This is a genomic window from Streptomyces sp. STAM6, from assembly GCF_054963715.1.
The window spans coordinates 1-56,359 of the sequence record NZ_JBUEFZ010000022.1; the positions used below are offsets into that span (position 1 = coordinate 1).

53 protein-coding genes (1 of these 53 cut by a window edge) are annotated in these 56,359 nt (G+C 72.0%); 33 read left to right on the forward strand and 20 right to left on the reverse strand.

All coding sequences use genetic code 11. The features are described from left to right. Positions 1-65: 65 nt before the first annotated feature. The 7 genes from ACY34K_RS23015 to ACY34K_RS23045 form a co-directional block, all read right to left on the reverse strand. Complete coding sequence (locus ACY34K_RS23015; RefSeq protein WP_462750103.1) at positions 66-521, reverse strand: hypothetical protein; 456 nt, start codon at positions 519-521, stop codon at positions 66-68. 491 nt (positions 522-1,012) lie between these two features. Beyond that, complete coding sequence (locus tag ACY34K_RS23020) at positions 1,013-2,224, reverse strand: helix-turn-helix domain-containing protein (RefSeq protein ID WP_462750105.1); 1,212 nt, start codon at positions 2,222-2,224, stop codon at positions 1,013-1,015. A gap of 1,607 nt (positions 2,225-3,831) precedes the next feature. Next, positions 3,832-4,305, reverse strand: coding sequence for a hypothetical protein (locus ACY34K_RS23025; protein ID WP_462750107.1), 474 nt, complete (start codon positions 4,303-4,305; stop codon positions 3,832-3,834). Between the two features lie 290 nt (positions 4,306-4,595). Then, entirely contained in the window at positions 4,596-5,333 is a 738-nt protein-coding gene (locus ACY34K_RS23030; RefSeq protein ID WP_462750109.1) for a hypothetical protein, read from the reverse strand. A gap of 440 nt (positions 5,334-5,773) precedes the next feature. Then, on the reverse strand, positions 5,774-7,231 hold the full coding sequence (locus ACY34K_RS23035; protein WP_462750111.1) for a catalase: 1,458 nt from the start codon (positions 7,229-7,231) through the stop codon (positions 5,774-5,776). A gap of 193 nt (positions 7,232-7,424) precedes the next feature. Further along, entirely contained in the window at positions 7,425-8,342 is a 918-nt protein-coding gene (locus ACY34K_RS23040; protein WP_462750113.1) for a 2-hydroxy-3-oxopropionate reductase, read from the reverse strand. Positions 8,343-8,376: 34 nt separating this feature from the next. Next, positions 8,377-9,216, reverse strand: coding sequence for a TIM barrel protein (locus tag ACY34K_RS23045; RefSeq protein WP_462750115.1), 840 nt, complete (start codon positions 9,214-9,216; stop codon positions 8,377-8,379). A gap of 237 nt (positions 9,217-9,453) precedes the next feature. Here ACY34K_RS23045 and ACY34K_RS23050 point away from each other — a divergent pair, with 237 nt between their 5' ends. The 8 genes from ACY34K_RS23050 (at position 9,454) to ACY34K_RS23085 (ending at position 16,822) form a co-directional block, all read left to right on the forward strand. Further along, positions 9,454-9,708, forward strand: a complete 255-nt coding sequence (locus ACY34K_RS23050) for a YkoF family thiamine-binding protein (RefSeq protein WP_462750117.1) — start codon at positions 9,454-9,456, stop codon at positions 9,706-9,708. Continuing rightward, positions 9,705-10,082, forward strand: a complete 378-nt coding sequence (locus ACY34K_RS23055; RefSeq protein ID WP_462750119.1) for a helix-turn-helix domain-containing protein — start codon at positions 9,705-9,707, stop codon at positions 10,080-10,082. Before ACY34K_RS23050 ends, ACY34K_RS23055 begins: the two co-directional genes overlap by 4 nt. 154 nt (positions 10,083-10,236) lie before the next feature. Continuing rightward, positions 10,237-10,749 carry a 2-oxo-4-hydroxy-4-carboxy-5-ureidoimidazoline decarboxylase gene (gene uraD / locus ACY34K_RS23060; RefSeq protein WP_462750121.1) on the forward strand — a complete coding sequence of 171 codons (513 nt, stop codon included), beginning with the start codon at positions 10,237-10,239 and terminating at the stop codon, positions 10,747-10,749. Further along, positions 10,746-11,135, forward strand: a complete 390-nt coding sequence (gene uraH / locus ACY34K_RS23065; RefSeq protein WP_462750123.1) for a hydroxyisourate hydrolase — start codon at positions 10,746-10,748, stop codon at positions 11,133-11,135. The genes uraD and uraH overlap by 4 nt, the downstream gene beginning before the upstream one ends. 5 nt (positions 11,136-11,140) lie before the next feature. Further along, positions 11,141-12,064, forward strand: coding sequence for a factor-independent urate hydroxylase (gene pucL, locus ACY34K_RS23070; protein WP_462750125.1), 924 nt, complete (start codon positions 11,141-11,143; stop codon positions 12,062-12,064). Positions 12,065-12,132: 68 nt separating this feature from the next. Further along, positions 12,133-13,539 carry a nucleobase:cation symporter-2 family protein gene (locus ACY34K_RS23075; RefSeq protein WP_462750127.1) on the forward strand — a complete coding sequence of 469 codons (1,407 nt, stop codon included), beginning with the start codon at positions 12,133-12,135 and terminating at the stop codon, positions 13,537-13,539. 51 nt (positions 13,540-13,590) lie between these two features. Further along, on the forward strand, positions 13,591-14,979 hold the full coding sequence (locus ACY34K_RS23080; RefSeq protein ID WP_462750129.1) for an 8-oxoguanine deaminase: 1,389 nt from the start codon (positions 13,591-13,593) through the stop codon (positions 14,977-14,979). A gap of 388 nt (positions 14,980-15,367) precedes the next feature. Next, entirely contained in the window at positions 15,368-16,822 is a 1,455-nt protein-coding gene (locus tag ACY34K_RS23085; protein WP_462750131.1) for a nucleobase:cation symporter-2 family protein, read from the forward strand. A gap of 164 nt (positions 16,823-16,986) precedes the next feature. On the opposite strand, the gene ACY34K_RS23090 is transcribed toward ACY34K_RS23085, so the two are convergent. From ACY34K_RS23090 to ACY34K_RS23100, 3 genes are all read right to left on the reverse strand, one after another. Further along, positions 16,987-17,574: a 3'-5' exonuclease gene (locus ACY34K_RS23090; RefSeq protein WP_462750133.1), complete on the reverse strand. Its 588-nt coding sequence runs from the start codon at positions 17,572-17,574 to the stop codon at positions 16,987-16,989. A 178-nt stretch (positions 17,575-17,752) separates the two neighbouring features. Beyond that, positions 17,753-18,334 (reverse strand): TIGR03086 family metal-binding protein, encoded by a 582-nt coding sequence (locus ACY34K_RS23095; protein ID WP_462750135.1) that lies wholly within the window; start codon positions 18,332-18,334, stop codon positions 17,753-17,755. 119 nt (positions 18,335-18,453) lie between these two features. Next, on the reverse strand, positions 18,454-19,242 hold the full coding sequence (locus ACY34K_RS23100; RefSeq protein ID WP_462750137.1) for a hypothetical protein: 789 nt from the start codon (positions 19,240-19,242) through the stop codon (positions 18,454-18,456). Positions 19,243-19,403: 161 nt separating this feature from the next. On the opposite strand from ACY34K_RS23100, the gene ACY34K_RS23105 reads away from it, so the two are divergent. Then, entirely contained in the window at positions 19,404-21,542 is a 2,139-nt protein-coding gene (locus ACY34K_RS23105; RefSeq protein ID WP_462750139.1) for a hypothetical protein, read from the forward strand. Positions 21,543-21,626: 84 nt separating this feature from the next. Here the strand turns inward: ACY34K_RS23105 and ACY34K_RS23110 are convergent, their stop codons facing one another. Then, complete coding sequence (locus tag ACY34K_RS23110) at positions 21,627-22,817, reverse strand: GDSL-type esterase/lipase family protein (protein ID WP_462750141.1); 1,191 nt, start codon at positions 22,815-22,817, stop codon at positions 21,627-21,629. 305 nt (positions 22,818-23,122) lie between these two features. Between ACY34K_RS23110 and ACY34K_RS23115 the strand changes: the two genes are divergently transcribed. Continuing rightward, on the forward strand, positions 23,123-24,088 hold the full coding sequence (locus ACY34K_RS23115) for a fibronectin type III domain-containing protein (RefSeq protein ID WP_462750143.1): 966 nt from the start codon (positions 23,123-23,125) through the stop codon (positions 24,086-24,088). On the opposite strand, the gene ACY34K_RS23120 is transcribed toward ACY34K_RS23115, so the two are convergent. The 3 genes from ACY34K_RS23120 to ACY34K_RS23130 all read right to left on the reverse strand — a co-directional run bounded on the left by ACY34K_RS23120 (position 24,069) and on the right by ACY34K_RS23130 (position 28,646). Further along, positions 24,069-25,586, reverse strand: coding sequence for a TolB family protein (locus ACY34K_RS23120; protein ID WP_462750145.1), 1,518 nt, complete (start codon positions 25,584-25,586; stop codon positions 24,069-24,071). The two genes, ACY34K_RS23115 and ACY34K_RS23120, sit on opposite strands and share 20 nt — an antisense overlap. A gap of 576 nt (positions 25,587-26,162) precedes the next feature. Further along, entirely contained in the window at positions 26,163-27,785 is a 1,623-nt protein-coding gene (gene aceB / locus ACY34K_RS23125) for a malate synthase A (RefSeq protein ID WP_462750147.1), read from the reverse strand. 252 nt (positions 27,786-28,037) lie between these two features. Continuing rightward, a complete protein-coding gene (locus ACY34K_RS23130; RefSeq protein WP_462750149.1) occupies positions 28,038-28,646 on the reverse strand; it encodes a nucleotidyltransferase family protein in 609 nt (202 codons plus the stop codon). A gap of 134 nt (positions 28,647-28,780) precedes the next feature. Between ACY34K_RS23130 and ACY34K_RS23135 the strand changes: the two genes are divergently transcribed. Next, entirely contained in the window at positions 28,781-30,706 is a 1,926-nt protein-coding gene (locus ACY34K_RS23135) for a serine/threonine-protein kinase (protein WP_462750151.1), read from the forward strand. Between the two features lie 90 nt (positions 30,707-30,796). After that, positions 30,797-31,108 carry a DUF5955 family protein gene (locus tag ACY34K_RS23140; RefSeq protein ID WP_462750153.1) on the forward strand — a complete coding sequence of 104 codons (312 nt, stop codon included), beginning with the start codon at positions 30,797-30,799 and terminating at the stop codon, positions 31,106-31,108. Positions 31,109-31,155: 47 nt separating this feature from the next. On the opposite strand, the gene ACY34K_RS23145 is transcribed toward ACY34K_RS23140, so the two are convergent. After that, positions 31,156-31,782: a response regulator gene (locus ACY34K_RS23145; protein ID WP_462750155.1), complete on the reverse strand. Its 627-nt coding sequence runs from the start codon at positions 31,780-31,782 to the stop codon at positions 31,156-31,158. Then, a complete protein-coding gene (locus tag ACY34K_RS23150; RefSeq protein WP_462750157.1) occupies positions 31,779-32,960 on the reverse strand; it encodes a sensor histidine kinase in 1,182 nt (393 codons plus the stop codon). The genes ACY34K_RS23145 and ACY34K_RS23150 overlap by 4 nt, the downstream gene beginning before the upstream one ends. Positions 32,961-33,072: 112 nt before the next feature. Here ACY34K_RS23150 and ACY34K_RS23155 point away from each other — a divergent pair, with 112 nt between their 5' ends. From ACY34K_RS23155 to ACY34K_RS23165, 3 genes are all read left to right on the forward strand, one after another. Next, the gene (locus tag ACY34K_RS23155) at positions 33,073-34,158 is read left to right on the forward strand and encodes an ABC transporter permease (protein WP_462750159.1); all 1,086 of its coding nucleotides are present in this window, start codon (positions 33,073-33,075) and stop codon (positions 34,156-34,158) included. After that, on the forward strand, positions 34,155-34,823 hold the full coding sequence (locus ACY34K_RS23160; RefSeq protein WP_462750160.1) for an ABC transporter ATP-binding protein: 669 nt from the start codon (positions 34,155-34,157) through the stop codon (positions 34,821-34,823). Before ACY34K_RS23155 ends, ACY34K_RS23160 begins: the two co-directional genes overlap by 4 nt. Before the next feature lie 99 nt (positions 34,824-34,922). Next, the gene (locus tag ACY34K_RS23165; protein ID WP_462750162.1) at positions 34,923-35,225 is read left to right on the forward strand and encodes a hypothetical protein; all 303 of its coding nucleotides are present in this window, start codon (positions 34,923-34,925) and stop codon (positions 35,223-35,225) included. Positions 35,226-35,318: 93 nt separating this feature from the next. Here the strand turns inward: ACY34K_RS23165 and ACY34K_RS23170 are convergent, their stop codons facing one another. Next, on the reverse strand, positions 35,319-36,125 hold the full coding sequence (locus ACY34K_RS23170) for an IclR family transcriptional regulator (protein WP_462750164.1): 807 nt from the start codon (positions 36,123-36,125) through the stop codon (positions 35,319-35,321). Between the two features lie 335 nt (positions 36,126-36,460). Here ACY34K_RS23170 and allB point away from each other — a divergent pair, with 335 nt between their 5' ends. Continuing rightward, positions 36,461-37,795 (forward strand): allantoinase AllB, encoded by a 1,335-nt coding sequence (gene allB / locus ACY34K_RS23175; RefSeq protein WP_462750279.1) that lies wholly within the window; start codon positions 36,461-36,463, stop codon positions 37,793-37,795. A gap of 5 nt (positions 37,796-37,800) precedes the next feature. Continuing rightward, positions 37,801-38,913, forward strand: coding sequence for an allantoicase (gene alc / locus ACY34K_RS23180; protein ID WP_462750166.1), 1,113 nt, complete (start codon positions 37,801-37,803; stop codon positions 38,911-38,913). Between the two features lie 197 nt (positions 38,914-39,110). Here the strand turns inward: alc and ACY34K_RS23185 are convergent, their stop codons facing one another. Beyond that, positions 39,111-39,854 carry an SDR family oxidoreductase gene (locus ACY34K_RS23185; RefSeq protein ID WP_462750168.1) on the reverse strand — a complete coding sequence of 248 codons (744 nt, stop codon included), beginning with the start codon at positions 39,852-39,854 and terminating at the stop codon, positions 39,111-39,113. Between the two features lie 178 nt (positions 39,855-40,032). Here ACY34K_RS23185 and ACY34K_RS23190 point away from each other — a divergent pair, with 178 nt between their 5' ends. Continuing rightward, entirely contained in the window at positions 40,033-40,653 is a 621-nt protein-coding gene (locus tag ACY34K_RS23190) for a dihydrofolate reductase family protein (protein WP_462750170.1), read from the forward strand. A gap of 83 nt (positions 40,654-40,736) precedes the next feature. Then, positions 40,737-41,663 (forward strand): DMT family transporter, encoded by a 927-nt coding sequence (locus ACY34K_RS23195; protein ID WP_462750281.1) that lies wholly within the window; start codon positions 40,737-40,739, stop codon positions 41,661-41,663. 18 nt (positions 41,664-41,681) lie between these two features. Here the strand turns inward: ACY34K_RS23195 and ACY34K_RS23200 are convergent, their stop codons facing one another. Continuing rightward, a complete protein-coding gene (locus ACY34K_RS23200) occupies positions 41,682-41,900 on the reverse strand; it encodes a hypothetical protein (protein ID WP_462750172.1) in 219 nt (72 codons plus the stop codon). Between the two features lie 146 nt (positions 41,901-42,046). Between ACY34K_RS23200 and ACY34K_RS23205 the strand changes: the two genes are divergently transcribed. The 3 genes from ACY34K_RS23205 to ACY34K_RS23215 are packed head-to-tail and all read left to right on the forward strand — an operon-like array spanning position 42,047 to position 45,164. Next, positions 42,047-43,276, forward strand: a complete 1,230-nt coding sequence (locus ACY34K_RS23205; protein ID WP_462750283.1) for a sensor histidine kinase — start codon at positions 42,047-42,049, stop codon at positions 43,274-43,276. Then, complete coding sequence (locus ACY34K_RS23210; protein WP_462750174.1) at positions 43,273-43,959, forward strand: response regulator; 687 nt, start codon at positions 43,273-43,275, stop codon at positions 43,957-43,959. The genes ACY34K_RS23205 and ACY34K_RS23210 overlap by 4 nt, the downstream gene beginning before the upstream one ends. A 23-nt stretch (positions 43,960-43,982) precedes the next feature. Beyond that, positions 43,983-45,164 (forward strand): cytochrome P450 family protein, encoded by a 1,182-nt coding sequence (locus ACY34K_RS23215; RefSeq protein WP_462750176.1) that lies wholly within the window; start codon positions 43,983-43,985, stop codon positions 45,162-45,164. Between the two features lie 19 nt (positions 45,165-45,183). Here ACY34K_RS23215 and ACY34K_RS23220 read toward each other — a convergent pair whose 3' ends face one another. Further along, a complete protein-coding gene (locus ACY34K_RS23220; protein WP_462750178.1) occupies positions 45,184-46,191 on the reverse strand; it encodes a Gfo/Idh/MocA family protein in 1,008 nt (335 codons plus the stop codon). Between the two features lie 182 nt (positions 46,192-46,373). Between ACY34K_RS23220 and ACY34K_RS23225 the strand changes: the two genes are divergently transcribed. The 11 genes from ACY34K_RS23225 to ACY34K_RS23275 all read left to right on the forward strand — a co-directional run. Further along, positions 46,374-47,093, forward strand: a complete 720-nt coding sequence (locus tag ACY34K_RS23225) for a GntR family transcriptional regulator (RefSeq protein ID WP_462750285.1) — start codon at positions 46,374-46,376, stop codon at positions 47,091-47,093. Positions 47,094-47,196: 103 nt separating this feature from the next. Continuing rightward, positions 47,197-48,213, forward strand: coding sequence for a substrate-binding domain-containing protein (locus tag ACY34K_RS23230; protein ID WP_462750180.1), 1,017 nt, complete (start codon positions 47,197-47,199; stop codon positions 48,211-48,213). Between the two features lie 71 nt (positions 48,214-48,284). Further along, complete coding sequence (locus ACY34K_RS23235) at positions 48,285-49,298, forward strand: sugar ABC transporter substrate-binding protein (RefSeq protein WP_462750182.1); 1,014 nt, start codon at positions 48,285-48,287, stop codon at positions 49,296-49,298. Further along, positions 49,295-50,350 carry an ABC transporter permease gene (locus tag ACY34K_RS23240; protein ID WP_462750184.1) on the forward strand — a complete coding sequence of 352 codons (1,056 nt, stop codon included), beginning with the start codon at positions 49,295-49,297 and terminating at the stop codon, positions 50,348-50,350. Before ACY34K_RS23235 ends, ACY34K_RS23240 begins: the two co-directional genes overlap by 4 nt. Next, positions 50,347-51,180 (forward strand): ATP-binding cassette domain-containing protein, encoded by an 834-nt coding sequence (locus ACY34K_RS23245; protein ID WP_462750186.1) that lies wholly within the window; start codon positions 50,347-50,349, stop codon positions 51,178-51,180. Before ACY34K_RS23240 ends, ACY34K_RS23245 begins: the two co-directional genes overlap by 4 nt. A gap of 128 nt (positions 51,181-51,308) precedes the next feature. Continuing rightward, positions 51,309-52,514: an ROK family glucokinase gene (locus ACY34K_RS23250; RefSeq protein ID WP_462750188.1), complete on the forward strand. Its 1,206-nt coding sequence runs from the start codon at positions 51,309-51,311 to the stop codon at positions 52,512-52,514. Between the two features lie 2 nt (positions 52,515-52,516). Beyond that, the gene (locus ACY34K_RS23255) at positions 52,517-53,071 is read left to right on the forward strand and encodes a hypothetical protein (protein WP_462750190.1); all 555 of its coding nucleotides are present in this window, start codon (positions 52,517-52,519) and stop codon (positions 53,069-53,071) included. 28 nt (positions 53,072-53,099) lie between these two features. Next, positions 53,100-54,437, forward strand: a complete 1,338-nt coding sequence (pcaDC, locus tag ACY34K_RS23260; RefSeq protein ID WP_462750287.1) for a bifunctional 3-oxoadipate enol-lactonase/4-carboxymuconolactone decarboxylase PcaDC — start codon at positions 53,100-53,102, stop codon at positions 54,435-54,437. Between the two features lie 50 nt (positions 54,438-54,487). Further along, complete coding sequence (locus tag ACY34K_RS23265) at positions 54,488-55,120, forward strand: MBL fold metallo-hydrolase (RefSeq protein WP_462750289.1); 633 nt, start codon at positions 54,488-54,490, stop codon at positions 55,118-55,120. Positions 55,121-55,166: 46 nt separating this feature from the next. Continuing rightward, positions 55,167-55,946: an exodeoxyribonuclease III gene (locus ACY34K_RS23270; protein ID WP_462750192.1), complete on the forward strand. Its 780-nt coding sequence runs from the start codon at positions 55,167-55,169 to the stop codon at positions 55,944-55,946. Between the two features lie 19 nt (positions 55,947-55,965). Then, positions 55,966-56,359, forward strand: partial view of a DUF6278 family protein gene (locus tag ACY34K_RS23275; RefSeq protein ID WP_462750194.1) — the 5' portion only. Its footprint extends 47 nt past the window's final position; 394 of the gene's 441 nt are visible here — the first part of the coding sequence; the start codon lies at positions 55,966-55,968; the stop codon falls past the right edge of the window.

A 56,359-nucleotide genomic window follows, 5' to 3' on the forward strand; every position in this document is an offset into this window, starting at 1 on the left:
GGGGGTGCGGGGCGGGTCTCGCGGCCCGTTCCGGCCGGACGGTGGCCGGCGGCCGGCACGGGAGTTCAGGAAGTGCCGGCCATGCGCACGATGTGGTCGTGCAGCATCTCGGGGTCGGTCAGCACGCCGTCGCCGAGCGGCGGGTTCAGCCACGCGCGGCTGCGGGCGACCGAGCCAGGGGCCGGACAGCGCAGTACACCGCCCCGGCCCGAGCACACCGTGAGACGCACCTCCGCCCAAGCCTCCGCCGACCCCGCGGGGACGAGAAACTCGACGCACTGCCGGGGACCGCAGTGCAGCACCGGCCCGAGCGACACATGCTTCCCGGCCAGGTTCTGGAAGACCGGCCGGCCGACGGACCAGGCCACGCGCACGACGTCGAAACGAACGCCCAGCGGAATGTCGGCCAGGCCGTCCCGACTGTCCGCCCACTCGGCCAGGATGATTGAGGGCGGGTCCATCACCGACGCCAACCACGAGGCGCCGGCACTGTCGTGCGACAGGAGAGCGGAGGCCTTCACGAGGTGCTCCTCCTGTCGTGACATGGCCTGCAAGCCCCCGGCCACCAAGAGGTGAAGAAGTCGACGAACGCGTCCCGCCTGTAGACGTGGTGGCCGTACGCGACAGACGTCGAGCACGTGAGGTCGGCGCCGCAGTAGACGCAGGCGCGCCCGTAGTGCTGTTCAACGGTCAGCGTGCCGGGATCGGGCAGGGGACCTGATGGCGCCGGCGTGGGCGCCTTGACGCTGCTCACCGCGCGGGCTCGGGCTCGAGCAGCAGGCGGTACAGCGGCTCCACGGCCCGCCGCGCGGCGCACGACTCGTGGGCGAACTCATGCCGGTCGTCGCCGCTGTCTGTCACGACGACGCGGACACACACATCAGCCCCCGCGGAAAGGCAGTATGCACAGGCTCTGGTGTTCACGGGACGCTCCCCTCGAATCAGGTGATCAGCTCTGATCCGACGGTAGAAGTGGCTCTCAGCCGCAGAGGGTAGAAATCCATACCCCTCGTCAGGCGGCCAGCACGCCTACCCTGACCGCGAGTTCAGACGCTCGTTCGCGGCGGGCCGCTACCCGGGACTCGGTCTCCTCCAGGATGATCCGCCGTGCGTAGCCGTTGTAGCGGATCGTCTCAGGGGCCGCCTCGTACGCCTGCGCCAGCGTCGCGATCGCCACATCGGGCTGCCCGTCCAGATGAAAGCCGCGAGCCTCCTCGATCCTGTGCCGTGCGCGGCGCGGGCGGGAAGGGATCGTGGTCGCGTCCGCCCGGGCAGCCTGCCGCACCGACTCCTGGCCGGCGTGCAGCTCAACGGCCACCGTGACCGCATGTGCGCCCATGATGGCGCGGGAGAAGCTGGTGACCGGATGGAAGTACGCCTCCGGGAGACGCTCGGCCATCTGTTGCGCGGTGTCCCAGTATCGCCAGGCTGTGCCCCTGTCGCCGCGGCGGGCGGCCGTGTATCCGGCCTCGAAGGTGAGCGCTCCGGCGATGGACAGGAGGTCGTCAGGGGCATCCGGCAGGAGTGGCTCCAGGAAGGCGAGCGTCCTCAGGTTGACGGTGTCGGCCGCGTCGAAGTGGCCCGGCCCTGAATCGCGGTGAGCCTGCGCCATCAGCCAGGCGGAGACGCCGATCGTGTGGGGGTCCTCCGACTGCGCGGCTGCCACCATGCTCCGCTCGGCCACCCGCCATAGCAGGCTGCTGTCCGGCTGATACGCCAGGAAGAACTGACTCAGCGAGTACACCTCGGCGAGGGTGGCCTGCGCTGCCCGCCACTCGGCCGGCCGCTGTGCCTGCCGTACAGCGAGCTGTGCGTCACGGATCAGGTCCGGCAGCAGGGCGCCGATCACCTCGCGGTGGTGAGGTGCGGAGTGCCGCGCCGCCCAGGCCCGGTCGAGCCGGGCACGCAGGTGCTCTGTGGGCGGTGCCTCGCGGGTAGTGGTCAGGGGGAAAGCATCGACGGCCGCGCGGACTGCGGCCAACCGCGGGTGGCCGGGGGCGACGAACAGATCGACATGCATGTCGGGGCGGCCCGTCAGGTCGGCGAGGTCGCGTAGGCGCAAGGCTTCGGCGATGCGAAGAACGGTGTCAATGGAAGGGGCCTGAATCTGGCCCTTCTCCACTTGCTTCACCCAGGCCGGAGACTTGCCCAGCAGTCCGGCCAGGACGACGCGGCTCATACCGCGTCGCTCGCGCAAGATCTGCATTCTCTGGCCGAACACCATCGGGTTGGCGTACGGGTCCGGGGTAGCGTCAGACGACACGGCCTTGCCCCTCTCCTTGCAGCTCGTCACTGACAGGGTATGGGGCAGGGTCGTTCTCGTGTGAGCCGGAGCACAACGAAAGCGCCCCCTCTCGGCCCGAAGGCCGAGAGGGGCAGTCTTACCCGTTGAGCTCTGTGGCCACGACGCCATCAGCAGCGCCGTGCCAGGACGACGGGCCGAGCCGCCGTGATGTGTCCCCCACAGTCTTCCCGCGGCTGCGAGGAGCAGACGCACGCCGCAACTATGTTGCAGGCCGGCCAACATGACAGAAGAGCGCGGCGTCGGAATCTCCAGGCAAGTGTCGATCGGGGGGAAGGAGCAGCCCGGTCGGAAGTGTTCGCCGCCCGCCGGAACCATGCCTACTTGCAGCACACCGACTGCGTCGGTGAAGTTGACCGTGACGCCGGAGAACACTGCCCTGGCGAAGTCGACCCAGCCGCCGGAGAAACACCGCACACCCGGAGGTCTCCGCCGTGGTCGGCTGCGCTCGCGTTCAGTGTCCCTCGGGTCAGGCGGCGGGTGGGACATTATGTAGGCACGCTGCTCGTCGTCAGCCACACGCCGTGGATCGTGTCGAGTGGGCCCGAATACCGTCAGTTCAGCGCGACGCGAGCAACCCCCGAGCCCTGTCGGTTGGGGGTTGCCTGTTCAGCCTTCGCACTCTGCGATGAAGCTGCTGTCCTAATGCCTCTTCGGCTTCTTCGGCTTCTTCCGCTCCGCGTTGTCGACCTGGGTCTGCTCACTGTCCACTATGGCGGAGGCGCTTCTATGGCCGCTGGTGCGGCGAGGGCTCCGCAGAGGGCGAAGCCGCACGCGGCGAGGGCCGCGCGCCTACGTATGACAGCCTGCAAGCGGGATCTTCATGAGGGTCATCCGCGACCGGTTAAGGGTGGATGGAGCCGCTTGCCGCCACGACTCCTTCGACTTGGGCGGGCCCGGGGAGGAGGCTCCCCCCGGCCGTACGCTCCATGCCCGCTGGACCGACGCGGTGGGGACGTCCGCGTTCGGGCTCAGGTCACGCATCCGAAACGCTGTGGCCTCGCCCCAACGCATACCGGTGCCGGCCGGCCAGTCAGCCAAGTCGCGGAAAGCTCGTGGGGCTGCTCGGCCGCGGCGCGCTGGTACTCATTCCTTTCGCGGAAGGTCATCTCTTCCTCGGTGTACTTCCCCCCGCAGGCCGCCAGGCGGGGGTGGTGCCAGAACGGCGACTCCGCCGGGCGGAAGGTGATCGGGCCGCTCTGCTCGGGTCGCTCCACGACGCTCGCCGACAGGGACGACAAGGATGAAATCGGTACGCGGGTTTCCACGTTGTTCCCGAATTTCGAGAACAACTGCTCCGTTCAGTCAAACTGCGGGTCAGAGCGGCAACAGAAGAGCGCGGCGTTCGGGACCGTAACCAGTTTCGATACACCCTTGTGACCTGCGGGGACTCTGCAAATCCGGACAGCTGCCGAAGCCCGGAGCCCCTGTCCAGCCGGCGGGCGGGACAGCGGCTCTGGTCTGTCCGCCTGCCCCGGAATTGGTGTCCGGATGTGTCCGTCAGGGGGGCGGCACCGTCTGTAAGGGAGTCAGAACTCCGGGGGAATCGTGCCCCAGTTGACGAGCGAGGATGTGTTGATGCCCCAGGCGGTCGGATTGAAACCGCAGCGGAAGTTGATGAAGTGTTGCACTCCGTCGAAATTAAAGTCGGTTGCAACAGTGTAGGGGTACGCGCACACGTCGACAGAGCGTATGACGTTGTTCCAGTTGAGGGTTTCCTTGCGTGGCACCTGCCTCAGGTCTGGGCGTTTCGTCCCGGGCAGGGTGCGGAGTCTTTCACCTCGAAGATTACGTTGATCAAAGACGTCTAGCACAGTTGGCGCTGGTGCAGTGTCCGGAAGGCAACCAATTGCACGTTCTTCTATGGCCCATTTATATTCGTCACTTGCCATCCTGCGTGACTCGGCCAGCATCTCTTTGCTGTCAGTGAAAGCCGCAAGGGCGAAAGTGCCGTCGTAAACCACTGGTGTGGCGTACAGATTTCCCGGGTATTCGGCGTTCATCCGCTCAAGGTCCTCGACGAGCTCGCCGTTGAGTACTAGGGGAACGGTTGGCATGTAGGGGTGCGCCCGCTTGAACGGTTCCCCCGACTGCTGCCGTGGTCGCCGGATTCCCTCGGGTGGTATGAGTTCGGCAGGGGGCAGCGAGGATTCGGCCGCTCGGGATTCGAAGGGTTGAGTGTGATGGCGGGTCAAAATCATCATCTCCGTGGTGCAGGAGGCTGAGTGATGTGGCTCGAGTAGGGCCGCCTAGCTGGCTCCCGTGAGGGCAGGGGGAAGGCATTCGTCGAGCCCTAGTGATCGACCTCAGGGATGCCGACCATAGAAAGAAGTTTCAGATTCGAATATCTTGATGGACTTCCCAATTTCGAGCGTACTCGGACAAGTTTGCAGTGTCGATTCGGCTGGCTTTGCGTCACGCGGCGCGCGGCGACGATGCCGCTTTGGTTCCAGATCGCCCCGCAGCCCTTGCATCGGGCGCATGGGGTGACTCCGGCTCCGCCGTACACCTCGATCGTCCCGCCGCACGCGCACGGGTGCTCGGCGGAGAGCTCGCGGCACTGGTCGGCCAATTCAAGGGCGGCCTCGATGCGGGCGACCCCGCCCGCGGCCACACTCGCGATGTGCCGCCGGTGTGCCTCCGTGAGCGGCCGGAAGGGGCCCGACCGGCGCTCGACACGGGCGAGGAGCCACAGGGCGGCGTATGGGGCGGTGCGCTGCCCCGTGTACCGCCAGCGGCGGATGTCCGTGGCGTCGGCGCGCGCGAGCTCGATGCGGCGGGCGTGGTCGGCCCACGCGACCCGTTCGGTGCGGGTGTGGGCGGGCGCGGCGCGGCGGGGGGCCGGCGGCTTGAGGGGGGCGATGGTGATCGTCGGGGCGATCTGGTCGGCGCACTCGACGAGGGCGGCCTCGACGGTGCGCATGGTCTCGTGGACGCGGAGGCGGATGGGGGTGGGGCGTTCGCCGATCTGGGCGGGGTTGCGCTCCAGGGCGCGGAGGGCTGCGGCCTCGGCGGCGTCGTGTCCGTGCATGATGGTGCTCCGCCTGGGGGTGGAAGCGCGGGATCCGTTTCGCAGGTCAATTCAAACTGGCGTGCACATCTGGGCCAAAACCCCAGTTCAGAGCAGCAACAGAAGAGCGCGGCGTTCGGGACCGTAAACCGAACGCCGCGCTCTGGCTTGTGACGTGGTGACCGTCCGACGGTGCGAGGCTGGCGCGACAGGACGTTCGCGCCGCCGGACGGGGCAGGTGGGGGAGGTATTCGGGACCGCGGCGGCGGCGACGGGGACCCGCCCGCTTCCTTCAGGTCAAGAAGCGGGCGGAGCTGCCCTTACCACCGCACTGGCTCGCACGCCGCCGCGGTTCGAGTCGTCCGTACCGCCGGCCACCCCTCATCCGGGCCCGCGGTGCGGACTGCGTACGGCGGCCGACCTCCCGTCGGCCGTCGTACGCGGTCTGTGCCGGTCGGGAATCAGTCCTCGCGCAGGGCGCGGACCGCTTCCTCGACGCGCTTGCCGTACTCGGGGTCGGCAGCGTGGAAGTGAGCGAGGTTCTTCTCGATGACGTCCTCGCGGGAGACCTGGGACAGGCCGCCGGCGATGTTGGCCACGAGGCGGGACTTCTCCTCCTCCGACATCAGGCGGTAGAGCTCGCCCGCCTGGAAGAAGTCGTCGTCCTTGGTGTGCAGCGGGGCCGCGTGGGTGCCGGTGTGGCCGTGGACGGCCAGCGGGGCGGAGAGCGCCGCGTCCGTCTGGGCCGGGCCGGAGTAGGAGTTGGGCTCGTAGTTCTTGTCGTGGCGCGAGCCGTTGCGGGTGGCCATGAAGCCGTCACGGCCGTAGTTGTCCGCCACCGTCGCCCGGGGGGCGTTCACCGGCAGCTGGGTGTGGTTGACACCGAGGCGGTAGCGGTGCGCGTCCGCGTAGGCGAACAGGCGGCCCTGGAGCATCTTGTCCGGCGACGGGCCGATGCCCGGGACGAAGTTGTTGGGGGAGAACGCGGCCTGCTCGACCTCGGCGAAGACGTTGTCCGGGTTGCGGTCGAGGACCATCCGGCCGACCCGCTGCAGCGGGTAGTCGGCGTGCGGCCACACCTTGGTCAGGTCGAACGGGTTGAAGCGGTAGTCCGCGGCCTCGGCGGCCGGCATGATCTGCACGTACAGGGTCCACGAGGGGTTCACACCGCGCTCGATGGCCTGCAGCAGGTCGGTCTGGTGGGAGTTGGCGTCCTTGCCGACGACCTCGGCGGCCTGTTCCGACGACAGGGAGCGCACACCCTGGTTCGTCTTGAAGTGGTACTTGACGAAGAAGGCCTCGCCCTCGGCGTTGGTCCACTGGTAGGTGTGGGAGCCGTAGCCGTTCATGTGGCGGTACGAGGCGGGGATGCCGCGGTCGCCCATCAGCCAGGTGATCTGGTGCGTCGCCTCGGGGGCGTGCGCCCAGAAGTCCCAGACGTTGTCCGGCTCCTGCTTGCCCGTGAACGGGTCGCGCTTCTGGGAGTGGATGAAGTCGGGGAACTTGATCGGGTCCTTGATGAAGAACACCGGGGTGTTGTTGCCGACGAGGTCGTAGTTGCCCTCCTCGGTGTAGAACTTCACCGCGAAGCCGCGCGGGTCACGGACCGCGTCCGCGCCGCCGAGCGAGTCGGCCACGGTGGAGAAGCGGATGAACAGTTCGGTGCGCTTGCCGACCTCGCCGAGGAAGTCCGCCTTGGTGTAGGCGGTGACGTCGTCGGTGACCTCGAAGTAGCCGTACGCACCGGAACCACGGGCGTGCACGACACGCTCCGGGATGCGCTCACGGTTGAAGCGGGCGAGCTTCTCCAGCAGGTGCTGGTCCTGCAGGAGCAGCGGGCCACCGACGCCGGCGGTGGCGGAGTTCTGGTTGTCGGCGACCGGGGCGCCGGACTCGGTCGTAAGCACGCGCTTCGACATCGTGACCTTCCGATACGTACGAGAGCTGCTGAAGGGGTGCGAGGAGCGTAGATACGCCCCGAACATCGCGTCAACAGTTTGTTGAAATTGAAGAGGGTGTTCCGGACGGCGCCGGCGCTTGGGCGCGACAGGACAGGTGTCAGCGACGGCGCCGCCCGGAAATCTGGGGAAGCCTCCCTGGTGGAAGGAGGGCTCAGACCTGCGAGCCCGACAGGCGCTCGACGGCGCGGAGCAGGGCCGAGTGGTCCAGGCCGCCGTCGCCCTGCGCGCGCAGGGAGGCGACCAGCTGGGCGACCACGGCGCCGACGGGCAGGGCGGCACCGACGTTGCGGGCGGCGTCGGTGACGATGCCCATGTCCTTGTGGTGCAGGTCGATACGGAAGCCCGGCTTGAAGTCCCGGTTGAGGAAGTTGTCCTTCTTGCGGGTCAGGACGGTCGAGCCGGCCAGACCGCCGTTGAGGACGTCGAGTGCGGCGGTGAGGTCCACGCCGGACTTCTCCAGGAAGACCACGGCCTCGGCGCAGGCCTGGATGTTGACCGCGACGATCAGCTGGTTGGCGGCCTTCACCGTCTGGCCGGAGCCGTGCGGGCCGCACAGGACGATGGTCTTGCCCAGGGCTTCGAGGATCGGCAGGGCCGCGTCGAAGTCGGCCTTCTCGCCGCCGACCATGATGGACAGCACGGCCTCGATGGCGCCGGCCTCGCCGCCGGAGACCGGGGCGTCGAGCACCCGGATGCCCTTGTCGGCCGCGGCCTTCGCCAGGTCGATCGAGGTCTGCGGGGTGATCGAGGACATGTCGATCAGCAGCGCACCCTGCCTGGCGTTCTCCAGGATGCCGTCGGGGCCGTAGGAGATGGCCTCGACCTGCGGGGAGGCGGGGACCATCGTGATGACGACGTCGGCGTCCCTGACGGCCTCGGCGATCGAGCCGGCGGCGGTGCCGCCGGCCGCGGCCAGCCGGTCCAGCTTGTCCTGCTCCAGGGTGAAGCCGGTGACCGAGTAGCCCGCCTTGATCAGGTTCTCGGACATGGGGGAGCCCATGATGCCGAGACCGATCCAGGCGACCGTCGGGCGGGTGGGCCGGGAGGGATCGGTGGGGGTGGTGCTCATGAGGGTACCTCTCTCAAAACTCTTGTACGTGACGTCAGTTGGCCGCGCGCAGCGGCTGCGGAAGCCACTCGAAGCTCTCCGCGCTCGGGCGGTCGCCGGCCTTGTACTCCAGGCCGACCCAGCCGTCGTAGCCCGCCTTCTTCAGGCGGCCGAGCAGCTCGGCGAGGTCGAGGTCGCCGGTGCCCGGCGCGCCGCGGCCCGGGTTGTCGGCGATCTGGACGTGCCCGGTCTTGGCCGTGTACGTGTCGATGACCTGGTTCAGGTCCTCGCCGTTCATCGACAGGTGGTACAGGTCGAGCAGGAACTTGGCGTTGCCCAGGCCCGTGGCCTCGTTGACCTTGTCGACGACCTCGATCGCGGCCGGGGCGCTCACCAGCGGGTAGCGCGGGGACTCCGGCTGGTTGAGGGTCTCGATCAGGAGGATCGCACCGATCCGGTCGGCCGCGCGGGCGGCCAGGATCAGGTTCTCCAGGGCGAGTTCGTCCTGGGCGGCCGGGTCGACGCCGTCGACGCGGTTTCCGTACAGGGCGTTGAGCGCCTTGCAGCCGACCGAGGCGGCGAAGTCCGCGGCCACGTCGATGTTGGCGCGGAAGCGGTCGGACTCCTCACCGGGTACGGACAGGGCGCCGCGGTCCGGGCCGGGCAGTTGCCCGGCGTAGAAGTTCAGGCCGACCAGCTGGGTGCCGGCGTCGTCCAGAGCCTTTTTCAGGGCGTCGAGTTCGCTCCGGTCGGGCGTGGGCGTCTCGATCCAGGGCCACCACAGCTCGACCGCGGTGAAGCCCGCCGCGGCGGCGGCCGCGGGGCGCTCCAGGAGCGGGAGCTCGGTGAAGAGGATCGACAGGTTCACATCGAAGCGCTGGTCCGTGTATCCCATGAGGGGTTCGGCGCTCCTTCCGTATTGCGGAAGTTCGTTTCTGCTTAACGGAAGACTGCATGCAGGTGGGGACGGCTGTCAAGACCGGCCCGTGAAAAGACACCCACCCGGCGGGCGGCCCGTCGTGCCGGAGGGGCCGGGGCCGGCCGCCGGCGAAACCCCACGTCGCGGGCCGGGCGGGCGGTTTTCCCGGGCCGGTCGGCGGCCCGGGGCGCGGGCGGGCTTACCGTGGGGGGCATGCAGCGACTGAGAGTGGAGTTCACGACGGAACCGTTCGATCTGGACGAGGCGCCGGCCCATGCCGTGGTGGCCCGCGAGGTCATTCAGGCGGCCGATCTGGACGCCGTGGACGTGGGGCCCTTCGGCAATACCGCCGAGGGTGGCGCGGAGGCGGTACTCGGTGCCGTCGACGCGCTGCTGCGCCGCGCCCTGGGGGCGGGCGCCACTCGGGTCTCCCTGCAGGTGAACGTGATCAGGGAGGGCGAGAAATGACCGAGCCGGGAGAGCACCCCCTCGTCACCGCGGTGAAGCCGCTGGTGGACGCGATGGGCGCGGAGATGCTGGCGCCCGAGCAGGCCCAGGCCGACGACGTCGTGCTCACCTGGGAGGGTGAGGACGTCCTCGCCGTGCGGCTGCCGCAGCTGGCCGACTCGCTGGAACGAATCCTGGCCGCCATGGAGCGGATGCACGGCATGCCGCTCTCCGAGCTCGACCGCAAGGTCAAGCAGTCGGTCGTGCGTACGCTGGAGGCGCGTGGCGCCTTCTCGGTGCGGCACGGTGTGGAGACGGTGGCCAGTGCCCTCGGCGTCAGCCGCTTCACTGTGTACAACTACCTGAACAGGGAAAACGCCGCTAAGGGTGAGTAACTGATCACCCTGGGTCAAGGCCGCCGTCCGGATGTCGGGACGGCGGCTTTTGTGTCACCGAAGTTTCAACAAAGTGTTGACGGCGCGTTGGCCAAGGGCGTTAGCTATCCGCAGCCCGTCCGAAGCACAGCGAAAAACAGCCACGGAGGCTCCCGTGACTTCGACTTCCGTACCGGGCCTCGCCCGGTTCAACACCTCCGCCGACAGGGAGGCCCAGGCCTCCCTCCACGAGGTGTGCGCCAGCTCGGCGTGGGGGAGCAAGCTGCTCGCCCAGCGCCCGTACGCCACCACCGAAGCCCTTCTCCTCGCCAGCGACGCCGCGATGGCCGAGCTGACCGCGGAGGACCTGGCCGAGGCGATGGCCGGGCACCCGCCGATCGGCCGGCCGAAGCCCGGTGACCCGACCTCCTCCCGCGAGCAGAGCGGGATGGCCGGCGCCTCCGAGGAACTCAAGGCCGAAATGCTCGAACTCAACCTGGCCTACCAGGACAAGTTCGGTCATGTCTTTCTGATCTGCGCCACCGGCCGGACCGGTGAGCAGATGCGCGACGCGGTCCGGGAGCGGATCGGCAACACGCCCGAGCGGGAGCGGGAGATCGTCCGCACCGAACTGGGCAAGATCAACCGCATCCGGCTGACCCGTCTCGTGGAGGAAGAGAACGCATGAGTACCGAAACCACCGCGTCGGTGTCCACGCACATCCTGGACACCAGCGTCGGCCGCCCCGCCGAGGGCGTCGCCATCTCCCTCGCGGCCCGCAGCGGGCCCGGCGCGGAGTGGGTGGCGCTCGGCGGCTCCGCGACCGACGCGGACGGGCGGTGCAAGGACCTGCCGGCCCTGCCGGAAGGCACCACCCACGTACGTCTCGACTTCGAGACCGAGGCGTACTTCGACAAGAAGCAAGCCGAGGCGCAGCAGGACGCCCCCCGCGTAAGGGACAGCGGCGCGTTCTTCCCGGAGGTGGCGATCACGTTCGCCGTCGTACCGGGCGAGCACTACCACGTACCGCTGCTGCTCAACCCGTTCGGCTACTCCGTTTACCGAGGGAGCTAGCAGACATGCCCACGATTCTCGGCCAGAACCAGTACGGCAAAGCAGAGAACCGCGTCGTCAAGATCACGCGGGACGGCGACACCCACCACATCAAGGACCTGAACGTCTCCGTCGCCCTCTCCGGCGACATGGACGAGGTGCACTACTCCGGCTCCAACGCCAACGTCCTGCCGACCGACACCACCAAGAACACGGTGTACGCGTTCGCCAAGGAGTACGGCATCGAGTCCGCCGAGCAGTTCGGCATCCACCTCGCCCGGCACTTCGTCACCTCGCAGGAGCCGATCCACCAGGCGCGCATCCGTATCGAGGAATACGCCTGGGAGCGCATCGAGACCTCCGAGGCCAACTCGAAGTTCATAGGCGCCGACGAGGTCAAGCACTCCTTCGTCCGCAAGGGCCAGGAGACCCGGGTCACCCAGATCACCTACGACGGTGAGAAGTGGCAGGTCATCTCCGGTCTGAAGGACCTGGTCGTGATGAACTCCACCAACTCGGAGTTCTGGGGCTACGTCAAGGACAAGTACACGACCCTCCAGGAGGCGTACGACCGCATCCTGGCCACCCAGGTCTCCGGCCGCTGGCGGTTCAACTGGACCGACGACGACGACCGGATGCCCAACTGGGAGAAGTCCTACGAGCAGGTCAAGAAGCACATGCTCCAGGCCTTCGCCGAGACGTACTCCCTCTCGCTGCAGCAGACGCTGTACCAGATGGGCGCGCGCATCATCAACAACCGGTCGGAGATCGACGAAGTGCGCTTCTCCCTCCCGAACAAGCACCACTTCCTGGTGGACCTCGAGCCGTTCGGCCTCAAGAACGACAACGAGGTCTACTTCGCGGCGGACCGCCCGTACGGCCTCATCGAGGCCACCATCCTGCGGGACGGCATCGAGCCGCAGATCCCGGTCGACATGACCAACCTCTGACGCGGGACCGACGACGGCTCCGCCCGCCCGACACGGGCGGGGCCGCCCTCGGACCGGAGGGAACCGCCATGGCACAGCCTGCAGTCGGGCCGGCAGAAGGCCCGTGTTCCGCCCCGCCGGAACAGCACCTTCGCACGGACGTCCACGCGGTGGACGAAAAGCTCCCCTTCACGCGGCTCGTCCCCGCCGCGCTCCAGCACATCGCCGCCGTGTACGCGGGCGTCGTCACCCCTCCGCTCGTCATCGGCCAGGCCGTCGGCCTCGACACCGCCGGAACGACCCGTCTGATCGCGGCGAGCCTGCTCGTCGCCGGTCTCGCCACCCTCCTGCAGACCCTCGGCGTCGCCCGTCTCGCCGGCAACCGCCTGCCGTTCGTGAACGCCGCTTCTTCCGCCGGTATCGCCCCGATGCTCGCCATCGCCGAGACCAGCGCCCCCGGCCACCAGCTGCCCGCCATCCACGGCGCCGTCATGGTCGCCGGAGTCTTCTGCCTGGTCGTCGGCCCCTTCTTCGGCCGTCTGCTCCGCTTCTTCCCGCCCCCGGTCACCGGCGTCGTGATCACCCTCGTCGGGGTGTCCCTGATGCCCCTCCCGGTCGCCTGGGCACAGGGCGGCGACAAGCACGCCGCCGACTTCGGTGCCATGAAGTACCTGGCCCTCGCCGGCTTCACCCTCGTCATGATCCTGCTCGTCCAGCGCTTCGGCCGGGGCTTCGTCAAGCAGACCGCCCTGCTGATCGGCCTGTTCACCGGCACGCTGGCCGCCGTCCCGTTCGGGATGGCCGACTTCTCCGCACTGCGCGAGGCGCCCGTCGCCGCGCTGCCCGCACCCTTCGCCTTCGGCGCCCCCGAGTTCCAGCCCGCCGCGATCCTCTCCCTGTGCATCGTGATGCTGGTCCTCATAACCGAGTCCAGCGCCGGCATGCTCGCCCTCGGCGAGATCTGCGAACGCCGCAGCGACGGCCGCACCCTCACCCGCGGCCTGCGCACCGACGGCATCGCCACCCTCCTGGGACCCGTCTTCGGCTCCTTCCCCACCTCGGCCTTCGCCCAGAACGCCGGCGTCGTCTCCCTGACGCGCGTACGCAGCCGCTACCCCGTCGCGGCAGCCGGCGGCGCGCTCCTCGTCCTCGGCGCGTTCCCCGTCCTCGGCGCGGTCGTCTCGCTCGTCCCGATGCCCGTCCTCGGCGGCGCCGGGATCGTCCTCTTCGGCTCCCTCGCGGTGAGCGGCATCCGCACGCTCTCCGAGGCCGGACTCGACGACAGCTCCCGCATCGTCCTGGTGGCCGTCGCGCTCGGCGCGGGCATCATCCCGCTCGCCGCACCCACCTTCCACGCCGGCTTCCCGGCCTGGGCCCAGACGGTCCTCGGCTCCGGGATCAGCGCGGGAGCGCTCACCGCGGTCCTGCTCAACCTGTTCTTCCACCATCTCGGCACCCGGAGCCGTCACGCGGTCCCGGCACTCAAATCCCCCTAGGGTCCTGCCGTGCCCACCCCGCCACCGCCAGTCAGAGAAGAAGGAAGCACCATGGCACCTTCGGCAGCCCAGCGCATCGTGATCGAGAACTGCGCGATCGCGACCGTCGACGCCGACGACACCGAGTACGCCTCGGGCCACCTCGTCATCGCGGACAACAGGATCGAGTCGATCGGGGCCGGCAAGGCCCCCGAAGGCCTGGACAACGTCGTCCGGCGCATCGACGCCACCGGCCATCTGGTCACGCCCGGCCTGATCAACACCCACCACCACTTCTACCAGTGGATCACCCGAGGCCTGGCCACCGACCACAACCTCTTCAACTGGCTCGTCGCGCTCTACCCGACCTGGGCGCGCATCGACGAGCAGATGGCGTACTCGGCGGCCCAGGGCTCGCTCGCCATGATGGCGCGCGGCGGCGTCACCACGGCCATGGACCACCACTACGTCTACCCGCAGGGCTCCGGCGACCTGTCCGGCGCCATCATCCGGGCCGCCTCCGAGATGGGCGTCCGCTTCACCCTGGCCCGCGGCTCCATGGACCGCAGCGAGAAGGACGGCGGCCTGCCGCCGGACTTCGCCGTCGAGACCCTCGAAGGCGCGCTCGCCGCCACCGAGGAGACCGTCAAGAAGCACCACGACGCCTCCTTCGACGCCATGACCCAGGTCGCGGTCGCGCCCTGCTCGCCCTTCTCCGTCTCCACCGAACTGCTCAAGCAGGGCGCCGAACTGGCCCGCCGCCTCGGCGTACGCCTCCACACCCACGGCTCGGAGACCGTGGAGGAGGAGAAGTTCTGCCACGAGCTGTTCGGCATGGGCCCCACCGACTACTTCGAGTCGACGGGCTGGCTCGGCGAGGACGTGTGGATGGCGCACTGCGTCCACATGAACGACTCCGACATCGCCGCCTTCGCCCGTACGAAGACCGGTGTCGCCCACTGCCCCTCCTCCAACGCCCGTCTCGCGGCCGGCATCGCACGCGTCCCCGACATGCTCGCCGCCGGCGTCCCGGTCGGCCTCGGCGTCGACGGCACCGCCTCCAACGAGTCCGGTGAGCTCCACACCGAGCTGCGCAACGCCCTGCTCATCAACCGCCTCAACCCCGTGCACCGCGAGGCCGCGCTCAACGCCCGCCAGGCCCTTCGCCTGGGCACCTACGGCGGCGCGCAGGTACTGGGCCGGGCCTCGCAGATCGGCTCCCTGGAGCCGGGCAAGCTCGCCGACCTGGTGCTGTGGAAGCTGGACACGCTCGCCCATGCCTCCATCGCGGACCCGGTGACCGCTCTCGTGTTCGGCGCGGCGGCCCCGGTCACCGCGTCGTTCGTCAACGGCAGGCAGATCGTGGAGAACAACCGCCTGCTGCACGCCGACGAGGACGCCATCGCGCGCTCCACCCGGGACGAGGCCCAGCGCCTCGCCCGGATCGCGGCCCAGGGCTGAGCCCGGGCGGCACCAAGGAGTCCGGCTGAGGGGGACGGCCCTCAGCCGGTCGCCGTGGACCCGAGCGGGGTCCACGGCAGCCGGCCGGGGGGTGCGGTCCGCAAGGAAGGACCGCACCCCCCGGGACGGTGACCCGTGTCGTTTCACGAGCTCGGTCCGCCTCCGGGCGCCCGAAGCCTGTGTCGGCGGTCGTTTCGTACCCGGGTCGTTCGTGCCTCACGACCCTCCGACCGCGCGGCGGCAGCCGCACCTCGCGCGCAGCCTCCCTTCCGACACGGTCGCGCCCCTTCGGTTCACTCGCTCACCCACGACACACCCCGGGCGCAAGACCTGCACCACCTCCCTGAAACCCACGTCCAAGCACGTGTAACCGACCGGAGGAACCGCCGTGGCCGCCAAGCCCAGGTTTCGCAACGACGCAGACATCCCCGACGCGGAAGCCGGCACCGCAGACCGGAAGCATCCGGTCGACGAGACCCTGCCGCCCCTCAAAATGTTCACCAGCGGCCTGCAGCACGTGGCCGCCATGTACGCGGGCGTGGTGGCCCCGCCGCTGATCGTCGGAGCCGCCGTGGGGCTCTCCGGCACCGAACTCACGTTCCTCACCGGCGCCAGCCTCTTCACCGCGGGGCTCGCCACCTTCCTCCAGACGCTCGGCATCTGGAAGATCGGCGCCCGACTGCCGTTCGTCAACGGCGTCACCTTCGCCGGTGTCGCCCCGATGCTCGCCATCGTCGACACCACCGACGACAAGTCCGACGCGATACCGATCATCTTCGGCGCGATCATCGTGGCCGGCGTACTCGGCTTCGTCGCGGCGCCGTTCTTCAGCAAGCTCGTCCGGTTCTTCCCCCCGGTCGTCACCGGCACCGTCATCACCCTGATCGGCGTCTCCCTGCTGCCCGTGGCCTTCGGCTGGGCCCAGGGCCCCGACCCGGCCGCGTCCGACTACGGCTCGACCACCTACCTCACGCTCGCGGCGATCACCCTCGTGGTGGTGCTGGGGCTGCGCCGCTTCACCCGCGGCTTCGTCAAGCAGATCGCCGTCCTGATCGGCCTCGTACTCGGCACGCTCATCGCGATCCCCTTCGGCGTCACCGACTTCAGCCCGGTCACCGAGGCGGACATCGTCGGATTCCCCACCCCGTTCCACTTCGGCGCACCGCAGTTCGCGCTCGCCGCGATCATCTCCATGTGTGTGGTGATGCTCGTGTCGATGACCGAGTCGACCGCCGACATGCTCGCGCTCGGCGAGATCGTCGACAAGCCGGCCGACGAGAAGACCATCGCCGCGGGTCTGCGCGCCGACACGCTCGGCTCGGCGATCAGCCCGCTGTTCAACGGCTTCATGTGCAGCGCCTTCGCGCAGAACATCGGCCTGGTCGCCATGACCCGGATCCGCAGCCGCTTCGTGGTGGCGTGCGGCGGCGGCTTCCTGCTCCTGATGGGCCTCTCCCCGGTCGCCGCCTCCCTGATCTCGGTCGTCCCCCGGCCGGTACTCGGCGGCGCGGGCGTCGTCCTGTTCGGCTCGGTCGCCGCGAGCGGTATCCAGACCCTCGTCAAGGCAGGTCTGGAGAAGGACAACAACGTCCTGATCGTGGCCGTCTCACTGGCGGTCGGCATCATCCCGATCACGGCGCCGGAGTTCTACCACGCCTTCCCCGAGACGGCGAAGATCATCCTGGACTCCGGCATCTCCACCGGCTGTGTCGCCGCCGTCCTGCTCAACCTGGTCTTCAACCACCTGGGCGGGCACCGCGACGACGACGAGGTGACGGCGCCGATGGAACCGGGCGACGAGATCTCCGAGGTCCGCACCGCCAAGACGACCCCCGTGCACTGACCCGACGGGCCGCGCCGGTCCGTCGGGTCACCCGGTCCGTCGGGTCACCCGGTCCGTCAGGTCACCAGGGTCGTCGGGTCACCAGAGCCCCGACCGGGCCGCCCCCGACCCCGGCCCTCCGGCCCCGTACGGCGTCGTCCGTGCGGGGCCGGGCGCCGGCCGGCTCACACGCCGGGCCACGCCATGAGATTGCTGAACAGCTCCGCCTGCTCGATCGCGTCGTCCAGGGCGTGGTGGGTGTGGCGCCGGCGGGACAGCAGCTCACGAGGCATCGTCCCCTTGGCCACGGCCCGCAGCGGCAGCCGCGCCTTCGTGGCGTACAGCGTCTTCATGTCCATGCAGCCCGAGTGCCCGAACGGGCTCGCACCGGTGAACCGCATCAGGTACCAGTACAGGAACGTCCAGTCGTACGAGGCCGGATATCCGCACATGACCGGCTGCGCGCCGGCGCTCACCTCGCGCACCCAGCCGCTGAACTCGGCCAGCGCGACCTCCGGTCCGGCGCCCTCGGCCATCAGCCGTTCCCGGTCCAGCCCGCTGACCGCCAGCGCCTCCGGTACGAACGCGTCGCCGATCGGGCGCAGTTCGCGGTAGAAGGTGTTCGCCTCCGGGTCGGCGGCGGTGTACCCCTCCGCGTCCTGGCGCCCGGCCACGGCGGCGCCGAGGCTGAGCATCGAATACGGGCCGGGGATGGGGCCGTCGGCCTCGATGTCGACGGAGATGTACAGGCTGGGTCTGGGACGGCGTGTCATGGTGCGTGAGCATGACATACCGCCCGCACCTGATCACCGGGTTTTCCCCTGCCCCACCCCCCTGTCGCGCCCCCGAGCCCTGTCGCCCCCGACCTGTCGCCCCCTGTCGCGGTGGCCGCCGCTGTCCCGACCGGCGTCCGCGTCCCGGCGGCGCGCCCGGCTCGCCGGCGCCCCCGGCTCAGGTGCCCGGCCGCCAGTCGGGGCGACGGCCGCTCAGACCGATGACGCGGTCCAGCAGCGGGGCGTCCTCCGGCACCGGGACCGGGGGGCCGAACGGGCCCCGCTCCTCGGGGGAGCCGTGAGCGGTCGGGGCCAGCAGCGCCTGCGACGCCCGCAGTGACGCCTCGTCGGGCGTGTACTCCTGGCCGGTCGCGCGGGCCAGGTCCCAGCCGTGGATCAGCACCTCGTTCAGCGCGACTGTCCCCGCCACCTCGCCCGGGAGGGTGATCCCGCCCGCCCGGGTGGTGCCCCGCCAGGCCTCCGGCCGGCGCCAGGCGGCGGCCAGCTCGTCCAGCCGGCGGGGCAGCTCGCCGCGCCAGCCGTCGGGAAGGACCGGCCGGGCGTCCTGCGGGTCCGTGTCCGTCGTCGGCCCGACGTCCTTCCTCGCGGCGTCCCGGAACGCGACCGCGAGCCCCGCCAGGTGGGCCAGCAGGTCGCGCACCGCGTACTCCGGACAGGGCGTCGGGGCGTCGAGGTGCTCGTCGCCGACGCCCTCCAGCAGGCCGGCCACCCCGCGAGTCGCGGGTCCGAGATCGAGCATGACCGTCTCCGTGTGTGCGTCCGTCCGCTGCGGTTCCCTGTGTTGTGTGCTCATACGGGGGCAGACCGCCGGCCGCGCCGGAACTCATCGCGGTGGCCCCACCTCCATCGTCCACACCCTCACCCGATCCGCCTCCTGCACTCCTCCGCGAGCCGCGGGTACGCGTCGCCGATCGCCTCGTAGATCCGCCGCCGCAGCAACAGCTCGGCCTCGGCCCGGCCCGTCGCCGCGAACAGCCCGTCCAGCAGCGCGTCGTACCTCCTCAGCACCTGACGCAGATAGTCGACCTGCCACCGCACGAGCGCCGCCGGCGGCACGGCCCCCTGCCGGACGCCGGGCGCCCGTCCCCGCCCGGCTCCGGGCGCCTGCCCCTGCCCCGCCCCGGGCCCCTGCCTCGCCGCAGGTCCCTGCCTCGCCCGAGGCCCTTGCCTCGCCCCGGCACCTTGCCTCGCCCCGGGCCCCTGGCCCGCGACGGGGCCCCGTTCCCGCCCCGTCCCGGGGGCGGGCCCCCGCGGCCCGGCGCCCGGCCCGCCCCCTCCGGCCTCTCCGCGCTCCACGGACAGGCGCCGGTGCCGCACCGCCCTCATCTCCAGCTCCGCGTCCGGCAACACCGGCACCCGGATCGGCTCCGCCCGGATGGCGCTCAGGACCGCCTGACGCCGTCGCTCCGCCGCGGCCCGAGCCGCCGCCGCCCCCCGCCCCGCCGCGGCCGTGCCCGCGGCGAACTCGGGCGTCCGCTCCACCGCCTCCACCCTGGCCAGCAGATACAGCCGCACGGGTGTCACCGACCACTGCCGGGGATTGCGCCCCTGCACATCAGGCTCGCCCAGCAGATCCCGCACCATCGCGTCCGACCACCCGCGCCCCCGGAGCCCCGCCTGCGTCACATACGTCATACGGTCCGTCATGATCCCGCCCCATGATGTAACTGAGAGTGACGAACTCAGTGAAGCGCACGCCACTGACAACGGCTGCCCTCCCCCGGCGACGAGGGCCCGCTGATCACCAGATCGGACCATTCCCACGTGGCACGCCCCTGGACCCGGATCCGCCCCCATACGCTCCCCGAGTGACCCGTACCACTGCCCTGAACACCGGACGTGACGACTTCCTCGCCTGGGCGGAGAAGGAGCGGGGAGCCACCCTGCCGATGCGCCCCACGGACGCCCTGCTCACCCTGCTGGCCCTGCGCGGCGCGGAACGCCGCGCAGGCGTGCCCGAACCGACGCCGGAGCTGCTCCGGCGCGTGCTGCACGAGGACCTCCCGCTGCTGCTCCACGCGACCCCGCACGAACTGGCCGCGCTCTCCGGCGTGGTCACCGTCCTGGCCGACCGGGTCCGGGCGGCCAACCGGCTCAACGCCAAGCGCCACGCACGCCTGCTCGCCGCGCTGGAGGAGGCGTTCCCCGCGTTCGAGCACGCCATGAACGACCCGCTGAACCTCACCTGGCCGCGCTGGTACGCCTCCCTGCTGCACGCCGACGGTGTCGACCCGGCCGACCGCGGGGCCGTGCGGGCCTGGTTCGCCCGACTGGAGGGCACCCCGCGCGCCGAGCGGCCCGTGCTCCCGCCGGAGGTGTGCCGCTCCGACGTCGCCAGCCGCACCTTCGCCGCCAGGGCCCTGCTCACCGAAGCCCTGCTCGCTGCCTCCGACCGGGACGCCCGGGACGCCCGGGACCCCCGCGGCCCGTCGCCCGCGGGCCCGCTGCTGCCCGGACCACCCCTGGAAGCGGTCGGACCGGACGAACTGGAACGCCGGTCCGCCGAACTGTCCGACCGCTGGACCGCCGACGGCCTGGCCGAGGCACTCGCGGGCCCGCACGCGGACCTCGCCCCCGGCCCCGAGTCACTGCCGCACCTCGCCCTCGCCGACCGCCTCCTCGACGAACACCTCGACTACTACGGGGACTCCGGCCGCCCGCTGCCACCCCCGCCCGGCCTGCCCGCACCGGACGAGATCCGGGGCCTGCTGCAGGCCGCCCCGCTGCCCGCCGCCCTCGCAGCCGGCGACGACGACCTGAGAGAACTCGCCGAGCGGTGCGGCTTCCCCGGCCCGGCCACCGCCGTGTGGACCGAGGGCACCCCCCAGGAGCTGACCGAACTCGGCGCGGACATCCTGGCCGCGACCGTCGAGCGCGTCGCCGCCGACGCCGGCCCCGACGACGAGTACGCCCTCGACGCGGCACATGTGCTCTACGCGCTCTACGAGCGCGGCTGCACCCCCGACTCCGTGGCGCGCAAGGCGTCGGAGGTCGCGGGCTGGGAGGTCGACCCGGAGCTGGAGGACGCCCCCGTCCCCGTCCCCGACCGCCCGGACGCCGCACCCGCGGCGTACACCACACCGCCCCCGGAGGAGCTGTCGGACCTGCTCCGGCTCCCCGGCCTGAGCGAGTCCGACCGCCGAGACCTCGACGTTCAGGCCCGCTCGCTGGCGGCCGTGGTCGACCGGCTGGCCGAGACCGGCTGTGTCTTCCGCGCCGGCGACACCTACGGGCTCACGCCGCTCGGCAGCGCCGTGGTGCGCCACACCCTGCGGGCCGGTCATGTCGCCGTGCCCGACCGGGAGACCCTCGCCGGCCGGGACGCCGCCGAGATCCTCGGGGCGGTCGACGCCTGGCCGCCGGCGATCGCCGCGGAGACCCTGGCGTCGTGGGCCGCCGGTCGCGGCGGCGGCGACGAGGCCTGGGGCGAACTGCTCGCGGCCGTGCCCGCCGCGGTCGCCGCCGACGCCGACGCCCCCGCCCTCTTCGCACGGCTCGACCTCGCCGGTGTTCCGGGCGGACCGGTCCGCGCCGCCCTCACCGACCCGGTCGCCGGCGGATACGCCCACCGGCTGCTGACCGAGCGGGGCGAGGACGTGCCGGAGGAGGAGGTGCCCCCCGCGGCCCGCGCCCATCTGCTCGTCGGCGAACTGCGCCTGCGCTGGGTACGGGACATGCGCGTGATGGTGGAGGCGACGGCCGAGGACCGGGCGCCGGAACCGGCTCCGACCGGGCTCGTCGACGCCTTCGACGCGGCCGCCTCCGGCTGGCCCGGCGGCGCCGAGGCCCTGGTGCGGGCGCTCGCCGACGCCCGGCCGGACGTGGCGCCGATCCTGGAGGACCTCGCCGAACGGCACCCGGACCGGGCGCTGTCCGCCGCCGCGGCCCGCACGGCGAGGCGCCTGCGCAGGGAGGAGGCCCACCGCGCCGGGGCGCGCCGCGGGTGAGGGCCGCGCTGTGCCGGGGGCCGGCCGGACCCGTCGGCGGGACCGGGGGAGCGGACCGGCCCGCCGGCGGGATCGGAAGAGCCGTCAGAGCGCGGACAGGTACATTCCCGACGGGCCGTAGCCGGCCGTGTTCCGGCACGTGTGGTCGCCGGTCGTCCGTGCGTGCATCAGGGCGAGGCAGCGTCCCTGGGCGAGCTGGCCGTAGTGGTTGGGGTGCATGGACTCCTGGACGGGCCCCTGGGTGGAGTCGCTGTCGATCCACCGGGCCCACTCGCTGGCCGTCGCCGACGCCGGCTGCGCGGCGCTGACCAGCCGGCTCGTCCGGGCGCAGACCTCACGGCCCTGGAGCATGTCGCGCAGGTCCAGGAACTGCACGCCCTTCTGGGCCGCAACTGCCCTGAGCCGCCCGGCGAGCTGCGGGACCAGCGAGTCGCGTGCCCAGTCCGAGTCCTTGTTCCAGAAGGGACAGCCGCCGGTGCTGACACGGCTCCAGCCGCTTTCCGTATACCGGTTCTCGCTGCCGCGGGGGATGGGGGAGGGGTAGGACTGCAACACGATCCGGTAGTCCGAAGCGGTATATCCGGCCGCCGACATGACGGCCCGTATCTCGTCGATCGACTTGCCGACCCCGGCCATCGCCGCGTCGATCCTCGCGTCCACGACGGCCTGCTGGTCGTCGTGGCAGTACGAGTACCAGATGATGTAGTCCTTGGCGCAGGCGGCGATGATGTCGGCGAAGCCGAGGTCGTTGCCGCCGATCGAGAGCGCGATCAGCCGGACCCGGTGGCCGGCGGCGACGGCCGCGAGCCGGTCGGCCTGGGGCGCCTCGCCCTTGAACCACTGGCCGCCGTTCGACGACCGGAACACATGGGACGTGAGGGCCCCGGAGCAGGCGAGGTTGATCTGTGCCTCGGCGAGGCCGGCGGTGCCGTGCACCTCTGCGGAGTCCGAGCGGTGACAGCCGTTCGCGGACGTCGTCCCGTACACCCGGGCCGGGTCGTATCCGCTGCCGGTCCAGGCCCGGTCGGTGCCGTCGCGGCTGCCGCTGTCGGTGAGGCTGTTGCCCTGCCAGCGGCCCGCCTCGCCGGAGATGTAGCTGTCGCCCATGGAGACGATCGCGGTGGGACCCGAGGAGGGGCTGGCCGCCGAGGGGGTCGTCCCGGTGGTCAGCAGGGCGGTGCAGGCGAGCGGCAGGGCGAGGGCCGAGGCGGCGGTGCGCCGCCAGGACCGTCTGAGGGGGTGGAAGGGGATGAGGGCGGTGCGGATTCCGGTCACAGCGGCTCCTGTGGTCGGCCGCGCCCGGAGCCGCGCCGGCCCATGCCGGAGCACGGCGGGGCACGGGTGGATCCGGGCGGTGTGGCGTGGGAGGTGGGGCCGCCGGCCGGTGGCATGCGGAATCTCGCACGGGCCGGTTTGTTACCGCTAGGTAGCCGTCGATTTCGGTTCGGTTACGTCACCGAGTGCCGGCTCCGCCCACCGCGCGCGCCCCGGGGACCGGTGGGTGCCGGGGTCTTGTTGCCGGGGCCGGGCCGTGCCATACAGGTCTGGACCAATCCTCGTCCGGACACGGAGGCCCGCCCGTGCAACGTCCCCCCGCCGTAACCGCGTTGATGTGCGCCGTACTCCTCCTGGCGGCGGCCTGCGCGGAGGAGGAGCCGAAGGACACCCGGAGCCCCACCCCTCCCGCCGGGGTGACGGCCCAGGCCGGCAGCGCCACATCGGTGCACGTCATGTGGGACCACGCCACCGACGACACCTCGGTCATCGCCTACGACGTCTTCGTGGGCGGCCGGAAGGCCGCCACGGTGCCGGGCGCCAAGCACATGGTCGACCTCGACCGCCTCGCCCCCCGCACCCCTTACCGCTTCACCGTCCGGGCCCGCGACGCCGCCGGCAACGTCTCCGCCCCCAGCGCCGCCGTCGCCCTCACCACCCCCGCCCCGGCTCCCGACGACCGCGGGGCCCCCACCCGACCCGCGGCCCTGCGCGGCACCGTCGACGGTCCCCGCGCGGTGACCCTGACCTGGTCCGCGGCCTCCGACGACACCGGCGTCACCGCCTACGACGTCTACCAGGAGGACGTGCGCGTCCACAGTGTCACCGGCACCACGACCACCGCCCGCATCACCGGACTCAGGCCCGGCACCGTCTACACGTTCACGGTCCGTGCCCGCGACGCGGCCGAGAACTCCTCACCCGACAGCAACCCCGTCGACCTCACCACCACGCCCGCGCCCGGCGCCGCTCCCCCCACCGCGCCCACCGCCCTGACCGCGACCGCGAGCGGCGGCGGCATCCGGCTGACCTGGACCCCGCCCGACACCGGGGCACCGGTCAAGGAGCACCAGCTCTTCCTCAACGGCCGGTTCGCCACGACGATCGTCTGGGGCGCGGCCCCGCCCACCGGCACCGCCACCTACACCTTCACGGTGACCGACCGGCCCGGAACCCGGTACAGCGTCAAGCTCCGGGCCAGACTGCCGGACGGGACGTGGGGCGACTTCTCCGCCCAGCGCACCGTCGTCGTCAGCGCAGCCGGCGCATGAACACGTCCGCCTGCCCGTTCGTGTCGCCCGGGACCAGGTTGTCGCCGTCCGAGTCGAACAGCGCGACGCGCCCCCGGGCGTCCAGCGCGACGGTCGACGGGCCGTAGCCGGTCGGGGCCGAGCCGTCGTGCGTGACGGTGAGGCGCTCGACGGCGCCCGTCCGCAGGTCGCGCACGAAGGCGTCCTCGGTGCCGTCGGTGTCGCCCGGGACCAGATTGCCGGCGGACGAGAGGAACAGCACCCGCCGGTTGTCGGCGCTGACGACGGCCGCGGTCGAATGGCCACCGGTGGCCTGGGAGCCGTCGTGGGCGGTGTTGACCCGGGTGACGGTTCCCGTCTCCAGGTCCCGTACGAAGATGTCCATCTCTCCGTTGGTGTCGCCCGGGACGACCGTGGGGGAGAGGGCCGAGAACAGCGCGTGGCGGCCGTCGGGGCTCAGGGCTATGCCCGACGCGCCGACCGGGTCACCCGCCGAGGTGGCGCTGGCGACCGTGGTCCGGCCGGTGCGCAGGTCATGGACGTACATGGGGTAGAGGCGCGGACGGCGCGGGTCGGGTGCCGGCTCCGCCCCGGCCGGTCCGGAGCCGGGCTCGCCGGGCGCGGGAACCAGGTTGGACCGGGACACGAACCCGATCCGGCTGCCGTCGGCGCTGATCACCGGGTCCACCCGGGACGCGCCCGTGCCCTGGACACCGTCACTGCGGACGCTCACCCGCTTCGTCACGGCCCTGCCGCGGTCCCGTACGAAGATGTCGTTCACGCCGTTGGTGTCGCCGGCGACCAGGTCGTCCCGCGCGGACGAGAACGCCACATGACGCCCGTCGGCGCTGATGGCCGGGTTGTCCGAGTCGCGGGTGCCTGGCGCCCCGCCCTCGGTGACGCGCTCGGTCCGGCCGGTTCGGCGGTCGTGCACGAAGATGTCGACGGCGTCGTTGCCGTCACCCGGCACCAGGTCGGGCGCGTGGGACGCGAAGGCCACGAGGCGTCCGTCGGCGCTGAGCGACGGACCGTGGGAGTACGAGGATCCCTGGGCGCCGTCGCTCGCGACGCTGACGCGTTCGGTTCTGCCGGTGCGCAGATCGCGGACGAAGACGTCCCGCTGTGCGTTGGTGTCGCCCGGCACCAGGTTGGTCGCAGCGGAGGTGAAGGCGGCGAAACGGCCGTCGGCGCTGATCGCCGCGCCGTCCCCGCCCAGGTCCGCCTGTGTGCCGTCCGACGCGGTGCTCACCCGTTCGACGGGCGGGACCGGCCGCGCGGCGGCCCCCGCCGGAAGCAGCGTGGTCGCCGCCGCCAGTAACGCGACGACGGCCGTGCTCATGGCTGTACGCATGTTCCCCCTCCGATTCGTCTGTTCGGCGCGGCAGTTCGCGCCCCCGCCGAACGCTCCCGCTCCGTCCGACAGGCGCCACCACGCCTCCGGCTCCGACTGGCCCATCCCGGACCAGTCGGGGGTCTCCTCGACCAGGGCGCGGCCGAGACGGCGGCCCAGGTCGACCATGGTGCGGCCCGAGGCCCGCCCGGTCTTCGTCGTAGGCCGCCGGCGCCTCGCGCGGACCGCCGGCCCCGCAGGCACGACGCCGTGCGCGCCTCCGCGCCGTCGGGCGGCGGCGTGACGGCGAGGGCCGCCGTCCCGGCGCGGAAATCGACGGACGCGGGCACCCGGGCGCGCAACTCACGCCACGACGGCCCCCGGTTGTACGTCCGGAACGGGAACGGCAGGGTGCCGATCACCCGGCCCGGCGGAGCCGGCCCGTCGCGCACGTACCAGCGGCGCCGGGAGAGCCGGCTCCACGGCATGTCCGCGTCGAGGCAGCCCGACGCCTCCGGTCCGGCGTACCGGGTGTCGTGGACGGCCAGTCCGACACCGCGGTCCGCGAGGTGTCCGGCGGCGCGTTCGTACACCGTGATCCGCTCGGCGCCGGCGCGGAGCACGGCGAGCGCGGCGGCGCAACCGGCGATGCTGCCGCCCACCACGGCGGCACCCGACAGACGCATGCCGCACAGAATGACAGCTCCGCCCCCGGTGCTGTGCGGTACCGGGGGCGGAGATGCGCCAGTCGGGCGGCGCGTGGGATCAGCCGACGAGCTGCTCGTAGGCGGGCAGCGTCAGGAAGTCCGCGTAGTCCTCGTCGAGGGAGACCTTCAGCAGCAGGTCGTGCGCCTGCTGCCAGGTGCCGGCGGTGAAGGCCTCCTCGCCGATCTCCGCGCGGATCGCGGCCAGTTCCTCGGCGGCGACCTTGCGGGCGAGCTCGGGCGTGGCCTTCTCGCCATTCTCGAAGACGACCCCGGCGTTGATCCACTGCCAGATCTGGGAGCGGGAGATCTCGGCGGTCGCCGCGTCCTCCATCAGGTTGAAGATGGCCACCGCGCCGAGGCCGCGCAGCCACGCCTCGATGTAGCGGATGCCGACCTGGACGGCGTTGCGCAGCCCCTCGTACGTCGGCTTCGCGTCGAGCGAGTCGATGGCGATCAGGTCGCCGGGCGCGACGGCGACATCCTCGCGGAGGCGGTCCTTCTGGTGGGGCCGGTCGCCCAGCACCGCGTCGAAGGAGGCCATCGCGATCGGGACCAGGTCGGGGTGGGCGACCCAGGAACCGTCGAAACCGTCGCCGGCCTCGCGGTCCTTGTCCGCCTTGACCTTCTCGAAGGCGACCTTGTTGACCTCGGCGTCCTTGCGGGACGGGATGAAGGCCGCCATGCCGCCGATGGCGTGCGCGCCGCGCTTGTGGCAGGTGCGGACGAGCAGTTCGGTGTAGGCGCGCATGAACGGGGCCGTCATGGTCACCGCGTTGCGGTCCGGGAGGACGAACTTCTGCCCGCCGTCACGGAAGTTCTTGACGATGGAGAAGAGGTAGTCCCAGCGGCCGGCGTTGAGGCCCGCGGCATGGTCGCGGAGCTCGTAGAGGATCTCCTCCATCTCGTACGCCGCCGTGATCGTCTCGATCAGGACGGTCGCGCGGACGGTGCCCTGCGGGATGCCGACGTAGTCCTGAGCGAAGACGAAGATGTCGTTCCAGAGGCGGGCCTCCAGGTGCGACTCCGTCTTCGGCAGGTAGAAGTAGGGGCCCTTGCCGAGGTCGATGAGGCGCTGGGCGTTGTGGAAGAAGTACAGACCGAAGTCGACGAGCGCTCCCGGCACCGGGCGGCCGTCGAAGGTCAGGTGCCGCTCGTCCAGGTGCCAGCCGCGCGGGCGCATGACGACGGTGGCGAGCTGGTCCGCGTCCTCGAGGGCGTAGGACTTGCCGGTCCGCGGGTCGGTGAAGTCGATCTTCCGCTCGTACGCGTCGATCAGGTTGAGCTGGCCGAGGACGACGTTCTCCCACGTGGGGGCGGACGCGTCTTCGAAGTCTGCGAGCCAGACCCTGGCGCCCGAGTTCAGGGCGTTGATGGTCATCTTGCGGTCGGTCGGGCCGGTGATCTCGACACGGCGGTCGTTCAGCGCGGGCGGTGCCGGCGCGACCTTCCAGCTGTCGTCCTCCCGGATCCGTGCGGTCTCCGGGAGGAAGTCGAGGGTGCTGGTGCGGGCGATCTCGGCGCGGCGCTCGGCCCGTCGGGCGAGGAGTTCGTCCCGCCGGGGCGTGAACCTCCGGTGCAGCTCGGCCACGAAGGCCAGGGCGGCGTCGGTGAGGACCTCGTCCTGCCGGGGCAGGGGCTCGGCTTCGACGATGGCCAGCGGGGACGGCGCTGGTGCGGACATGAGCTGTCACTTCCTTCAGCGGGGGCGCGGCGCGGGCGGCCGCCGGGCGTACGCGCGCGGCACTGAGTGCCGTGGGAGCCGAGATACGGTCACGGGCGCCTTCTGACGATCGGGTGCTTCTGAACAGTGGATACTAGTTTCCTCATGGTGGAAGTTCAATGGTTTGTTGATGTCGAGATTCTCAGGGTCGACAGAACATGGCGCTGAGTGCCACGCCGTTCACGCCCCGCGCATCCCCGCCCGCCCGGCCGGTCACTCCAGACGGCCCAGATCCGCCTCCGTGTCGATGTCGTACGGCTCGGCGACGTCCGAGCAGTCGACCAGCGTGATCGACCGCTCGTGCTCCTTCAGATAGACGCGTGCCCCCCGGTCGCCCTCCGCACTCGCCATCACCTCCGCCCAGCGGTCCGCCCCGAACAGCACCGGATGGCCGCGCCTCCCGCCGTACGCGGCCGCCACCAGGGACGAGCGGGAGCGGTACGCCGCCACCACCCGGGCCACCGCCCCGGCCCCGATCCCCGGCTGGTCCACCAGCGACACCACCACCGCGTCCGCCCCCGACCCCGCGAGCGAGGCCAGCCCGGCCCGCAGCGACGACCCCATGCCCTCCTCCCACGCCGGGTTGTCCACCAGGACCGACCCGGGCAGCGAGGCCCGCTCACGCACCGACCCGGCCGCGGCGCCCAGCACCACGTGGACCACCGGGCAGCCCCCCTCGCGCAACACCCCCACCGCGTGCTCCACCAGCGGGCGGCCCCGGTGCTCCAGCAGCGCCTTCGGCCGGCCGCCGAGCCGCCGGCCGGCTCCCGCCGCGAGCAACAGCCCGGCGATCAGCGGTTCGTCTCGTGTCGTATGTCCCATGTGGAGTGCATACCGCATGCCCTTGCCGGGATCTTCGCCCGGCTCGCGCGTGAACCACAGGGTCCGCCTTGGATAGGGTGCGGGTCCGGCATTGAATAAAGCAGTGCGAAGTCCTTTTCAGGAGACATGGGTTCATGAGTGGTGGTCCGCGTGGGGGAACGGTCTTCAAACCGCTTGAGGACGACGATCCGCGTTCTGTAGCCGGATACCGGCTCGCCGCGCGCCTCGGCGCAGGCGGCATGGGCAAGGTGTACCTCTCGTACACACCGGGCGGGCGGCCCGTCGCCATCAAGGTGATCCGGCCCGACTTCGCCGAAGACGCCGAATTCCGGCGCCGGTTCGCGCAGGAGGTCCAGTCCGCCCAGCGCGTCCAGGGTCTCTACACGGCGCCCGTCATCGACGCCGACACCGACGCGCAGCAGCCGTGGCTCGCCACCGCGTACGTCCCCGGCCCGTCCCTCGCCGACGCGGTGGTCGCCCACGGGTCGCTGCCGGTGGACACCGTCCTGCTGCTGGTCGCCGGCATCGCCGAGGCCCTGCAGGTCATCCACGGCGCCGGCATCGTCCACCGCGACCTCAAGCCCGCCAACGTCCTGCTGGCCGCGGACGGCCCGCGCGTCATCGACTTCGGTATCGCGCGCGCCGCGGACGCCACGTCGCTCACCGGCACCGGCGTCACCATCGGCACCCCGTCCTTCATGTCGCCCGAGCAGGCGGCGGGCCGTCAGATCACCCCGGCCACCGACATCTTCGCGCTCGGTCAGATCGCCGCCTACGCCGCCAAGGGCACCCCGGCGTTCGGCGAGGGCACCTCGCACGGCGTGCTCTACCGGATCGTGCACGAGGAGCCCGACCTCGCGGGCGTTCCCGAGCGGCTCCACGAGCTCGTCAGCCGCTGCCTGACCAAGGACCCGGAGGGCCGCCCCTCGGTCGCCGACATCCTCGCCCTGTGCCAGGCCGCCAACGACCAGACGGCGCTGCGCCGTCCGGAGGAGTGGCTGCCGGGCGCCGTCGCCGCGGACATCACCACCCGTGCCGCCGCCCCCGCACCGGCCGCGTCCACCACGCCGCCGCCGCCCGCCCAGGCCCCCGCCCAGCCGGCCGCCCCCGCCACGCCGGCGCAGGGCTTCCCGGCCGGTGCGCCCACCCCGGCCGCGCAGACGCCGACCGCCCACGCGGCGCCGGCGACCCCGCCCCCCGGCTTCGGCCCGCCGCCCGCCGCGCACGCGCAGCCGCAGCACGCCCAGCCGCAGCACCAGCAGTACCCGCAGCAAGCGCACCCCGCGCAGGCGCACACCCAGCCGGCCCACCCGCAGCAGGCCGGCCACCCCCAGCAGCCCGGTGGCTACGGCTACCCCCACACCCAGCCCACCCCGCAGCCCTACTCCGGCCCCCACCCCGCCGCGGCGACGCCCCCGAAGAAGGGCAAGAAGGCCCTCGCCATCGCCGTCGCCGCCATGTTCGTCGTCGGCGGTCTGGCCGGTGGCGGCGCCTACCTGGCGCTGTCCGGCAAGGACAAGGACAACAAGACCTCGAACGAGGCGGACGCCAAGCCGGACTCGACCCCGCAGAAGCAGGACCCGACGGCCGACGCCACGCCCGGCGGGGACACCCCGTCCGGCGACACGGCCGAGGACCCGACGAAGCCCGCGGAGCCGGTGGCCGACCCCAAGCCCGTGACGTACACGGGGATCGACCTGACGGACGGCTACCACCTGACGATGGAGGACGACCCCGTCAAGCCCTCCGGCGACGAGGCCAACCAGGACTTCACGTACGACTGGAGCCTCGGCTGGGTCACCGTCGAGGACGGCCGGATGATCCTGCTCCGCGCGGGACAGCAGGGCGACCTCGAGACCTGCCGCAGCGAGACCCGCTTCACGCAGAAGATGGACCTCGACGCGGTGGCCAAGGGTGCCAAGCTCTGTGTCCTCACCAACACCGGCCACGTCGGCGTGGTGACGTACCACGGCAAGTCGCCCGACTCGGACCCCAGCAAGTACATCACGGTGGACGTCACCGTCTGGCGCAACGCCCTCGCCCCGGAAACCACGTCCTGAGTTTCGTCCCGGGTGTGGCGCGCCGCACCCGGGATGGCGTTAAGTACAGGAACGGGCGTACAACGGAGTGCGCGCACGGGGGGAGAGCCGTTGTTGCGAAGCGTGGGGCGAAGGCGCGTGACCGGGAGCGGCGAGGACCCGAGAGTGACCCGGCTGCGCGCCGCGGTCTCCCGGCTCCGCCGCGAACTGGCCGCCCACCCGGCCGAGTTCCTGGACCGTGGCATCGCCGAGGACGAACTCGCCTCGCTCGCGGCGATGGCGATCAGCGGTGTGCCCGAGGTGCGCCGCCTGCGCCGCTCCCTCTTACTGATCGCGGGGGCGATCGGCTCCGTCAGCGCGCTCGGGTCCGCGCTCACCGACGTGCGCGACGCCGTGGAACTCTTCGGCGAGCAGCCGCGCTGACGGGCCTGCGGGCCGCGACCGCCGGCCGGTGGCGGGCGCCCCGCGGGCTAACGGCGGATCAGGCGGCGGGCGGTCGCCGCCGCCACCGCCGCGGTGCGTGAGTCGACGCCCAGCTTGGCGAAGACATGCACCAGATGGGACTTCACCGTCGCCTGGCTGAGGAACAGCCGTTTGCTGATCTGCTGGTTGGACAGGCCCTCGCCCACCAGCTGCAGCACCTCAAGCTCCCGCTTGGTCAGCGCCTGTGCCGGTGTGCGCATCCGGTCCATCAGGCGGTGCGCCACCGCGGGGGCGAGCGCCGACTGTCCGGCGGCCGCCGTGCGGACGGCCGCCGCGAGCTCCTCCGGGGGCGCGTCCTTGAGCAGATAGCCGCTCGCGCCCGCCTCCACGGCGGCCAGGATGTCGGCGTCCGTGTCGTACGTCGTCAGCACCAGCACCCGGGGCGCCCCGCTCCGCGCGGTGATCGCCGCGGTCGCTTCCGCGCCGTGCATCCCGGCACCGAACTGCAGGTCCATCAGGACGACGTCGACATCCCCGGCAGCCGCCAGTTCGACGGCGCGCTCGGCGGTCGCCGCCTCCGCGGCCACCGTGAAGTCGGGTTCCGTGTCGAGGACCGCGCGCAGCCCGGCGCGGACGACGGGGTGGTCGTCGGCGAGGAGGAGCCGGACGGTCATACGGCGCCTCCGGCGCTCACCGGCACGGGCAGCGGCAGCGCGACCGCGACGGCGGTGCCCTGACCGGGCGCGGACTCCACGGTGAACGTCCCGCCCAGCGATTCGGCCCGGGAGCGCATCGCCGTCAGCCCGAAGCCGCCCCCCGCCGACGGCGGGACGCCCACGCGCGGGTCGAAGCCCTTGCCGTCGTCCACCACGTCCAGCGTCACCGACGCGTCCATGAACGTCAGGGTGATCTCCGCACGCCCGGCCCCCGCGTGCCGCACGGTGTTGGCCAGCGCCGACTGGGCGATCCGCAGCAGTGCCACCTCGTACGGCGTCGGCAGCCCGGCGGGCGCGCCGGACACGGAGAACCGCACCCGGGGCCCCGGGCCGCCCGGCTCGCACAACCGCTCCAGCGCCGCCGCCAGCGAACCGCGCTCCAGGTCGGCCGGCGCCAGCGCCCGGACGAACCGCCGCGCCTCGGCCAGGTTGTCCTGTGCCGCGAGCCGCGCCCGCTCGATGTGCCCCGCGGCCGGGGAGCCGTCCGGCAGCACCCGCTCGGCGGCCCGCAGCAGCAACTGGATCGACGACAGGCCCTGGGCGAGCGTGTCGTGGATCTCGCGGGCCAGCCGCTCCCGTTCCGCCAGCGTGCCCGCGTGCCGCTCGGCCGCGGCCAGCTCGGCCCGGGTCGAGATCAGCTCCTCGATCAGTCGCCGGCGCCGCTCGCTCTCCCGGTACAGCGCCTGATAGCCGAGGACCGTCGCGACGGCGACGGCCGCGCCCAGCAGCGGTCCGATGAACGCGCCGGGATTGAGGGCAGCGCCGTGGCGCACGTACGACAGGATCGCGGCGCCCGCGGTCGCGCCGACGGCCGGCAGCGACCATCGCACCGGCAGCAGGTGCAGCTGGAGGAAGTAGAGCGGGAACGCCGCCCACAGCCCGTCCGGCGTCAGCGCCAGCAGCACCAGCCACGCCGCGCACAGGGCGCCCAGCCAGAGGGCCGCCGCGGACTGGGAGCGGCGCACCACGGGCAGCGCCGACCCCACCGCGTACACGGCGCCCGTCGCGGCGGCGGCCGCGACGACGGCGGGATCACCGGCCGAGCGGAGCGCGGACAGCGCCAGCAGACCCGCCATGAGCAGATGCAGACAGACGCGCAGGGCGCGCAGGGCGGGGGTGAGCGAACGGGGATCCATGACCCGTCCAGCGTAGGCGGACGCCGCAAGTCCGCCCTCAATCGAAAGTTTGATTACGGGCCCACCCGTGGCGCGATGCCGCACTCCGCCGGCCGCCAGCAGGCTGGTCCCCATGTTCGTGGCATGGAGAGATCTGACATTCGCCAAAGGGCGGTTCGCGCTGATGGGCACGGTGATCGTGCTGATCACCCTGCTGGTCGGGCTGTTGTCCGGGCTGACGGCGGGGCTCGCCCGGGAGAACATCTCGGCGATCACCGGGCTGCCCGCCGACCGGCTCGCCTTCGCGGCCCCGCCCCCGGGGCAGGCGGTGTCCTTCACGAACTCCTCGGTGACCGAGAAGGCGTGGCGCACCTGGGCCGGCCGTCCCGGGGTGACGTCCGCCGAACCGGTCGGCATCCGCACCCTGAACGCCACCGCCGGCGACCGCACGGCAGCGGTCTCCGCCTTCGGCACCGAGTCCGGCGCCGGGATCGCGCCCCACAGCGGGCTGCTCGGGCCCGGCAAGGGCGTCCTGTCCGTTCCGGCCGCCGAGGAGCTCGGCGTGCGCGTGGGCGAGCGGGTGCGGATCGGGCCCCGGGAGATCACGGTCGCGGCGGTCGCCGGGGACGCCTCGTACAGCCACACGCCCGTGGTGTGGACGTCCCTCGACGACTGGCAGGGGCTCGGCCGCAGCGGCACCACGCCCGGGGAGCAGGCCACCGTCATCGCGCTGAAGGTGCGGGGCGCCGCCGATCTCGTGGCGGGCGACGAGGCGGCCGGGACCCGGACCACGGCCGTCGACGAGGCGCTCACCGCCATCGGGTCCTACCAGGCCGAGAACGGGTCGCTGCAACTGATGCGCGGCTTCCTCTTCGTGATCTCCGCGCTCGTCATAGGGGCGTTCTTCACGGTGTGGACCATCCAGCGCAGCGGGGACGTGGCGGTGCTGAAGGCGCTGGGGGCCTCGACCCCGTACCTCCTCAAGGACGCCCTCGGGCAGGCCGTGGTGATGCTCGGGGCCGGGACACTGCTCGGCACCGGTCTCGCGGCCGGGGCGGGCGCGCTCCTCAGCGGCGGCGACGTGCCGTTCGTCATGGAGCCGCTGACCGTCCTCGGCCCGGCCGCCGTGATGATCGTCCTCGGCATGCTCGGCGCTGCCCTGTCCATCCGGCGGATCACCGCCGTCGACCCTCTGACCGCCCTCGGGAGCGCCCGGTGAACACCGCGAACCTGCAGCTCGACGACGTGACACTCACCTACCCCGACGGGGACGGGCGGCTGACCGCCCTGGACTCGGTGAACCTGGACGTCCCCGCCGGCACGCTCACCGCGGTGGTCGGCCCCTCCGGCTCGGGCAAGTCGAGCCTGCTGGCGGTCGCCGCGACGCTCGTGACCCCGGACCGAGGACGGGTCGTCGTGGCCGGTACGGACACCGGCACGCTGGACCGGGCCGGGAAGGCGGCGCTGCGCCGCGAGCAGGTCGGGATCGTCTTCCAGCAGCCCCATCTGCTGCCGTCGCTGACGGCGGTCGAGCAGCTCGGGGTCATGGCCCATCTGTCGCGGCGCGGCACCGGAAGGGCGCGGGCCATGGAACTGCTCGACGCGGTCGGGCTCGCCGGCCTCGCGGGCCGCCGCCCGCACCAGCTCTCCGGCGGGCAGCGCCAGCGCGTCAACATCGCCCGGGCGCTGATGAACGAGCCGGCCGTGCTCCTGGTCGACGAGCCGACCAGCGCGCTGGACCACGAGCGGGGCGCCGCGGTCCTCGACCTGCTGGTCAGCCTGACCCGGGCGCGCGGCACGGCGACGGTGCTGGTCACGCACGACCGGGCCCAGCTCGGGCGCGTGGACCGGACGGTGTCCGTGCGGGACGGCAGGCTGACCTGACGAGGAGGCCCGGCCGGGACGCCGTGTCCCGGCCGCCGGCTGGCCGACCCGCCGTCGTCGTCCCAGCATGAAAGAAACCGCTGCGACGCTGGAGGCACTGTGCCGACGCTCCACATCGAGCACGCGATCACGGACTACGCGGTCTGGAAGGCCGCGTTCGACAGTTTCGGGGACTTCCGCCGCCAGGGCGGGGTGCGGGAGTACCGCATCCAGCGTCCGCTGGACGACGACAAGCTGCTGGTCATCGACCTGGACTTCGACTCGGTGGGCGAGGCGGAGCGGTTCCTCGAGGCCCTGCGGACCAGGGTGTGGCCCTCGGCCGACCTCGCTCCCGCACTCGTCGGCACGCCGCGGGCGATGGTCGTCGACCTGGTGGAGCGGGGCAGGCCCGGCGAGGCCTGAGCGTCCCGCCGGGCCTGCCCCGGCATGCCGTGGCGGCCCGGCGGTGGGATCGGTGGGATCCGTGCGACCGGTGGGATCCGTGGGACCGGTGGGTCAGCCTGCCGTGCCCGAGGTGCTGGCGAGGGCCGTCGAGAGGTCCTGGGCGACCTCCTGGAGGATCGGCACGATCTTCTCCGTCGCCGCCTCCGTCACGCGGCCCGCCGGCCCCGAGATCGAGATGGCGGCGGCGGTGGGGGAGTCGGGCACGGAGACCGCGATGCAGCGGACGCCGATCTCCTGCTCGCTGTCGTCGAGGGCGTACCCGATCCGGCGGACCTGCTCCAGGGCGTCCAGGAAGCCCTCGGGCGTGGTGATCGTCTTCTCGGTGGCGGCCGGCATGCCGGTGCGGGCGAGCAGCGCCCGTACCTCCTCCGCCGGGGTGTGGGCGAGCAGCGCCTTGCCCACACCGGTGGAGTGCGGCAGGACGCGCCGGCCGACCTCGGTGAACATGCGCATCGAGTGCTTCGAGGGCACCTGGGCGACGTACACGATCTCGTCGCCGTCGAGCAGTGCCATGTTCGCCGTCTCGCCGGTCTCCTCGACCAGGCGCGCGAGGTAGGGGCGGGCCCAGGTGCCGAGCAGCCGGGAGGCGGATTCGCCCAGGCGGATCAGGCGGGGGCCCAGGGCGTAGCGGCGGTTGGGCTGCTGGCGGACGTATCCGCAGGCGACCAGGGTCCGCATCAGCCGGTGGATGGTGGGCAGCGGCAGGCCGCTGCTGGAGGAGAGCTCGCTCAGCCCGACCTCGCCGCCCGCGTCGGCCATCCGCTCCAGGAGGTCGAATGCGCGCTCCAGGGACTGGACGCCACCGGTCGCGGCGGCGGGCTTGGCGGCGTCGGTGGTGCTGGCGCTGGACGTCGGCACGTCAAGGGTCCTTTCGAGGCGGACGGGCAAGGCAGCAGCCTACCGGGCCGTCCGCTCCGGCACATCGCCCGCGGTGGGACGTACTCGCCGGTCAGGGGCTGTTTGTCCGTGTGTCCGCAGGGTTCCGCGGCGGGCGGACGAGCTGTCGCCTGTGGGTAACTACGTTCTGCTGATCGAAATTCCCTTTCCACTTCATGGAAACATCCAAGTGGCCGAAGTGCCACCGCGCGACCGGCGGGGCCACTCTTGACGGGGTGGAATACGACGTGAACACTTCTTCAACAGTTCGTTGAAATTTCTGAGGGCTCGATGAAGTGGACGATGTGGACGGAAACGTGGACGTGAACCTGGTACTGCGCTCGACGCGGGTCGTCACCCCCGAGGGGACCCGCGCCGCATCCGTCGCCGTAGCCGGCGGGAAGATCGGGGCGGTGCTGCCCCACGACGCCGAGGTGCCGGCCGGCGCCCGGCTGGAGGACGTCGGCGACGACGTCGTACTCCCCGGCCTCGTCGACACGCACGTCCATGTGAACGACCCGGGCCGCACCGAGTGGGAAGGCTTCTGGACCGCCACCCGCGCGGCCGCCGCCGGCGGCATCACCACCCTGCTGGACATGCCGCTCAACTCGCTGCCGCCCACGACGACCGTCGACCACCTGCGCACCAAGCAGGACGTCGCGCGGCCCAAGGCCCACGTCGACGTCGGCTTCTGGGGCGGCGCCCTGCCCGACAACGTCAAGGACCTGCGCCCGCTGCACGACGCCGGGGTCTTCGGGTTCAAGTGCTTCCTCTCGCCGTCCGGGGTGGACGAGTTCCCCCAGCTCGACCAGGAGCAGCTGGCCGCCTCGCTCGCCGAGATCGCCGGCTTCGGCGGACTGATGATCGTGCACGCCGAGGACCCGCACCACCTCGACGCCGCCCCGCAGAAGAGCTCGCCGAAGTACGCCGACTTCCTCGCCTCGCGGCCGCGCGACGCCGAGAACACCGCCATCGAGAACCTGATCAACCAGGCCCGCCGGCTCGACGCGCGGGTCCACGTGCTGCACCTCTCCTCCAGCGACGCGCTGCCCATGATCGCCGCCGCCAGGGGCGAGGGCGTGCGGATCACCGTCGAGAGCTGCCCGCACTTCCTCACCCTGACGGCCGAGGAGATCCCGGACGGCGCCACCGAGTTCAAGTGCTGTCCGCCCATCCGCGAGGCGTCCAACCAGGACGCCCTGTGGGAGGGCCTCGCCGACGGGACGATCGACTGCATCGTCTCCGACCACTCGCCCTCCACCGCCGACCTCAAGACCCCCGACTTCGCGTCCGCGTGGGGCGGCATCTCCTCCCTCCAGCTGGGCCTGCCCGCCGTCTGGACCGAGGCGCGCCGCCGCGGCCACACGCTCGAGGACGTCGCCCGCTGGATGTCCACGGCCCCGGCCGCGCTCGCGGGCCTCACCCGGAAGGGCGCCGTCGAGGCGGGCCGCGACGCGGACTTCGCCGTCCTCGCGCCCGACGAGACCTTCACCGTCGACCCGGCCGAGCTGCACCACCGCAACCAGGTCACGGCGTACGCGGGCAAGACCCTGCACGGCGTCGTGAAGTCCACCTGGCTGCGCGGTGTGCGCATCGCCGACAACGGCACCCCGGCCGCGCCCACCGGCCGGCTGCTCGAAAGGAACAAGTAACCCCCGTGACCGGCATACCTTCCTTCACCGGCGACGCCAGCCCCTACGGCGGCGGCGACCCGTACGCGGACTACCGCACCGCCGACTTCCCCTTCGCGGGCCTGGTCGACCTCGCCGACCGCCGGCTCGGCGCCGGCGTCATCGCCGCCAACGACGAGTTCTTCGCCGAGCGCGAGAACATGCTCAAGCCCGAGCCCGCCGAGTTCGACCCCGAGCACTTCGGGCACAAGGGCAAGATCATGGACGGCTGGGAGACACGCCGCCGACGCGGTGTCTCCGCCGACGAGCCGCACCCCACCGCCGACGACCACGACTGGGCGCTGGTACGCCTCGGCGCCCCCGGCGTCGTACGCGGCATCGTCGTCGACACCGCCCACTTCCGCGGCAACTACCCGCAGGCCGTCTCCGTCGAGGCCACCTCCGTCGCCGGCTCGCCGTCCCCCGAGGACCTGCTCGCCGCCGACGTGAAGTGGACGACCCTGGTACCCCGCACCGCCATCGGCGGCCACGCGGCGAACGGTTTCGCCGTCGACGCCGAGCAGCGCTTCACGCACCTGCGCGTCAACCAGCACCCGGACGGCGGCATCGCCCGGCTGCGCGTCTACGGCGAAGTGGCCCCGGACCCGGCCTGGCTGGGCGTGCTCGGCACCTTCGACGTCGTGGCGCTGGAGAACGGCGGCAGCGTCGAGGACGCCTCGGACCGCTTCTACTCCCCGGCCACCAACACCATCCAGCCCGGCCGCTCCCGCAAGATGGACGACGGCTGGGAGACCCGCCGGCGCCGCGACAAGGGCAACGACTGGATCCGCTACCGGCTCGTCGAGCAGTCGGCGATCCGCGCGGTCGAGATCGACACCGCGTACCTCAAGGGCAACAGCGCCGGATGGGCCGCCCTGTCCGTACGCGACGGCGCCGAGGGCGAGTGGACCGAGTTCCTCCCCCGCACCCGCCTCCAGCCCGACACCAACCACCGCTTCGTCCTGCCGGAGCCGGTCGTCGGCACCCACGTCCGCATCGACATCTACCCCGACGGCGGCATCTCCCGCCTGCGGCTGTTCGGCTCCCTGACGGACCGGGGCGCGGCACGCCTGACCACCCGTCACGACGAGCTCGCCTAGGGCATATTTCGAAAGTCCCGTCTGGCCGGGGCCCCGCCCCTCCGGGCGGACGACGCCACTTTCGAAACACGTCCCAGGGCGTCCCCGGCCCCAACGACCCGGGCAGCACGACACCTGCCCGACCTCCGCGAGGGCGCACCGGCCCGACAGCACCGGTGCGCCCTCGCGTGCTTCCCCCCCCGTGGGCGGGGGCGGCGCTAAGCGGCGTGGCCGCCGTCCACCGCGAACTCCGCCCCCGTGACGTACGCCGCCTCGTCGCCCGCCAGGTACGCCACCATCGACGCCACCTCGGCCGGGACGCCGAAGCGCCCCAGCGCCGTCATCGCGATCTGACCCGCGGCGTAGGGCCCGTCCGCCGGGTTCAGATCGGTGTCCACGGGGCCGGGGTGAACGATGTTCGCCGTGATGCCGCGGCCACCCAGCTCCCGCGCGAGTGCCTTGGTCAGACCGGTCAGCGCGGACTTGCTCATCGCGTAGAGCGTGCCGCCGGGCCCGGGCACACGCTGCGTCATGCACGTGCCGATCGTGACAATCCGCCCGCCCGCCGTCATCCGCGCCGCCGCGGCCCTGGAGGCCAGGAACACCCCGCGCACATTGACCGCGATGACCCGGTCCACCTCCGTGAGCGCCAGGCTCTCCAACGGGCCCAGCACCCCGACACCGGCGTTGTTGACCAGCACGTCCAGCCGGCCGCCCAGCGCGCCGGCGGCGCGCTCCACCGCCCCGGCGGCCTCGGTGGCGTCGGCCGAGTCGGCGCGCAGCGCGACACCGCGCCGGCCGGTCGCCTCGATCCTCCGTACGACCTCCTCGGCGGCGTCCTTGTCCCGCACATAGGTGAGGGCGACATCCGCGCCGTCCGCGGCCAGCCGCAGCGCGGTCGCGGCGCCGATGCCGCGGCTGCCGCCGGTGACCAGGGCCGTCCTGCCGTTCAAGGTGCTCATGGTGACCTCCGTCAGAAGTTGTTGACGGGTCAATCACAGCGGAGGCGCGGTCGTGGCACCGGCGGGAAACGGACAGCGAAATCCGCTGCCCGCCGGCCGATGAGTTCCGGCCGGAGGCGGGGTCTGCCCCTGTGACGCACGATGGGGAACTGACGGCACAGAACGAAAGGCACCAGCCATGGCCAAGCTCACCCTCACCACCTTCATGACGCTGGACGGCGTGATGCAGGCCCCCGGCGGCCCCGACGAGGACCGCACGGACGGCTTCGAGTACGGCGGCTGGAGCGTCCCCTTCGCGGACGAGGACTTCGGCCGGTTCATGACCGAGGTGTTCGACCGGGTGGACGCCTTCCTGCTCGGCCGGCGGACGTACGAGATCTTCGCCTCCTACTGGCCCAAGGTCACCGACGAGAACGATCCCATCGCGAGCCGCCTGAACAGCCTGCCCAAATACGTCGTTTCCCGGACCCTCGAGACGGCGGACTGGAACAACTCCACCGTCGTCAAGGGAGATCTCGCCCAGGAGGTCGACCGCCTCAAGCGGCAGTCCGGCCGGGAACTCCAGGTCCACGGCAGCGCCCGGCTGGCCCAGAGCCTGATCGCCGAGGGCCTCGTGGACGAGCTCAACCTCCTCGTCTTCCCGGTCTTCCTCGGCCAGGGACGCCGCCTCTTCCCCGACGGCGGCACCCCGACCGCGTTCGAACTGACCGGGCACCGCACCACCTCCACCGGCGTCACCATCCAGACCTACCGGCCCACCGGCCCGGCGGAGTTCGGCACATACGAGCTCGACCAGTAGCCACGCCGCGGGTACGGTGATCACCCCGCGTGCGAGCCGCCGAAGCCTCCACACCCCCCGAACGGTTGGAGACCCGGCCCGCCATGTCGTCGCTCGCCGCACCCGTGCCGTCCCTGGCCTCCCGCCGGGCCTGGCCCACCGACCTGCCCGTCCTTCTCGTCGCCGCCGTCTGGGGCGCCAGCTACCTCGCGGCCAAGGGCATCACCACCACGCACACCGTCGTCGCGGTGCTCGTCCTGCGCTTCTCGGTCGTGCTGCCCGTACTGGTCGCCGCCGGACACCGGCGGCTCCGGGCGCTGAGCGCCGCCCAATGGCGCGGAGCGGGCCTCCTCGGACTCGTCCTCAGCGGGATCTTCCTGCTGGAGACCTACGGGGTCGTCCACACCTCGGCCACCAACGCCGGGCTCATCATCAGCCTCACCATGATCTTCACCCCGCTCGCCGAGGCCGCTCTGAGCGGCTCCCGGCCGACCGGTTCCTTCCTGGCCGCGGCCGGGATCTCCGTCGCGGGCGTGGTGCTGCTCACCCAGAGCGGAGGGTTCACCACCCCCTCCCTCGGTGACCTGCTGATGCTCCTCGCGGCCCTGGCCCGGACCGCGCACGTGCTGGCGATGTCCCGGCTCCGGGCCGTCCGGGACGCCGACTCGATGTCGCTCACCACCGTCCAGCTCGGTACCGCCGTCGCCGTCTTCGCCGTGCTCGCCGCCGCCCCGGGGACCGGCGCCGCGCCCTGGACGGTGGCCGTCGGCTTCGGCCCCCGGGAGTGGGCCGGACTCCTCTTCCTCGCGGTCTTCTGCACGCTCTTCGCGTTCTTCGTGCAGATGTGGGCGGTGCGCCGCACCTCTCCCTCCCGGGTCAGCCTCCTGCTCGGCACCGAACCCCTGTGGGCGGCCGCCGCCGGCATCGCACTGGGCGGCGAACACCTGGGCCCCGTGGGCGCGACGGGCGGGGCGCTGGTGCTGCTCGGCACGGCATGGGGCCGCCGCGCCGCCGACCGGGCCGGACACTGAGCCCCCGTAGGGCGGGCCCTACGCCTTCCGCAGCCGGTCCGCGATCATCAGCACGGCGAACCCCACCACGGCGACCACGATGTTGGCGAACAGCTCCCGGCCGTGCAGGAACGTGAAGTAGTCGGTCATGTACCGCGTCAGGCCCATGAACCGGAACCAGCCCGTCAGCTCGCGCAGGACCCCGCACACCCCCAGGACCAGGAGGATCATGCCGACGTATTCGAGGATCTTCTTCATGGCTCGATCGTCGGCCGCGCGGCCGTGGCTCCGCGTCGGCCCTCGGGATGGGTCCACCGCATCCAAAGTCCATGACCGCGCGACTTTGGTGGCGCATCGCGGCAGAAAGCCCGGCGCACGCCGCCCACCTGCGTAGATTGATCGGCATGACCCGCGCGGACTACCCCTGGCTGCTGCCGTCGGACCTGGTCGAGCCGTCCGCCCCCGAAGGGCCGGACGGCGGCCGCCGGTCGCGCCGGCGCCGTACCGTGCGCGACTGGGTCGTCGACACCCTCGGCTTCGTCGCCGCCGCCTTCTTCGGCCTGCTCGCGGCCGACGCCAGCCGCCAGTACAACGATTCCGACCTCGTGGTCCTCGCCGACCAGATGCTCGGCGCCGCCGCCTGCCTCGCCCTGTGGCTGCGCCGGCGGTGGCCCGTCGGCGTCCCCCTCGCGCTCTCGGCACTCGGCGCCGTCGCGCCGGCCGCCGGGGGAGCCGTACTGGTCGCGTTGTTCGGCGCCGCCGTCCGCGTCCCCTTCCCGCGCCTCGCCGTCGTCGGCGCCTCGGCCGTCGTGAGCAACGTCGTCCAGGTGGTCGTGCGGCCCGACCCCTCGCTGCCGCGGATCGTCTCGATCGTCCTCGGGATCGTCCTGGTCCTGCTGATGACCGGCTGGGGCATGCTCGTGCGCGCCCGCCGGCAGCTGGTCGTCGCGCTGCGCGAGCGCGCCGCCCGCGCCGAGTCCGAGGCCGGCCTCCGCGCCGAGCAGGCCCAGCGCGCCGCCCGTGAGGCCATCGCCCGCGAAATGCACGACGTCCTCGCCCACCGGCTCACGCTGCTCAGCGTCCACGCGGGCGCCCTGGAGTTCCGGCCCGGCGCGCCCCCCGGCGAGATCGCCCGGGCCGCCGGGGTGATCCGCGACAGCGCCCACGAGGCACTCCAGGACCTCCGCGAGATCATCGGCGTGCTGCGCGCACCCGGCGACCCCGAGGAGGGCGACCGTCCGCAGCCCACGCTGGCCACGCTCGACGCGCTGATCGCCGAGTCCCGCCGGGCCGGCATGAAGGTCGCCCTCGACAACGGCGTCGGCGACCCGTCCGGCGTGCCCGCGGCCACCGGCCGCACCGTCTACCGCATCGCCCAGGAAGGCCTCACCAACGCCCGGAAGCACGCGCCCGGGACCGAGGTCACCGTCACGGTCCGGGGGCGGCCCGGCGACGGGCTCACCGTCGACGTCCACAACCCCGCCCCCGACGGCGACGTCCCGCCCGTCCCGGGCTCGGGACAGGGGCTGATCGGGTTGACCGAACGCGCCGCCCTCGCCGGTGGCCACCTCACCCACGGACCGGCACCCGACGGCGGATTCGCCCTGCACAGCTGGCTACCGTGGCCCTCATGACCATCCGGCTGCTCATCGTCGACGACGATCCCCTCGTCCGTGCGGGACTCACCTTCATGCTCGGCGGCGCCGACGACATCGAGATCGTCGGGGAGGCGGCCGACGGGGCCGACGTCCCCGCCCTCGTCGGCCGCCTCGCCCCCGACGTCGTCCTCATGGACATCCGTATGCCGCGGGTGGACGGCCTCACCGCGACCGAACTGCTGCGCTCCCGGCCGGACGCCCCCGAAGTCGTCGTCCTGACCACCTTCCACGCCGACGAACAGGTCCTGCGCGCCCTGCGGGCCGGCGCCGCCGGGTTCGTGCTCAAGGACACCCCGCCCGCCGAGATCGTCCGGTCCGTACGCCGGGTCGCGGCCGGTGACCCGGTGCTCTCCCCGGCCGTCACGCGCCAGTTGATGACCCATGTCGCCGGACACCCCGGCCACGCACACCAGGAGGACACCCGCAGGGCCGAGGCCGGGGCCCGGCTCGCCGAACTCGCCGAACGGGAAAGGGAGGTGGCACTCGCCGTCGGCCGTGGCCTCTCCAACGCGGAGATCGCCTCCACTCTCTACATGAGCCTGCCCACGGTGAAGACCCATGTGTCCCGCATCCTGGCCAAACTGGGGCTCAACAACCGGGTCCAGATCGCCCTGTTGGTGCATGACGCAGGGCCGCCCGACGCCGGCGACGGTGCCTGAGGGGGGCACCGTAGAGTGGGCCGATGACCGTTGTAGATCTGGGGGAGTACGGGGCCGACTTCGTCGCGAACCCGTATCGGTACTATGCGAAGCTCCGTGAGAGCGGGCCGGTCCACGAGGTGCGGGATCCCGGCGGGAGCCTGATGTGGCTGATCGTCGGCCACGCCGAGGCGCGGGCCGCGCTCGCCGACGCCCGGTTGTCCAAGTCGCCCGCCACCGTGGGGCACACGATGCTCGACGAGGAGGTCGTGGGCCCCAATCTGCTCGTCCTCGACCCGCCCGACCACACCCGGCTGCGCAAGCTGATCGCCAGCGAGTTCACCACGCGCCGCGTGCAGGCGCTGCGCCCGCGCGTCCAGCGGATCACCGACGAGCTGATCGACGCCATGCAGGCGGGTCCGGGGCGCGCGGACCTGGTGGACGCCCTCGCCTTCCCGCTGCCCATCACCGTCATCTGTGAACTGCTGGGCGTCCCCACCGCCGACCGCGACTCCTTCCGCGCCTGGTCCACCGCCATCGTCGCGCCGAGCGGGGCCGAGGCGGAACGCGACGCCGTGTACGCGCTGTCGGCGTACCTCGACGAGCTCATCGAGGACAAGCGGTGCTCCCCGCCCGCCGACGATCTGCTCTCCGCGCTGCTGCGCACCCACGCGGAGGACGGCGACCGGCTCTCGGTGGCCGAACTGCGCGCCATGGCCTATCTGCTGCTCATCGCCGGGCACGAGACGACGGTCAACCTCATCTCGAACGGTATCCGGACCCTCCTCTCGCACCCCGCCCAACTGGCCGCGCTCCGGGCCGATCCCGGCCTGCTGGACGGTGCCGTGGAGGAGATGCTGCGCCACGACGGGCCGGTCGAGACCGCCACCCTCCGCTTCGCCCGCGAACCGGTGCCGGTCGGCGACGCCGTGATACCGGCGGGAGCCGTGGTCCTCGTCGGCCTCGGCGCGGGTGACCGCGACCCGGCCAGGTACCCGGACCCGGACCGCTTCGACATCCGTCGCGACACCGGCGGGCATCTGGCCTTCGGCCACGGCATCCACCACTGCCTGGGCGCCCCGCTGGCCCGTCTGGAGGGCCGGATCGCGATCCGTACGCTGCTGGAACGTTTCCCGTCCCTCGCGCTCGACCCGTCGGCCGGGCCCCTGGAGTGGGTGCCCGGCCTTCTGATCCGCGGTGTGCGGCACCTTCCCGTGAGGTGGTGACGGGCAGGCGCCCGATGCGTCAGAGCGTCGCGGCGATCTCGTCGATCCGCACCGGGCGGCGCTCACGGCGCGAGCGCTCGCACGCCTCGGCCACGCGCAGCGCCTCCAGGGCCTCCCACCCGTCGCAGGGGTTCGCCAGCTCGCCGCGGACGAGCCGGACGAACGCGTCCAGCTCGGCCTCGTACGCCGGGGCGAACCGTTCCAGGAAGCCCGGCCACGGCTTGTCGGCGGGGGGAGGCCCCAGCGGCTCGGTGGACGTGATCGGGGTGCGGTCGTCCAGGCCCACGGCGACCTGGTCGAGCTCGCCCGCGAGCTCCATCCGCACGTCGTAGCCCGCACCGTTGCAGCGGGTGGCCGTCGCGGTGGCGAGGGTGCCGTCGTCCAGGGTCAGCAGCGCGGCGGCCGTGTCGACGTCACCGGCCTCGCGGAACATCGCGGGCCCGGCGTCGGACCCGGTCGCGTACACCTCCACGATCTCGTGGCCGGTGACCCAGCGCAGTATGTCGAAGTCGTGGACCAGGCAGTCCCGGTAGAGGCCGCCGGAGAGCGGGAGGTAGGCGGCGGGCGGTGGCGCCGGGTCGGAGGTGATCGCCCGCACGGTGTGGAGCCGGCCGAGCCGTCCGGCGCGCACGGCCTCCCGGGCCGTCCGGTAGCCGGCGTCGAACCGCCGCATGAAGCCGAGCTGGAGCTGGGTGCCCGCCGTCTCGACCTCGCGGAGCGCGGCGAGCGTGCCGGGCAGGTCCAGGGCGATGGGCTTCTCGCAGAAGGTGGGCAGACCCGCGCGGGCGGCGCGGGAGATGAGTTCGGCGTGGGCGGAGGTCGCCGAGGCGATCACCACCGCGTCCACGCCCCAGGTGAAGACCTCGTCGACGCTGGGGGCGGCCGTGGCGCCGGTGACCTCCGCGACCTGGGCGGCCCGAGCGGCGTCGACGTCCGCGACCACCAGTGCTCCGACCTCCCGGTGGCGGCTGAGCACGCCCGCGTGGAAGGCCCCGATACGTCCCGTTCCGATGAGTCCGATGCGCATGGCCCCCAAGGTGGCGGGGGCGAGCCACCGTGTCAAGCATTTGTCCTGACAATCGGACTTCACGACTTCCCGTCATCATTTACTGCCGATACGCTCGGGCCGTGCCCAAGCAGACCCGAGACAACCGAGCGTCGCGCGAGGCCCGTGAGGCGAGCGGCCCCGTCGTGCAGCTGCCGCTGAGTGTGGACCGCACCAGCCCGGTCCCGCTCTACTTCCAGCTCTCGCAGCAGTTGGAGGCGGCCATCGAGCGGGGCACCCTCACCCCCGGCAGCCTGCTCGGCAACGAGATCGATCTGGCGGGCCGGCTCGGTCTGTCCCGGCCCACGGTCCGCCAGGCCATCCAGGCCCTCGTCGACAAGGGTCTGCTGGTGCGCCGCAGGGGAGTCGGCACCCAGGTCGTACACAGCCAGGTCAAGCGGCCGCTGGAGCTCAGCAGCCTCTACGACGACCTGGAGGCGGCCGGCCAGCGACCCGCCACCACCGTGCTGGCGAACCGGATCGAGCCCGCCACCGCCCGGGTCGCGGCGGCCCTCGGTGTCCCCGAAGGCAGCGACGTCCGGTTCGTCGAGCGGCTCAGGTCCGCGCACGACGAGCCCATGGCGCGGCTGCGCAACCACCTCCCGGTCGACCTGCTCGACCTGGACTCCGAGGCGCTGGAGACGACCGGCCTCTACCGGATGATGCGCACCGCGGGCATCACCCTCCACAGCGCCCGCCAGTCGGTCGGGGCGCGGGCCGCCACCGCGGAGGAGGCGGAGCTGCTCACCGAGCGGGAGGGCGCCCCGCTGCTGACGATGGAGCGCACCACCTTCGACGACACCGGCCGCCCGGTGGAATTCGGCTCCCACGTCTACCGCGCGTCGCGGTACGCCTTCGAGTTCCAGCTCCTCGTTCGACCCTAGCCGGGTAAGAATGTTCGGACAAAGTATTGACGGGCTCGGGCCACCACCGTAGAAACTCACCCAGCCGCACTCCGGCGGCCGGGGAGACAAGGCGGACCCAACGATGCACAGAACCCGCAGCACCCGAACCCGCAGCGCCGCGGCGCTGATCGCAGCGACCGCACTCGCCCTCACCGCCGCCGGATGCAGCGGCTCCGGCGGCAAGGACTCCGAGAACAAGCCCGCGCAGACCTCCGGCGGCGGGAAGCCCGCCACCACCGAACGCATCACCATCGCGATGGTCACCCACTCGGGCGAGGGCGACACCTTCTGGGACATCGTCCAGAGCGGCGCCAAGGTGGCGGCCGCCAAGGACAACGTCGAGTTCCTGTACGCCGCCAACAAGGAAGGCAAGGAACAGGCCCAGCTCATCGACTCGTACGTGGCCAAGCGCGTCGACGGCCTGATCGTCACCCTCGCCAAGCCCGAAGCGGTCAAGGCCTCCGTCGCCAAGGCGGTCGCCGCCGGCATACCGGTCGTCACCATCAACTCCGGCGGCCGGCACTCCAAGGCCTTCGGCGCCCTCACCCACATCGGCCAGGACGAGGCCGTCGCCGGCGAGGCCGTCGGCGAGGAGCTCACCGCCCGCGGGAAGAAGAAGGCACTCTGCGTCATCCACGAGCAGGGCAACGTCTCCCTCGAAGAGCGCTGCGCCGGGGTGAAGAAGACGTTCAAGGGCACCGTCGAGAACCTCAACGTCGAGGGCACCAACATGCCCGCCGCCACCTCCTCGATCGAGGCCAAGCTGCAGAGCGCCCGGGACATCGACGCCGTCGTCACCCTCGGGGCGCCGTTCGCCGCCGCCTCCGTCAAGGCCAGGGAGGGCGCAGGGTCGGCCGCCGAGATCGACACCTTCGACCTCAACGAGGCCGTCGTCGCCCAGCTCAAGGCCAAGCAGATCGGCTTCGCCGTCGACCAGCAGCCCTACCTCCAGGGCTACCTCGCCGTCGACGCGCTCTGGCTCCGCAAGGACAACCTCAACGTCATCGGCGGCGGCAAGCCGGTCCTCACCGGCCCCGCGCTCGTCACCGAGAAGGACGTACCCGTGCTGGAGGAACTCACCGGCCGCGGTACCCGATGAAAACCGGGCACATCACCATGACCGATACTTGGCCAGTCGTACAGCGAGTACAGCAAGAAGGGCACGGCGTCGTGGCAAGGGTTCGGACAGGAGTACGCGCGGTCGGCGCGGTGCTGGCGGCGGTGCTCGGGGTCTCCCTCGCGGGATGCAGCAGCACCGGCGGAAAGCGCGCCGAGGACGCCCGGAAGGCGGCCGCGGCCGAGGGCCGGGCCGCCGTGAACACTCCCCGGTGGACCTTCGCCATGGTCACCCACTCCGGAGACGGCGACACCTTCTGGGACATCGTCCAGAACGGCGCGGAGCAGGCCGCCGTCAAGGACAACATCAACTTCCTCTACGCCCACAGCGACGAGGGCCAGCAGCAGGCCCAGCTCGTCGACTCCATGATCGACAAGAAGGTCGACGGACTCATCGTCAGCCTCGCCAAGCCCGACGCCATGAAGGCCGTCGTCACCAAGGCCGTCAAGGCCGGCATCCCGGTGATCACGGTGAACTCCGGCTCCGCCCAGTCCAAGGCCTTCGGCGCCCTCACCCACATCGGCCAGGACGAGACCGTCGCCGGCGAGGCCGTCGGCGACGAGCTCGACGAGCGGGGCAGGAAGAAGGCCCTGTGCGTCCTGCACGAGCAGGGCAACGTCGGCCACGAGCAGCGCTGCGCCGGCGTGCGGAAGACCTTCGACGGCGACCTCCAGAACCTCTACGTCGACGGCACCAACATGCCCGATGTCCAGGCCTCCATCGAGGCCAAGCTCCAGGCCGACCGGTCGATCGACTCCGTCGTCACCCTCGGCGCGCCGTTCGCCGACGCCGCCGTCCAGGCCCGGAAGACCGCCGGATCACAGGCCGAGGTCGACACCTTCGACCTCAACGCCAAGGTCGCGGGCGCCCTCAGGAGCGGCACCCTCGGCTTCGCCGTCGACCAGCAGCCCTACCTCCAGGGCTACGAGGCCGTCGACCTGCTCTGGCTCTACCGCTACAACGCGGACGTCCTCGGCGGCGGCAGGCCCGTCCTCACCGGGCCGCAGATCATCACCGGCAAGGACGCCGCCAAGCTGGAGGAATTCGCCGAGCGGGGGACCCGATGACCGCGACCGCACCACCCGTCAAGGACAACACCCCCGGCGACGAGCGGCTGCTGCGCACCTCACCGCTGCGCAAGCTCCTCGGCCGCCCCGAACTCGGCTCCGTCGTCGGCGCCGTCGCCGTCTTCCTCTTCTTCGCGATCGTCGCCGACAGCTTCCTGCGGGCCTCCAGCTTCGGCACGGTCCTCTACGCCGCCTCCACCATCGGCATCATGGCCGTCCCGGTGGCCCTGCTGATGATCGGCGGCGAGTTCGACCTGTCGGCCGGTGTGCTGGTGACCACGTCCGCGCTCGTCTCGTCGATGTTCAGCTACCAGATGACCGCGAACGTCTGGGTCGGCGTCGGGGTGTCCCTGCTGGTCACCCTGGCCATCGGCGTCTTCAACGGCGTCATGCTGACCCGCACGAAACTGCCGAGCTTCATCATCACGCTCGGTACGTTCCTGATGCTCACCGGCCTGAACCTCGGCCTCACCAAGCTGATCAGCGGCACGGTGTCCACCAAGTCGATCGCCGACATGGAGGGCTTCGAGTCCGCCAGGGCGCTCTTCGCCTCCCAGCTCTCGATCGGCGGCGTCGACCTCAAGGTCACCATCCTGTGGTGGTTCGGCCTGGTCGCCCTCGCCACCTGGATCCTGCTGCGCACCCGCTTCGGCAACTGGATCTTCGCCGTCGGCGGCGGCGCCGACGCCGCCCGCGCGGTCGGCGTCCCGGTCCGCACGACCAAGATCGGTCTCTACATGGGCGTGGCCTTCTGCGCCTGGGTCTCCGGACAGCACCTGCTGCTCTCCTTCGACGTCGTCCAGTCCGGAGAGGGCGTCGGCAACGAGCTGATCTACATCATCGCGGCCGTCATCGGCGGCTGTCTGATCACCGGCGGGTACGGCTCCGCCATCGGCTCCGCGGTCGGCGCGTTCATCTTCGGCATGACCAGCAAGGGCATCGTCTACGCGGAGTGGAACCCGGACTGGTTCAAGTTCTTCCTCGGGGCGATGCTCCTTCTCGCGACCCTGCTCAACGCCTGGGTCCGCAAGCGCGCGGAGGCAACCACATGAGCACCCCTCTCGTCGAGCTCGACGGCGTCAGCAAGTACTACGGCAACATCCGGGCCCTGGAGGGAGTCTCCCTGGAGGTCCACCCGGGGCAGATCACCTGCGTCCTCGGCGACAACGGAGCCGGCAAGTCCACCCTCATCAAGATCGTGGCCGGTCTGCACGCCCACGACGCGGGCACCTTCCGCATCGAGGGCGGGGAGACCTCCCTGGCCTCCCCGCGCGAGGCACTCGACCGGGGCATCGCGACCGTCTACCAGGACCTGGCCGTCGTCCCGCTCATGCCGGTGTGGCGGAACTTCTTCCTCGGCTCCGAGCCGACGAAGGGTGCCGGACCGTTCAGGCGCCTCGACGTCGACCACATGCGGGAGACCACCCGCTCGGAACTCCTCCGCATGGGCATCGACCTGCGTGACGTCGACCAGCCGATCGGCACCCTCTCGGGCGGCGAGCGCCAGTGCGTCGCCATCGCCCGAGCGGTGTACTTCGGCGCCAAGGTCCTCGTCCTCGACGAGCCGACCGCCGCGCTCGGCGTCAAGCAGTCGGGTGTGGTCCTCAAGTACGTGGCGGCCGCCCGCGACGCCGGACTGGGCGTGGTGCTGATCACGCACAACCCGCACCACGCGTATCTGGTCGGTGACCGGTTCGTGTTGCTCAAACGCGGCGTCATGGCCGGCAGCCACACCAAGGACTCCATCACGCTCGACGAACTGACCCGGCAGATGGCGGGCGGCAGCGAGCTGGAGGACCTGCGGCACGAGCTGGAACGCGCGCCCGTCCCCACCCACCTGGGCGGTCACGACGCGGGCGGCGGCCAGGCGCAGGCCTCGTAAACCGGCCGCCCCGTCCCGCGCGCCCGCGCCCCCGGAGCCGTACCTGGCAGAATCGGGGGCGGCGGGCGCCGTCCGCCGCCGGACCCCCCACACCACCCGGCCCCCACCCCTCAGGGACGACAGGACCGTTGAGCACGTACCGTGACTTCACCCTCCCCCGGGCCCTCGGGGCTCGGGCAGGGGGGACCCCCAGCGGCTCCGCTCGCGCCACGGTCCTGAGGACCGTCTCCGCCCGCGAACGGCGCTCCCACCTGACGGCGCCCCGTGTGCCGACCGTCGGTATCGACATCGGCGGCACGAAGGTGATGGCCGGGGTGGTCGACGCCGACGGCGTCATCCTGGAGAAGATCAAGACCGAGACGCCGGACAAGTCCAAGAGCGCCAAGGTCGTCGAGGACACCATCACCGAACTCGTCCTCGACCTCTCCGACCGGCACGACGTCCACGCCGTCGGCATCGGCGCCGCGGGCTGGGTCGACGCCGACCGCAGCCGTGTCCTGTTCGCCCCGCACCTGGCCTGGCGCAACGAGCCGCTGCGCGACTCCCTCCAGGCCCGCCTCGCCGTCCCCGTCATGGTCGACAACGACGCCAACACCGCCGCCTGGGCGGAGTGGCGCTTCGGCGCCGGCCGGGGCGAGGACCACCTGGTCATGATCACCCTCGGTACCGGGATCGGCGGCGCCATCCTGGAGGACGGCCAGGTCAAGCGCGGCAAGTACGGCGTCGCCGGTGAGTTCGGGCACATGCAGGTCGTGCCCGGTGGCCACCGCTGCCCGTGCGGCAACCGCGGCTGCTGGGAGCAGTACAGCTCCGGCAACGCGCTGGTCCGGGAGGCCCGGGAACTCGCGGCAGCCGACTCCCCGGTCGCCTACAACATCATCGAGCGGGTGAAGGGCAGCATTCCCGACATCACCGGCCCGCTGATCACCGAGCTCGCCCGCGAGGGCGACGCCATGTGCATCGAGCTGTTCCAGGACATCGGCCAGTGGCTCGGCGTGGGCATCGCCAATCTGGCGGCCGCCCTCGACCCCTCCTGCTTCGTCGTCGGCGGCGGCGTCAGCGCCGCGGACGACCTGCTCATCGGGCCCGCCCGGGAAGCCTTCCGCCGCCACCTCACCGGCCGCGGCTACCGCCCCGAGGCCCGGATCACCAAGGCCCAGCTCGGCCCCGAGGCGGGTATGGTCGGTGCCGCCGACCTCGCCCGGCTCGTCGCGCGCCGCTTCCGCCGCGCCAACCGCCGCCGCGTGGAGCGCCACGAGCGCTACGAGCGGTACGCCCAGGCGATCCGCAACGGCAGCACCGGCCGCAGCACCCGCACCACCCAGGAACCGTGATCATGACCGTGCTCCACCAGCCCGCCTCCCCCGAGGAAAGGCGGCGCATGATCCGCCGCCGCTGGCTCACCGCGATCGTGATCGTCCTGCTGATCGGCATCCCCGCCGGCTACCTGGTGATCTCCGCCGAGCAGAGCCGCGACAGCGGTCGCGACAAGGAGGCCGAGTCCTCCGTCAGCGGCCTCCAGGACAGCTGGCCCTCCAAGATGAAGCGCCGTGTGTTCGAAGTGCCGATCCCCGCCGGCTCGACCCACGTCGCCTACTTCGAGACCAGCAACTGGAAGTCGAGCCGGCTGTACGTGCAGTTCACCACCAGCGGCACGGGCCTCGACGATTTCCTCCACGACGTCGGCACCAGCCGCTCCGAACTGCGGGCCGGCGCGGTCACCATCAGCGAGCGCGACGCGGCCACCGTCGGCTGGGAGTTCCCGGCGGACCAGGACTGGTCGGCCACCACGCACCGGCAGGCCGACCCCCGGCCCAGCCAGGACATCACCGTCGACCTCACCGACCCGGCCGTTCCGCGCGTCTACGTCGTCTCGACCGCCACCCCCTGAACCGGACAGGTCGATTCCGCTCACTACCCTGGAGCGAGTGAGTGAGACTCAGACGCAGACGCCCCGACCACAGCCCGCGCCGGGCAGCACGCTCCAGTACCGGACCGACGGCCCCGACGACGCGCCGGTCCTCATCCTGGGGCCCTCGCTCGGCACCACGTGGCACATGTGGGACCGGCAGATACCCGAGCTCACCCGTCAGTGGCGGGTCCTCCGCTTCGACCTCCCCGGCCACGGCGGCGCCCCCGCGCACCCCGCCACCGCCGTGCACGAGCTCTCCGACCGGCTGCTCGCCACCCTCGACGCGCTCGGCATCCACCGCTTCGGCTACGCCGGCTGCTCCATCGGCGGCGCCATCGGCATCGACCTCGCGCTGCGCGCCCCCCACCGCCTCGCGTCACTCGCCCTGGTCGCCTCCTCACCCCGCTTCGGGACCGCCGACGAATTCCGCCAGCGCGGCGTGATCGTCCGCACCAACGGCCTCGACCCGATGGCCCGCACCGCACCCGAGCGCTGGTTCACCCCCGGCTTCGCCGCCGCCCAGCCCGCCATCGTCGAATGGGCCGTGCAGATGGTCCGCACCACTGACCCCGGCAGCTACGTCGCCGCCTGCGAGGCGCTCGCCGCCTTCGACGTCCGGGCGGACCTGGGCCGGGTCGGCGTACCCACCCTCGTCCTCGTCGGCTCGGAGGACCGGGTCACCGGACCCGCCGAGGCCCGCACCCTCGTCGCCGGAATCCCCGACGCCCGGCTCGCCGTCGTTCCCGGCGCCTCCCACCTCGCCCCGGTCGAACAGCCCGCCGCCGTCACCGAGCTGCTCGTACGGCACTTCTCCACCTCCTGGCAGGACACCCTCACCGCCATCCCGGCACCGCCCATGGTCCCCGCCCTGGCCCCGCCCGCCCAGGCGCACGCCGTCCCCGTCGCCCCCGTGTCCCAGCCCGTGGCCGTCCCGCAGGCCGCGCCTCCCGCACCCGGCGGGCGGCCCGACCCCTTCGACGCCGGTATGAAGGTGCGCCGAGAGGTGCTCGGCGACGCCCATGTCGACCGCGCCACGGCCGCCGCCGACGACTTCACCGGAGACTTCCAGGAGTTGATCACCCGCTATGCCTGGGGCGAGGTGTGGACCCGCGAGGGCCTGGACCGCCGCACCCGCAGCGCCGTGACCCTCACCGCGCTGATCGCCGGCGGCCACCTCGACGAGCTCGCCTTCCACACCCGCGCCGCCCTGCGCAACGGCCTGTCGCCCGAGGAGATCAAGGAAGTGTTCCTCCAGACGGCGATCTACTGCGGCGTCCCGGCCGCCAACTCGGCCTTCCGCGTCGCCCAGGCGGTGATCCGGGAGGAGACCACGCCCGAGGCGTAGCACCACCGCGGCCGGGGCGTGACGGCGGCGACAGGAGGAAGATGACCTCCATGAAGCTGACCAAGAAGTCCCACGCGTGCGTCCGCCTGGACAAGGGCGGGCGCACGCTCGTCATCGACCCCGGCGGGTTCAGCGAGCAGGACGCCGCGCTCGGCGCCGACGCCGTCCTCGTCACCCACGAGCACCCGGACCACTTCGACGAGGGACGCCTGCGGGCGGCCCTGGAGGGCAACCCGGCCGCCGAGATCTGGACCCTGCGCAGCGTCGCGGAGCGGATCTCGGCTGCCTTCCCCGGGCGTGTCCACACCGTCGGCCACGGCGACACCTTCACCGCGGCCGGCTTCGACGTCCAGGTCCACGGCGAACTGCACGCGGTCATCCACCCCGACATCCCGCGGATCACCAACGTCGGCTTCCTCGTGGACGGCTCGGTCTTCCACCCCGGCGACGCCCTCACCGTCCCCGACCGGCCCGTGGACACCCTGATGCTCCCGGTGATGGCGCCCTGGAACAAGATCTCCGAGGTCATCGACTACGTGCGCGAGGTGAAACCGCGCCGCGCCATCGACATCCACGACGCGCTCCTGACCGACCTCGCGCGGCCCATCTACGACCGCCAGATCGGCGGCCTCGGCGGCACCGACCACGGGCGGCTGACCCCCGGGGACTCCACCGACCTCTGACGGGCGGCACCCGGGACTGTCACAGGCCCCCGCTAGGCTTGCCGTCATGCGCATCGCCACCTGGAACGTCAATTCGATCACCGCCCGGCTGCCCCGGCTGCTGGCCTGGCTGGAGAGCAGCGGCACGGACGTGCTGTGCATCCAGGAGACCAAGTGCACCGCGGAGCAGTTCCCCACCGAGCAGCTCCGCGACCTCGGGTACGAGTCGTCGGTGCACGCCACCGGCCGGTGGAACGGCGTGGCCCTGGTCTCCCGGGCCGGCCTGGAGGACGTCGTCCACGGCCTGCCCGGCGGGCCGGAGTACGAGGGCGTGGCGGAGCCCCGGGCCATCTCGGCGACCTGCGGCCCGGTCCGGGTCTGGTCGGTGTACGTGCCGAACGGCCGTGAGATCGCCCACGACCACTACGCCTACAAGCTCCGCTGGCTGGAGGCGCTCCAGGGCGCGGTCGCGGACGACGCAGCGGGCCCACGCCCCTTCGCGGTCCTCGGCGACTTCAACATCGCGCCGACCGACGACGACGTCTGGGACGTCTCCCTGTTCGAGGGCGCCACGCACGTCACCGCGCCGGAGCGGGCCGCGCTGGCCGGGCTGCGCGAGACCGGGCTCACCGATGTGGTGCCCCGTCCCCTCAAGTACGACCACCCGTTCACGTACTGGGACTACCGCCAGCTGTGCTTCCCCAAGAACAAGGGCATGCGCATCGATCTGGTGTACGGCAACAAGCCGTTCGCGGACGCCGTCAAGGACAGCTTCGTCGACCGCGAGGAGCGCAAGGGCAAGGGCGCGTCCGACCACGCCCCGGTCGTCGTCGACCTGGACGTGTAGACGTGCGACGCTGGGCGGTATGAACATCCCTTTCCTGGACGCCTGGCGCAAGCGGCACGGCGGGGACGACGCCGGATCGCCGGCGGCACCCGTAGAAAGTGACCCGGAGGGCCTCGCCGATGTGCTCGCCGAGTGTGAACTGCTGCGCGCCAGGGTCCAGGAGTACGGGGTGAGACTCGACGACACCCCGGCCTCCCTGGGAGCGATCGACCAACTGCCGCCGCGCTGGCGCGACGACCCCGAGGAACTGCCCTGGCTGGGCAACGACGCGGGGCTGTATCTCGGTACGGTCATCGTACGGACGGTGCCGGGTGCGGCCTGGCGGCTCACCCCCGGCGGTCACCCCGTGGTCACGCTCGCCTCGGGCCGCGAGATCCATGTGGTCGAGGCCGGTCTGGACTGGGCGATCAGCG

Bases quoted from the DNA above. Each gene is read 5' to 3' on its own strand.
- ACY34K_RS23020 (WP_462750105.1), bottom strand. From the start codon at position 2,224: ATGGTGTTCGGCCAGAGAATGCAGATCTTGCGCGAGCGACGCGGTATG.
- ACY34K_RS23025 (WP_462750107.1), bottom strand. From the start codon at position 4,305: ATGAACGCCGAATACCCGGGAAATCTGTACGCCACACCAGTGGTTTAC.
- ACY34K_RS23030 (WP_462750109.1), bottom strand. From the start codon at position 5,333: ATGCACGGACACGACGCCGCCGAGGCCGCAGCCCTCCGCGCCCTGGAG.
- ACY34K_RS23035 (WP_462750111.1), bottom strand. From the start codon at position 7,231: ATGTCGAAGCGCGTGCTTACGACCGAGTCCGGCGCCCCGGTCGCCGAC.
- ACY34K_RS23040 (WP_462750113.1), bottom strand. From the start codon at position 8,342: ATGAGCACCACCCCCACCGATCCCTCCCGGCCCACCCGCCCGACGGTC.
- ACY34K_RS23045 (WP_462750115.1), bottom strand. From the start codon at position 9,216: ATGGGATACACGGACCAGCGCTTCGATGTGAACCTGTCGATCCTCTTC.
- ACY34K_RS23050 (WP_462750117.1), top strand. From the start codon at position 9,454: ATGCAGCGACTGAGAGTGGAGTTCACGACGGAACCGTTCGATCTGGAC.
- ACY34K_RS23055 (WP_462750119.1), top strand. From the start codon at position 9,705: ATGACCGAGCCGGGAGAGCACCCCCTCGTCACCGCGGTGAAGCCGCTG.
- uraH (WP_462750123.1), top strand. From the start codon at position 10,746: ATGAGTACCGAAACCACCGCGTCGGTGTCCACGCACATCCTGGACACC.
- pucL (WP_462750125.1), top strand. From the start codon at position 11,141: ATGCCCACGATTCTCGGCCAGAACCAGTACGGCAAAGCAGAGAACCGC.
- ACY34K_RS23075 (WP_462750127.1), top strand. From the start codon at position 12,133: ATGGCACAGCCTGCAGTCGGGCCGGCAGAAGGCCCGTGTTCCGCCCCG.
- ACY34K_RS23080 (WP_462750129.1), top strand. From the start codon at position 13,591: ATGGCACCTTCGGCAGCCCAGCGCATCGTGATCGAGAACTGCGCGATC.
- ACY34K_RS23090 (WP_462750133.1), bottom strand. From the start codon at position 17,574: ATGACACGCCGTCCCAGACCCAGCCTGTACATCTCCGTCGACATCGAG.
- ACY34K_RS23095 (WP_462750135.1), bottom strand. From the start codon at position 18,334: ATGCTCGATCTCGGACCCGCGACTCGCGGGGTGGCCGGCCTGCTGGAG.
- ACY34K_RS23100 (WP_462750137.1), bottom strand. From the start codon at position 19,242: ATGACGGACCGTATGACGTATGTGACGCAGGCGGGGCTCCGGGGGCGC.
- ACY34K_RS23120 (WP_462750145.1), bottom strand. From the start codon at position 25,586: ATGGTCGACCTGGGCCGCCGTCTCGGCCGCGCCCTGGTCGAGGAGACC.
- aceB (WP_462750147.1), bottom strand. From the start codon at position 27,785: ATGTCCGCACCAGCGCCGTCCCCGCTGGCCATCGTCGAAGCCGAGCCC.
- ACY34K_RS23130 (WP_462750149.1), bottom strand. From the start codon at position 28,646: ATGGGACATACGACACGAGACGAACCGCTGATCGCCGGGCTGTTGCTC.
- ACY34K_RS23135 (WP_462750151.1), top strand. From the start codon at position 28,781: ATGAGTGGTGGTCCGCGTGGGGGAACGGTCTTCAAACCGCTTGAGGAC.
- ACY34K_RS23145 (WP_462750155.1), bottom strand. From the start codon at position 31,782: ATGACCGTCCGGCTCCTCCTCGCCGACGACCACCCCGTCGTCCGCGCC.
- ACY34K_RS23150 (WP_462750157.1), bottom strand. From the start codon at position 32,960: ATGGATCCCCGTTCGCTCACCCCCGCCCTGCGCGCCCTGCGCGTCTGT.
- ACY34K_RS23155 (WP_462750159.1), top strand. From the start codon at position 33,073: ATGTTCGTGGCATGGAGAGATCTGACATTCGCCAAAGGGCGGTTCGCG.
- ACY34K_RS23185 (WP_462750168.1), bottom strand. From the start codon at position 39,854: ATGAGCACCTTGAACGGCAGGACGGCCCTGGTCACCGGCGGCAGCCGC.
- ACY34K_RS23190 (WP_462750170.1), top strand. From the start codon at position 40,033: ATGGCCAAGCTCACCCTCACCACCTTCATGACGCTGGACGGCGTGATG.
- ACY34K_RS23195 (WP_462750281.1), top strand. From the start codon at position 40,737: ATGTCGTCGCTCGCCGCACCCGTGCCGTCCCTGGCCTCCCGCCGGGCC.
- ACY34K_RS23200 (WP_462750172.1), bottom strand. From the start codon at position 41,900: ATGAAGAAGATCCTCGAATACGTCGGCATGATCCTCCTGGTCCTGGGG.
- ACY34K_RS23205 (WP_462750283.1), top strand. From the start codon at position 42,047: ATGACCCGCGCGGACTACCCCTGGCTGCTGCCGTCGGACCTGGTCGAG.
- ACY34K_RS23210 (WP_462750174.1), top strand. From the start codon at position 43,273: ATGACCATCCGGCTGCTCATCGTCGACGACGATCCCCTCGTCCGTGCG.
- ACY34K_RS23215 (WP_462750176.1), top strand. From the start codon at position 43,983: ATGACCGTTGTAGATCTGGGGGAGTACGGGGCCGACTTCGTCGCGAAC.
- ACY34K_RS23220 (WP_462750178.1), bottom strand. From the start codon at position 46,191: ATGCGCATCGGACTCATCGGAACGGGACGTATCGGGGCCTTCCACGCG.
- ACY34K_RS23230 (WP_462750180.1), top strand. From the start codon at position 47,197: ATGCACAGAACCCGCAGCACCCGAACCCGCAGCGCCGCGGCGCTGATC.
- ACY34K_RS23240 (WP_462750184.1), top strand. From the start codon at position 49,295: ATGACCGCGACCGCACCACCCGTCAAGGACAACACCCCCGGCGACGAG.
- ACY34K_RS23245 (WP_462750186.1), top strand. From the start codon at position 50,347: ATGAGCACCCCTCTCGTCGAGCTCGACGGCGTCAGCAAGTACTACGGC.
- ACY34K_RS23255 (WP_462750190.1), top strand. From the start codon at position 52,517: ATGACCGTGCTCCACCAGCCCGCCTCCCCCGAGGAAAGGCGGCGCATG.
- ACY34K_RS23265 (WP_462750289.1), top strand. From the start codon at position 54,488: ATGAAGCTGACCAAGAAGTCCCACGCGTGCGTCCGCCTGGACAAGGGC.
- ACY34K_RS23270 (WP_462750192.1), top strand. From the start codon at position 55,167: ATGCGCATCGCCACCTGGAACGTCAATTCGATCACCGCCCGGCTGCCC.